This is a genomic window from Microcystis aeruginosa NIES-843 (assembly GCF_000010625.1).
GTDB lineage: Bacteria > Cyanobacteriota > Cyanobacteriia > Cyanobacteriales > Microcystaceae > Microcystis > Microcystis aeruginosa.
Genome location: NC_010296.1, coordinates 113,669 through 170,855, shown reverse-complemented (window position 1 = coordinate 170,855; position 57,187 = coordinate 113,669). Strand labels below are relative to the sequence as shown.

General features: G+C 41.2%; 55 protein-coding genes and 7 pseudogenes (2 of these 62 cut by a window edge). 32 read left to right on the top strand and 30 right to left on the bottom strand.

Annotated features, from left to right (window positions below; translation table 11 throughout):
- Both MAE_RS00905 and MAE_RS00900 read left to right on the top strand, forming a co-directional pair.
- Positions 1 to 865, top strand: partial view of an Ig-like domain-containing protein gene (locus MAE_RS00905; RefSeq protein WP_002797584.1) — the 3' portion only. It extends 614 nt beyond the left edge of the window; only the last 865 of its 1,479 coding nucleotides appear in the window; its start codon lies beyond the left edge, outside the window; its stop codon occupies positions 863 to 865.
- A 30-nt stretch (positions 866 to 895) separates the two neighbouring features.
- Complete coding sequence (locus tag MAE_RS00900) at positions 896 to 2,272, top strand: aldehyde dehydrogenase (RefSeq protein WP_012263921.1); 1,377 nt, start codon at positions 896 to 898, stop codon at positions 2,270 to 2,272.
- A gap of 11 nt (positions 2,273 to 2,283) precedes the next feature.
- On the opposite strand, the gene MAE_RS00895 is transcribed toward MAE_RS00900, so the two are convergent.
- The gene (locus MAE_RS00895; RefSeq protein ID WP_002797582.1) at positions 2,284 to 3,693 is read right to left on the bottom strand and encodes an isochorismate synthase; all 1,410 of its coding nucleotides are present in this window, start codon (positions 3,691 to 3,693) and stop codon (positions 2,284 to 2,286) included.
- A 235-nt stretch (positions 3,694 to 3,928) separates the two neighbouring features.
- A complete protein-coding gene (locus tag MAE_RS00890) occupies positions 3,929 to 4,333 on the bottom strand; it encodes an NIL domain-containing protein (RefSeq protein WP_002739790.1) in 405 nt (134 codons plus the stop codon).
- Between the two features lie 41 nt (positions 4,334 to 4,374).
- Here MAE_RS00890 and MAE_RS00885 point away from each other — a divergent pair, with 41 nt between their 5' ends.
- The 3 genes from MAE_RS00885 (at position 4,375) to MAE_RS00875 (ending at position 7,279) form a co-directional block, all read left to right on the top strand.
- Positions 4,375 to 4,926 carry a thioredoxin family protein gene (locus MAE_RS00885; RefSeq protein WP_002797581.1) on the top strand — a complete coding sequence of 184 codons (552 nt, stop codon included), beginning with the start codon at positions 4,375 to 4,377 and terminating at the stop codon, positions 4,924 to 4,926.
- Between the two features lie 114 nt (positions 4,927 to 5,040).
- A complete protein-coding gene (locus MAE_RS00880) occupies positions 5,041 to 5,394 on the top strand; it encodes a hypothetical protein (RefSeq protein ID WP_002797579.1) in 354 nt (117 codons plus the stop codon).
- Complete coding sequence (locus tag MAE_RS00875) at positions 5,363 to 7,279, top strand: hypothetical protein (protein WP_041803608.1); 1,917 nt, start codon at positions 5,363 to 5,365, stop codon at positions 7,277 to 7,279. The genes MAE_RS00880 and MAE_RS00875 overlap by 32 nt, the downstream gene beginning before the upstream one ends.
- Before the next feature lie 259 nt (positions 7,280 to 7,538).
- On the opposite strand, the gene ftsH is transcribed toward MAE_RS00875, so the two are convergent.
- A complete protein-coding gene (gene ftsH, locus MAE_RS00870) occupies positions 7,539 to 9,503 on the bottom strand; it encodes an ATP-dependent zinc metalloprotease FtsH (protein ID WP_012263916.1) in 1,965 nt (654 codons plus the stop codon).
- 132 nt (positions 9,504 to 9,635) lie between these two features.
- Between ftsH and ccsB the strand changes: the two genes are divergently transcribed.
- The 6 genes from ccsB (at position 9,636) to MAE_RS00840 (ending at position 16,132) form a co-directional block, all read left to right on the top strand.
- Positions 9,636 to 10,622, top strand: a complete 987-nt coding sequence (ccsB, locus tag MAE_RS00865; RefSeq protein WP_002797576.1) for a c-type cytochrome biogenesis protein CcsB — start codon at positions 9,636 to 9,638, stop codon at positions 10,620 to 10,622.
- 269 nt (positions 10,623 to 10,891) lie between these two features.
- Positions 10,892 to 11,785 (top strand): aspartoacylase, encoded by an 894-nt coding sequence (locus MAE_RS00860; RefSeq protein WP_002760345.1) that lies wholly within the window; start codon positions 10,892 to 10,894, stop codon positions 11,783 to 11,785.
- 206 nt (positions 11,786 to 11,991) lie between these two features.
- A complete protein-coding gene (locus MAE_RS00855; RefSeq protein WP_012263915.1) occupies positions 11,992 to 13,314 on the top strand; it encodes a serine/threonine protein kinase in 1,323 nt (440 codons plus the stop codon).
- 286 nt (positions 13,315 to 13,600) lie between these two features.
- Positions 13,601 to 14,845: an ATP-binding protein gene (locus MAE_RS00850; RefSeq protein WP_012263914.1), complete on the top strand. Its 1,245-nt coding sequence runs from the start codon at positions 13,601 to 13,603 to the stop codon at positions 14,843 to 14,845.
- 46 nt (positions 14,846 to 14,891) lie between these two features.
- Positions 14,892 to 15,467 (top strand): Uma2 family endonuclease, encoded by a 576-nt coding sequence (locus MAE_RS00845; protein ID WP_012263913.1) that lies wholly within the window; start codon positions 14,892 to 14,894, stop codon positions 15,465 to 15,467.
- Between the two features lie 80 nt (positions 15,468 to 15,547).
- Positions 15,548 to 16,132: a Uma2 family endonuclease gene (locus tag MAE_RS00840; RefSeq protein ID WP_012263912.1), complete on the top strand. Its 585-nt coding sequence runs from the start codon at positions 15,548 to 15,550 to the stop codon at positions 16,130 to 16,132.
- Between the two features lie 13 nt (positions 16,133 to 16,145).
- Here the strand turns inward: MAE_RS00840 and MAE_RS00835 are convergent, their stop codons facing one another.
- Positions 16,146 to 17,633 carry a DUF3084 domain-containing protein gene (locus MAE_RS00835; protein WP_012263911.1) on the bottom strand — a complete coding sequence of 496 codons (1,488 nt, stop codon included), beginning with the start codon at positions 17,631 to 17,633 and terminating at the stop codon, positions 16,146 to 16,148.
- Between the two features lie 7 nt (positions 17,634 to 17,640).
- Positions 17,641 to 18,318 carry a global nitrogen regulator NtcA gene (gene ntcA, locus MAE_RS00830; RefSeq protein ID WP_002793163.1) on the bottom strand — a complete coding sequence of 226 codons (678 nt, stop codon included), beginning with the start codon at positions 18,316 to 18,318 and terminating at the stop codon, positions 17,641 to 17,643.
- Positions 18,319 to 18,532: 214 nt separating this feature from the next.
- Here ntcA and fabI point away from each other — a divergent pair, with 214 nt between their 5' ends.
- A complete protein-coding gene (gene fabI / locus MAE_RS00825) occupies positions 18,533 to 19,309 on the top strand; it encodes an enoyl-ACP reductase FabI (RefSeq protein ID WP_002797558.1) in 777 nt (258 codons plus the stop codon).
- A gap of 211 nt (positions 19,310 to 19,520) precedes the next feature.
- Here the strand turns inward: fabI and MAE_RS00820 are convergent, their stop codons facing one another.
- The 8 genes from MAE_RS00820 to MAE_RS00795 all read right to left on the bottom strand — a co-directional run bounded on the left by MAE_RS00820 (position 19,521) and on the right by MAE_RS00795 (position 25,368).
- On the bottom strand, positions 19,521 to 19,799 hold the full coding sequence (locus MAE_RS00820) for a UPF0175 family protein (protein ID WP_002797556.1): 279 nt from the start codon (positions 19,797 to 19,799) through the stop codon (positions 19,521 to 19,523).
- A gap of 70 nt (positions 19,800 to 19,869) precedes the next feature.
- Positions 19,870 to 19,995, bottom strand: coding sequence for a hypothetical protein (locus tag MAE_RS35540; RefSeq protein WP_002780589.1), 126 nt, complete (start codon positions 19,993 to 19,995; stop codon positions 19,870 to 19,872).
- A gap of 114 nt (positions 19,996 to 20,109) precedes the next feature.
- Positions 20,110 to 21,894 carry a tetratricopeptide repeat protein gene (locus tag MAE_RS31350; protein ID WP_012263910.1) on the bottom strand — a complete coding sequence of 595 codons (1,785 nt, stop codon included), beginning with the start codon at positions 21,892 to 21,894 and terminating at the stop codon, positions 20,110 to 20,112.
- Between the two features lie 117 nt (positions 21,895 to 22,011).
- Positions 22,012 to 22,836 carry an Rpn family recombination-promoting nuclease/putative transposase gene (locus MAE_RS00810; RefSeq protein WP_012263909.1) on the bottom strand — a complete coding sequence of 275 codons (825 nt, stop codon included), beginning with the start codon at positions 22,834 to 22,836 and terminating at the stop codon, positions 22,012 to 22,014.
- Between the two features lie 92 nt (positions 22,837 to 22,928).
- Positions 22,929 to 23,837, bottom strand: a complete 909-nt coding sequence (locus MAE_RS00805; protein WP_012263908.1) for an Rpn family recombination-promoting nuclease/putative transposase — start codon at positions 23,835 to 23,837, stop codon at positions 22,929 to 22,931.
- 136 nt (positions 23,838 to 23,973) lie between these two features.
- Positions 23,974 to 24,894 (bottom strand): Rpn family recombination-promoting nuclease/putative transposase, encoded by a 921-nt coding sequence (locus MAE_RS00800; RefSeq protein ID WP_012263907.1) that lies wholly within the window; start codon positions 24,892 to 24,894, stop codon positions 23,974 to 23,976.
- 9 nt (positions 24,895 to 24,903) lie between these two features.
- Positions 24,904 to 25,029, bottom strand: a complete 126-nt coding sequence (locus tag MAE_RS35535; RefSeq protein ID WP_269453956.1) for a hypothetical protein — start codon at positions 25,027 to 25,029, stop codon at positions 24,904 to 24,906.
- A gap of 30 nt (positions 25,030 to 25,059) precedes the next feature.
- The gene (locus tag MAE_RS00795) at positions 25,060 to 25,368 is read right to left on the bottom strand and encodes a hypothetical protein (RefSeq protein WP_012263906.1); all 309 of its coding nucleotides are present in this window, start codon (positions 25,366 to 25,368) and stop codon (positions 25,060 to 25,062) included.
- Positions 25,369 to 25,374: 6 nt separating this feature from the next.
- On the opposite strand from MAE_RS00795, the gene MAE_RS00790 reads away from it, so the two are divergent.
- From MAE_RS00790 to MAE_RS00780, 3 genes are read left to right on the top strand one after another with little or no spacing between them, the layout of a single operon-like run.
- The gene (locus MAE_RS00790) at positions 25,375 to 27,285 is read left to right on the top strand and encodes a heavy metal translocating P-type ATPase (RefSeq protein WP_012263905.1); all 1,911 of its coding nucleotides are present in this window, start codon (positions 25,375 to 25,377) and stop codon (positions 27,283 to 27,285) included.
- Between the two features lie 20 nt (positions 27,286 to 27,305).
- Positions 27,306 to 28,586, top strand: a complete 1,281-nt coding sequence (gene hisS, locus MAE_RS00785) for a histidine--tRNA ligase (protein WP_012263904.1) — start codon at positions 27,306 to 27,308, stop codon at positions 28,584 to 28,586.
- A 41-nt stretch (positions 28,587 to 28,627) separates the two neighbouring features.
- Positions 28,628 to 29,278 (top strand): hypothetical protein, encoded by a 651-nt coding sequence (locus tag MAE_RS00780; RefSeq protein WP_002797549.1) that lies wholly within the window; start codon positions 28,628 to 28,630, stop codon positions 29,276 to 29,278.
- Positions 29,279 to 29,523: 245 nt separating this feature from the next.
- Here the strand turns inward: MAE_RS00780 and murJ are convergent, their stop codons facing one another.
- Positions 29,524 to 31,251 (bottom strand): murein biosynthesis integral membrane protein MurJ, encoded by a 1,728-nt coding sequence (gene murJ, locus MAE_RS00775; protein WP_041804488.1) that lies wholly within the window; start codon positions 31,249 to 31,251, stop codon positions 29,524 to 29,526.
- A gap of 243 nt (positions 31,252 to 31,494) precedes the next feature.
- A pseudogene (locus MAE_RS36280) lies at positions 31,495 to 31,821 on the bottom strand (hypothetical protein); the annotation flags it as partial.
- A gap of 644 nt (positions 31,822 to 32,465) precedes the next feature.
- Between MAE_RS36280 and MAE_RS00765 the strand changes: the two are divergent.
- From MAE_RS00765 to MAE_RS00760, 3 genes are all read left to right on the top strand, one after another.
- Positions 32,466 to 33,680 carry an ISL3-like element ISMae36 family transposase gene (locus tag MAE_RS00765; protein WP_012263890.1) on the top strand — a complete coding sequence of 405 codons (1,215 nt, stop codon included), beginning with the start codon at positions 32,466 to 32,468 and terminating at the stop codon, positions 33,678 to 33,680.
- Positions 33,681 to 33,852: 172 nt separating this feature from the next.
- Positions 33,853 to 34,092, top strand: a complete 240-nt coding sequence (locus MAE_RS28135; protein WP_002760312.1) for a DUF4160 domain-containing protein — start codon at positions 33,853 to 33,855, stop codon at positions 34,090 to 34,092.
- A gap of 7 nt (positions 34,093 to 34,099) precedes the next feature.
- Complete coding sequence (locus MAE_RS00760) at positions 34,100 to 34,345, top strand: DUF2442 domain-containing protein (RefSeq protein ID WP_043995636.1); 246 nt, start codon at positions 34,100 to 34,102, stop codon at positions 34,343 to 34,345.
- A gap of 142 nt (positions 34,346 to 34,487) precedes the next feature.
- Here the strand turns inward: MAE_RS00760 and MAE_RS00755 are convergent, their stop codons facing one another.
- Complete coding sequence (locus tag MAE_RS00755) at positions 34,488 to 34,832, bottom strand: hypothetical protein (RefSeq protein WP_041803606.1); 345 nt, start codon at positions 34,830 to 34,832, stop codon at positions 34,488 to 34,490.
- A gap of 585 nt (positions 34,833 to 35,417) precedes the next feature.
- Here MAE_RS00755 and MAE_RS00750 point away from each other — a divergent pair.
- Positions 35,418 to 36,275: pseudogene (locus tag MAE_RS00750) on the top strand (IS1634-like element ISMae10 family transposase); the annotation flags it as partial.
- A gap of 54 nt (positions 36,276 to 36,329) precedes the next feature.
- Here MAE_RS00750 and MAE_RS00745 read toward each other — a convergent pair.
- Positions 36,330 to 37,393 (bottom strand): ISKra4-like element ISMae43 family transposase gene (locus tag MAE_RS00745; RefSeq protein WP_125732176.1). Its coding sequence is split into 2 segments (ribosomal slippage): positions 36,330 to 37,237 and positions 37,237 to 37,393, totalling 1,065 coding nucleotides; the frame shifts between segments, so codons are not numbered across the junction.
- 142 nt (positions 37,394 to 37,535) lie between these two features.
- Between MAE_RS00745 and MAE_RS00735 the strand changes: the two are divergent.
- The 5 genes and pseudogenes from MAE_RS00735 to MAE_RS36275 all read left to right on the top strand — a co-directional run.
- Positions 37,536 to 38,360: pseudogene (locus MAE_RS00735) on the top strand (IS1634 family transposase); the annotation flags it as partial.
- 615 nt (positions 38,361 to 38,975) lie between these two features.
- On the top strand, positions 38,976 to 39,302 hold the full coding sequence (locus tag MAE_RS00730) for a hypothetical protein (protein ID WP_002797545.1): 327 nt from the start codon (positions 38,976 to 38,978) through the stop codon (positions 39,300 to 39,302).
- Complete coding sequence (locus MAE_RS00725; protein WP_041803605.1) at positions 39,287 to 39,520, top strand: DUF2283 domain-containing protein; 234 nt, start codon at positions 39,287 to 39,289, stop codon at positions 39,518 to 39,520. Before MAE_RS00730 ends, MAE_RS00725 begins: the two co-directional genes overlap by 16 nt.
- A gap of 378 nt (positions 39,521 to 39,898) precedes the next feature.
- Positions 39,899 to 40,105, top strand: a complete 207-nt coding sequence (locus tag MAE_RS00720; RefSeq protein ID WP_002760310.1) for a hypothetical protein — start codon at positions 39,899 to 39,901, stop codon at positions 40,103 to 40,105.
- Positions 40,092 to 40,439, top strand: coding sequence for a type II toxin-antitoxin system PemK/MazF family toxin (locus MAE_RS36275; RefSeq protein WP_041803603.1), 348 nt, complete (start codon positions 40,092 to 40,094; stop codon positions 40,437 to 40,439). Before MAE_RS00720 ends, MAE_RS36275 begins: the two co-directional genes overlap by 14 nt.
- Positions 40,440 to 41,197: 758 nt before the next feature.
- Here MAE_RS36275 and MAE_RS00700 read toward each other — a convergent pair.
- Entirely contained in the window at positions 41,198 to 41,845 is a 648-nt protein-coding gene (locus tag MAE_RS00700) for a hypothetical protein (protein WP_012263891.1), read from the bottom strand.
- 47 nt (positions 41,846 to 41,892) lie between these two features.
- On the bottom strand, positions 41,893 to 42,081 hold the full coding sequence (locus MAE_RS31340) for a hypothetical protein (RefSeq protein ID WP_148204718.1): 189 nt from the start codon (positions 42,079 to 42,081) through the stop codon (positions 41,893 to 41,895).
- A 113-nt stretch (positions 42,082 to 42,194) separates the two neighbouring features.
- On the opposite strand from MAE_RS31340, the gene MAE_RS00695 reads away from it, so the two are divergent.
- The gene (locus tag MAE_RS00695; RefSeq protein ID WP_012263890.1) at positions 42,195 to 43,409 is read left to right on the top strand and encodes an ISL3-like element ISMae36 family transposase; all 1,215 of its coding nucleotides are present in this window, start codon (positions 42,195 to 42,197) and stop codon (positions 43,407 to 43,409) included.
- On the opposite strand, the gene MAE_RS00690 is transcribed toward MAE_RS00695, so the two are convergent.
- Both MAE_RS00690 and MAE_RS00685 read right to left on the bottom strand, forming a co-directional pair.
- On the bottom strand, positions 43,386 to 43,853 hold the full coding sequence (locus MAE_RS00690; protein ID WP_041803602.1) for a hypothetical protein: 468 nt from the start codon (positions 43,851 to 43,853) through the stop codon (positions 43,386 to 43,388). The genes MAE_RS00695 and MAE_RS00690 overlap by 24 nt on opposite strands.
- Positions 43,854 to 44,353: 500 nt before the next feature.
- Positions 44,354 to 44,746: a DUF2589 domain-containing protein gene (locus MAE_RS00685; RefSeq protein ID WP_041803601.1), complete on the bottom strand. Its 393-nt coding sequence runs from the start codon at positions 44,744 to 44,746 to the stop codon at positions 44,354 to 44,356.
- Between the two features lie 142 nt (positions 44,747 to 44,888).
- On the opposite strand from MAE_RS00685, the gene MAE_RS00680 reads away from it, so the two are divergent.
- Positions 44,889 to 46,547 (top strand): IS1634 family transposase, encoded by a 1,659-nt coding sequence (locus MAE_RS00680; RefSeq protein WP_012263887.1) that lies wholly within the window; start codon positions 44,889 to 44,891, stop codon positions 46,545 to 46,547.
- Positions 46,548 to 46,722: 175 nt separating this feature from the next.
- On the opposite strand, the gene MAE_RS00675 is transcribed toward MAE_RS00680, so the two are convergent.
- The 9 genes and pseudogenes from MAE_RS00675 to MAE_RS28120 form a co-directional block, all read right to left on the bottom strand.
- Positions 46,723 to 47,034: a DUF2589 domain-containing protein gene (locus MAE_RS00675; RefSeq protein ID WP_012263886.1), complete on the bottom strand. Its 312-nt coding sequence runs from the start codon at positions 47,032 to 47,034 to the stop codon at positions 46,723 to 46,725.
- Positions 47,035 to 47,076: 42 nt separating this feature from the next.
- The gene (locus MAE_RS00670) at positions 47,077 to 47,637 is read right to left on the bottom strand and encodes a hypothetical protein (protein WP_012263885.1); all 561 of its coding nucleotides are present in this window, start codon (positions 47,635 to 47,637) and stop codon (positions 47,077 to 47,079) included.
- Positions 47,638 to 47,834: 197 nt separating this feature from the next.
- Positions 47,835 to 48,464, bottom strand: coding sequence for a DUF2589 domain-containing protein (locus MAE_RS00665; protein ID WP_012263884.1), 630 nt, complete (start codon positions 48,462 to 48,464; stop codon positions 47,835 to 47,837).
- 95 nt (positions 48,465 to 48,559) lie between these two features.
- Positions 48,560 to 49,168 (bottom strand): annotated as a pseudogene (locus MAE_RS00660) (IS630-like element ISMae29 family transposase); the annotation flags it as partial.
- Positions 49,169 to 49,180: 12 nt separating this feature from the next.
- Positions 49,181 to 50,130 (bottom strand): IS630-like element ISMae26 family transposase gene (locus MAE_RS28130; RefSeq protein ID WP_076611860.1). Its coding sequence is split into 2 segments (ribosomal slippage): positions 49,181 to 49,788 and positions 49,788 to 50,130, totalling 951 coding nucleotides; the frame shifts between segments, so codons are not numbered across the junction.
- Between the two features lie 47 nt (positions 50,131 to 50,177).
- Positions 50,178 to 50,734: pseudogene (locus MAE_RS00645) on the bottom strand (helix-turn-helix domain-containing protein); the annotation flags it as partial.
- A gap of 128 nt (positions 50,735 to 50,862) precedes the next feature.
- Positions 50,863 to 52,017, bottom strand: a pseudogene (locus MAE_RS28125) (ISL3 family transposase).
- Between the two features lie 241 nt (positions 52,018 to 52,258).
- Positions 52,259 to 53,413, bottom strand: a complete 1,155-nt coding sequence (locus tag MAE_RS00630; protein ID WP_012263878.1) for an ISL3-like element ISMae37 family transposase — start codon at positions 53,411 to 53,413, stop codon at positions 52,259 to 52,261.
- 116 nt (positions 53,414 to 53,529) lie between these two features.
- Positions 53,530 to 54,689 (bottom strand): annotated as a pseudogene (locus MAE_RS28120) (IS630-like element ISMae23 family transposase).
- A gap of 697 nt (positions 54,690 to 55,386) precedes the next feature.
- On the opposite strand from MAE_RS28120, the gene MAE_RS00615 reads away from it, so the two are divergent.
- The 6 genes from MAE_RS00615 to MAE_RS00590 all read left to right on the top strand — a co-directional run.
- Complete coding sequence (locus MAE_RS00615; protein ID WP_231859689.1) at positions 55,387 to 55,671, top strand: ribbon-helix-helix domain-containing protein; 285 nt, start codon at positions 55,387 to 55,389, stop codon at positions 55,669 to 55,671.
- A gap of 6 nt (positions 55,672 to 55,677) precedes the next feature.
- Entirely contained in the window at positions 55,678 to 55,977 is a 300-nt protein-coding gene (locus tag MAE_RS00610; protein ID WP_012263873.1) for a type II toxin-antitoxin system RelE/ParE family toxin, read from the top strand.
- 81 nt (positions 55,978 to 56,058) lie between these two features.
- Complete coding sequence (locus tag MAE_RS00605) at positions 56,059 to 56,286, top strand: hypothetical protein (RefSeq protein WP_002797529.1); 228 nt, start codon at positions 56,059 to 56,061, stop codon at positions 56,284 to 56,286.
- Between the two features lie 2 nt (positions 56,287 to 56,288).
- Positions 56,289 to 56,723 (top strand): type II toxin-antitoxin system VapC family toxin, encoded by a 435-nt coding sequence (locus tag MAE_RS00600; RefSeq protein WP_012263872.1) that lies wholly within the window; start codon positions 56,289 to 56,291, stop codon positions 56,721 to 56,723.
- Positions 56,724 to 56,862: 139 nt separating this feature from the next.
- On the top strand, positions 56,863 to 57,099 hold the full coding sequence (locus MAE_RS00595; RefSeq protein WP_041803595.1) for a type II toxin-antitoxin system Phd/YefM family antitoxin: 237 nt from the start codon (positions 56,863 to 56,865) through the stop codon (positions 57,097 to 57,099).
- Positions 57,086 to 57,187, top strand: the beginning of a protein-coding gene (locus MAE_RS00590) for a type II toxin-antitoxin system VapC family toxin (RefSeq protein WP_012263870.1). Its footprint extends 276 nt past the window's final position; 102 of the gene's 378 nt are visible here — the first part of the coding sequence; it begins with the start codon at positions 57,086 to 57,088; its stop codon lies beyond the right edge, outside the window. Before MAE_RS00595 ends, MAE_RS00590 begins: the two co-directional genes overlap by 14 nt.

Here is a 57,187-nt window from a genome sequence, read left to right as displayed (position 1 = left end):
AATTCGTGAACTGCAGCTTTACCAAGTTGATAGCAGTCAATCGCCTCTAAAAATTGAGTTAGTGCTAGACAATAAAGATTATCAAAATAATCACTTTGATTTAGCTAAAGATGGGGAAACTATTGTCGTGCAGAGAATTGAGCGCCGCAATCCGATTAACTTCGATTTATGGGCAGTTAAATCGGGGGAAAAACCCCAACAATTAAACATCCAAGGCGGAGAATTTTTGATCGCACCTGATAGTAAAACTTTGGCTGTAACCCAGGGGGAAGGAATTGCGCTTTTGCCCTTAAAATTCGAGACAAAACCCCTGGATTTTTTACCAAAATTTGGGCGAATTTTGAATTTTTCTGCCGATGGTACGGCCGCAGCAATGGTAAATTTTAATACTGATAATGCCAAAATGCGTTATATTCGATCGCTTTTTTATGTCAATAATCAAGGATTACAAAAACGCTTACTCAATCTACAAGGTTCGATTATAGATTGTCAATTTAATGCCACCGGTAGTGATTTGTATTGTTTGTTAACCGAGTTAGTTACTAACAGTCAAGAGTACAAAGAAAAACCCTATTTTGCTAAAATAGATGTGAAGACCGGTCAAGTGACTCCCCTACTGGAATTAGCTGATTATCGTGATATTCACATTAGTTTATCTCCCGATGGTTTAGCAATTATTTTTGATCAACTTCGCACCAGTTATGATACTAATCCTACTAATCTCTTGACTACCGATTCGGGAGAAACAATTATCGGTGGTCGTTTGTGGATGTTAATTCCTCCCCTACAAGATGGAGTAAAAGCCAGTAAATCTGATTTAATTGAATTACCTCTAGCGGGAATTCGTCCCCAGTGGATGCCGTAGAATTTCATCATTAAGTTAGGAATTATTTCGATGCTGTCAAACTCAGAAAAATTAGCCAAATTGCGTCAGTACTTTGCCAGTGGTGCAACTCGTTCCTATCAATTCCGTCGTCAGCAGTTAGAGAAGTTAAAACAGGCAATCATTAAATATGAAGCAGAGATATATCGAGCTTTATATAGCGATTTAAAGAAAAGTCCCGAGGATTGTTGGGTTACTGAAAATGGCTTCCTTTTGGTGGAAATTAATACCGCTTTAAAAAATTTGCGCTCATGGATGCAACCCAAAACTGTTAAAACTAATCTCTTAAATTTCCCATCCTCCAGTCAGATTATTCGGGAACCTTTAGGAGTGGTTTTAATTATTGGTGCTTGGAATTATCCCCTCCAATTGTTATTAGTGCCTTTAGTCGGTGCCATTGCTGCCGGTAACTGTGCGGTATTAAAACCGAGTGAATTTGCCTCAGCGACGGAAAAATTAGTAGTTAAAATAATTGAAGAAATATTCCCCGAAGAATATGTGTTAATTGTCCCGGGAGATGGTGCGGAAGTAATTCCGAATATGTTAGACAGTTTTACCTTTGATCATATATTTTTTACTGGCAGTACAAGGGTAGGAAAAATTATTTATCAACTAGCGGCAGCAAAGTTAATTCCCGTTACTCTAGAATTAGGGGGAAAAAGTCCCTGTGTTATCGAAGCTGATGCTAATATTTCCGTGGCAACCCGTCGCATTGCCGTGACAAAATTCTCTAATTGTGGTCAAATGTGTATCGCAGCTGATTATGTTTTAGTACATCAATCCCAGCAGGAGAATGTGATCAGAGAATTAGTAAACACTATTGTTAATTTTTTCGGTAAAGATGCCAGATTAAGTGCTGATTATGGTAAGATAATTAATGAGAAACAATTTGATCGCCTGATTGACTTTCTCCAAGATGGTGAGATTGTTTTTGGAGGCAAAACCGATCGAGAAAATTTATATATTCAACCAACTTTATTAACTAATGTTTCCCTCGATGCTCCTATTATGCAAGGGGAAATATTCGGTCCAATTTTACCGATCATTGCCTTTAGCACTTTTGAGGAAGCTTTAGCAATTATTGCTAAAAATCCTAACCCTCTAGCTTTTTATCTGTTTACTACCAAGGCAAAAACCGAAAAGAAATGGTTAGAATCAGTCCAGTTTGGGGGAGGTTGTATTAACAACAATAGTTTTCATTTTACTAATCCTAGTTTACCCTTTGGTGGTCGAGGAAATAGCGGTATTGGTAGCTATCATGGTCGTTTTTCCTTTGAGAATTTTAGTCACCAAAAAGCGATTATGAAAACACCTCTTTGGTTCAATCCTGTTTTAAAATATCCGCCTTTTAAGGGTAAATTAAACTTATTTAAGTTATTAGTTCGCTAAAAAGCTACAGTTTAAGTTAAAGCTTTTAAGAGAGCTTGAAATTTAAGCTGAATTTCTGCTAGTTCTTTTTCCGGATCGGAACCGGCAACAATACCCGCACCGGCGTATAATCGCGCTCGATCGCCTTTAATTAAGGCCGAACGAATACCAACAATAAACTCACTATTATTTTGACAATCGATCCAACCCAAAGGAGCGGCATAAAGAGAGCGATCGAAGGTTTCATAATGACGAATTTGTGCTAAAGCGATCTCCGTGGGAACCCCAGCAACAGCAGGAGTGGGGTGTAGTTGGGCAACAATTTCGAGGGGATGGATGGAGGGTTTGAGTTTGGCATGGATAGGAGTCCAGAGATGTTGAATATTGGAGAGTTTTAACAATCTAGAGGGAGAATTTTGCGGATTTAAGCCAATTTGTCGCAGTTTTTGGTTAATAAAGTCACTAACGGCCCGATGTTCCCGTTGTTCTTTTTCACTAGCGAGGAGTTTATTGGCCAAGAGAGCATCTTCGATCGCATTTTCTCCCCGGGGAGCGGATCCCGCTAAAGCATCGGTGATTAATTGCCCCTGATGGACAGTTAACAAGCGTTCGGGACTAGCGCCGATAAAATGATCTCCCCGTCCATTGCCGAGGGAAAAAGTGTAGCAATCGGGATGACGCTGACGCAAATTATCGAGACAGTTTACCAGATGAAAAGGACGGGGAGAAATCACGTCAAGAGCGTGAGCGAGGACAATTTTGCTAAATTTTTCGGCGTGGATAGATTGGAGTGCATCGGCAACAGCCGCTTGAAAATTATAGGTAGGATGAATATAATAACTACAGGGATCCTGGTGGGGATTTTGTCGGCAATTGCTCGAGTTATTTTGGATAATTTTGAGGTTGTTGATAGTTTCTTCGAGGGAGTTTTCTATTTCTTTTTCGCCGGTGATTAGGAGATTGGTAAGGAAAAAATATTCCGACTGTTTTTTGATAATTTGAAACTTAGGCAGGGTTAGGGTAGCTGAGGGAAAGGGGGTAGCTCTTTCCGAGTCGAAAAAAGTGAAACTACAAAAGATGCGGGGAGTAATCTCGCTATAGTTATCAATTTTAATAATTCTTTGTTGACAGTTTTTAATAAATTTTTGAGCTTTTAAAAAACGTTGTTTGCCGTGGAAAGTGGCAGCAAAGGCGATGCCGTAGCCGAGAAAAGCGGTTTCTCGTTCGGGATTTTCCCAATAACAATGGGTGGCATAGCTAGAGGCAATCCGAGAGAGAATTTCTAGGGGATCAACGGGGGAAATTTTTTGACAAAAACTAACGATCGACGGATTTCCCTTTTCTGCGGCTAACAGTTGCGGGTTGAGGATAAAGTTATAGAGGCCGCGAAGATCAGCAATCGGACTATCAGGATAGGAAAGGCGAGGAACGGCAGAAGTCATGTCAAGTTTTTTGTATTTTTTGCAAAAAAACCATGATTAATGGTATGTAATCCCCACAGATGTGGCCAGAGTCAGCAATCTCTTTTTAACTATGGTATCGGAGAAAGGGTCTTTAGGCAGAAAGGGAAGGGGATATTTGTGACGATTAACCGCGTTGGAGACAAATGAAGGCTTAAAATCTCCAGAGATGGCTATTATTTAAATGGGCAAAAAAATTAATTTAATAACTGCTACTTTACAAGTTTGTGGAAATTGCCACCACGGGACAAGTGGGGATACATTGTTCACAAACCACACAACGGGAACGCAAAAACTTGAGACGAAAACTTTCGGGATCAAGGGTTAAAGCTTCCGTGGGACAAACTCCCGTACATAACCCACAATCGACGCATTTTTCTTCATCAATGACGATTTCGCGACTAACTTGGGAAACGCCAATATTTTGTAATTGTAACCATTCGATCGCCGCTTCTAACTCATCGATATCTCCCGATAATTCTAATACTAATGTTCCCACTTGATTGGGGGCAACTTGGGCGCGGATAATATTAGCGGCGACATTAAAATCCTTCGCCAGTCGATAGGTAACGGGCATATGGACGGCTTTTTTGGGAAAAGTGAGAGTAACGCGTTTTTTCATGAGGATAGGATAGGATAGGAATAATTTTTGAGAGACTATCCATGACAGCCACCACACCCACCAATAAAATCAGAAATCTGCTGCTGGCAGTAACGGCAGTTATTCTTAGTGTAGCGATTTTCTTCGGGTTTCAAACCACCGCTAGTTCTGTATCTTTGGAAGCGCAAGCGGAAAAAGCGACACCTTTCGATCTTGCCCTCAGCAATGGTAAACCCACCCTGACAGAATTTTATGCTAATTGGTGTACCAGTTGTCAGGCGATGGCCGCTGAAATTGCCGAAATTAAAAAACAATACGGTAATGCCATTAATTTTGTCATGCTCAACGTTGATAATAATAAATGGTTGCCGGAAATTCTCCGTTATCGTGTGGATGGTATTCCCCATTTTGTCTTTTTAAATAATCAAGGACAACCGATTGCCCAAGCGATCGGAGAACAGCCAAAATCAATTTTAACCGCTAATTTAGAAGCACTTTTAACCAATTCTACCCTACCCTATGCCACCACTACGGGACAGGCTTCTGATTTTAATATCCTTGCGGGCGCTAGTCAAACCGATCCTCGCAGTCACGGCAGTCAAGTTAATCAGTAATCAGTAATCAGTTATCAGTTATCAGTTATCAGTGGAAAGCTCATGGCTGAAAGCTATCATTCAAGAGTCAACAGCTTATCAATAAGTACATTTCATTGACTGAATTTTTTAACTATGGCGATTATTGTCCAACATTTGACCACAGGTAACGAATATATATTCCTAGGAGTTAGTGGGGGTGAAAGTAAGAATATTTTACCCGCCAAAATGTTAGGAGATTTCTTCGCAACCGAGACTCCAGATAAATCTCGATCGCTGACGGTTTGTGATGATCAAGGCCGCATACTTTGGTTTCCCGTCACAGAAATGATTGTGGTGGAGGTAGATGGTCAAAAACCCGAAGAATTATTACCAGAAATTATCGCTCCTGAACCAGTTCCTTTACAATTAGATAAAGAAAATAAACCTGAGTCCCCAGAAAATCAAGGAAACATCGATGAATTTGCCGAAGATGACGATTGGATCTAGAATTAAATATCTAATTTTAGCGGTAATAATTGCCCTATTTACTATTGGCTTGAATTCCCTCTATTCTGTTTCTCAAAACTCGATCTATTCCTTCCCCGTTGCCGAAGTTAAACCCCAATATCTTAACGATTGGAAACCGGAATTAGAGGCAGAATTTCAACAAAGGGCCAAGCAAGTTATTAACCATTTTGCTAAGGCAGAAAGTTATGGCAATTTGTGGGGAGAAAACGAGAAAAAATCCTATCCTATGGCCATGTTTGATTTCTTGGCAGGAAACCGGCAAAAAGCCCTAGATTTCCTGCAGCAGGATGACCCACAAAAACGGGAACAGGCCCACACCGATTATATAGATTATTATTTTTCTTTTACCCTGAAAGGACAAATTAGAAAGTATTTTCTTCTCGGAAAATATCTCGATCCTGTTTATCGTCAGAGAATGTATAATGCGGCGAAAATTTGGACAGAAACCGACCCTTTACAACGGCCCCATCCTGTCCACGGTACGGGCCAAGGAACGGGTAATGATTGGAGTATAACAAGACGGGGTTTATGGGTAGATAGTCGCAATACTGATAACCTGCGAGCGATGCGCGAAACATCGGTTTATCTGATGGCCGAAGAAACCGGAAATGAAGCAACTCGTCAAATTTATAAAAGTAAAATTAAGCGTTACGTTTCAGCTTTATATAACATCGGTATGGGAGAATGGGATTCAGAAGTTTATCACGGTCACACCTTTGCTCCCTATCTCAATCTCTACGATTTTGCTCAAGATACGGAAGTTAAACAATGGGCAAAAATGGCCTTAGATTGGTTATCCATGGCCGCTAGTGTTAAATATTATCGCGGTGGTTGGGGGGGCCCTGTAAAACGTGATTATGGTGATGGCCATGGCGTAATGCGATCGCACGCAGGCCGCACTTTTTGGCTATACTTTGGTGATACTCCTGTCCCCAATAATCGCCCGGAATTGGACTCTCTTTATCTAATTACCAGTGGTTATCGTCCTCCTTTAGCAGTGATGGAATTAGCCCGAAAAAACTTTAATAAACCGGTAGAAATTCTCGCCAGTAAACCCCTGTATGAAAACTGGAAACCGGGCAATAATCAAAGTCCAGGTTATTGGGAAACTCAATTTATCGGGGCTAGTTATCAAATGGGTAGTCTGGCGGGAACTTTCCCCGATGGCGATGTGGCCCCATTTAAATTAATGGCCTTTAATCAACACAAAGGGGTGGATTTTTTTGTGGCTAACACTGGCAAAAATGGCGTAAAACCGGGCAAAAATCCCGGGGATGAAATCGGACAATATCGTAATCTTTTAATCTGGTTACGACCAGCAGACCAAGCTTTTTTCTGGCAATTACCGAAAACTGCCAAGGTAGAAAAAGATGATAATATCTGGTTTATTCAATTAGAAAAAACTTGGTTAGCCCTGAGATTAATAAATCTTTCTTCTCCTGAAATGATCGAGATTCCTAATTCCCCTTATCCCGATGATAATACCTACCAAGCTTTACCCACAGGTAACAATTATGCGGGTTTTGCTCTGGAAGTGGGGGAAGCGGCAACCCAGGGTAGTTATGAGAATTTCAAGAGCATATTTAAGCAAAAAAGTCAAGTAAATTTAACTCAAATTAACCAAGGCAGCCTCTTATTTAAAGGCAGTCAAGGGCAGAGTTTACAATTGACCTATAATCAAATCAATCTACTGCCGATTTTAATTCGTAACGGTCAAAAGCACGATTGGTCAAAAAATTTCGCCCTTTATAACAGTTTAAGTCGAGATAACTCTCCCGTTTCTTTGCCATGGAAAAAGGGCAAATTAACCGTCAAAGCAGGGAAATATCAATTTTCTAATGCTTTGATCCTGTCTTCTCCTTAAGTTAAGCTAAACGGCGCTTAACCTGCATGATCCAACAGCTATAACCCTTTTGGAGTCTATATCGGTGATCCGAAGTAAAAGCCGTTTAGCTTAGCTTTTCTCGACTATTTATTCAGCAAACCCTAGTTATGAGGAGAGGCAAAAGGCAAAAGGCAAAAGGCAGCTTTGTTCTCCCCACTTCCCCACTTCCCCACACCCCACACCCCACACCCTGTCCCCACGAAAAACTTTTTCAGCAGACCCTATTTATGGGGATTGATCAGACCATTTGCGCTTGATTTAAGAATTCTTGCAATTCTTCTCCTTCGATTACTTCGGTGGTCAAAAGATTAGCGGTAATGGACTCTAATAAATTGCGATTGTGACTGAGAATTGCTAGGGCTTTTTGGTAACTAGCGTCGATAATTTGTTTAACTTCTTCATCGATCGCTTTGGCCGTATTTTCCCCGATCGAACGGCGGGGACTACCCTGATTATTACCTAAAAAATTAGCCTGTCCTGTTTTATCGTAGGCTAGGGGTCCCAGGGATTTACTCATACCATACATTGTCACCATTCTTTCAGCAATATCCGTCGCCCTTTGTAAATCATCGGAAGCGCCATTAGTGACACTGCCAAAGATTAATTCTTCGGCTGCCCGACCGCCCAATAACATAGTAATTTGTTCCTTAAATTCGGTTTCTGTCATCAAAAAACGGTCTTCCGTGGGAATTTTCAGGGTATAACCCAAAGCGGATAAACCCCGGGGAACGATGGAAATTTTCTCCACCCGACCACCTCCCGGCATGACAGCACCGACTAAAGCATGGCCAACTTCGTGATAAGCGACGATTTTCTTTTCTTTTTCCGATAAAACGCGACTTTTCTTTTCTAAGCCAGCGATAACTCTTTCTATCGCCTCTTTAAAGTCAATTTGACTGACTTTTTCCCGATTATTGCGGGCAGCCAAGAGAGCAGCCTCATTGACGAGGTTGGCTAAATCGGCACCAGCAAAACCGGGGGTTTGGGTGGCGATCGCTTTGAGGTTAACATCTTCACCCATCTGGACTCGTTGGGCGTATATTTCCAAAATTGCCAATCTTCCCGCTAAATCGGGACGATCCACCAAAACTTGGCGATCAAAGCGCCCCGGACGCAATAAAGCGGCATCAAGAGTCTCTGGGCGATTGGTGGCGGCTAAAACGATGACGACGGCTTCTTTGGGGCTAAAACCGTCCATTTCTGTCAAAAGTTGGTTTAAAGTCTGCTCGCGCTCATCATTGCTGCCGCTAGTTCCCGATCCCGAACTTCTCGATTTACCGATCGCGTCCAATTCATCAATAAAAATGATGCTAGGGGCATTTTTCTTCGCTTGGGCAAATAGATCCCGCACCCGGGCCGCCCCGGTGCCGACAAATAACTCCACGAATTCCGAGGCCGAAATGCTAAAAAAAGTCACTCCCGCTTCTCCCGCGACCGCTTTCGCTAAGAGGGTTTTTCCTGTCCCCGGCGGTCCAACCAAGAGAACACCCTTAGGAATACGCGCCCCGATTTTATTAAAGCGCTCGGCATCCTTGAGAAATTCGACGATTTCCTTTAACTCGGTTTTTGCTTCCTCGGCCCCGGCCACATCACTGAAGGTAATCGGATATTTTTCGCCGTCTCCGTAAACTTTAGCGAGATTTTTGTTAAAAAGCAGCGATTTACGCGTGTCATCGTTGCGATAGAACAGAAACTGCATGGCGGCGACTAAAATTAAGGGAGGAACCACCCAAGCGAGGAGAGTGCTGATCCAACTGTTTTCGGCCACAGGAATCGCCTCGAAGATTACGCCTTTTTGCTGTAATAGTTGGGGTAATTGGGGGTTATAAACTGGAATCGTGGACAAGACTCGTCCGGAGACTAGATTACTGCTTGGTTTGCTGGCCAGAGAACTAGAATCACTGTGAAAGGGATTACTTGATTCTGGGGGATTAACGGGGGGATTACCCGGAATAGGCAGGGATTCTAAAGGATTTTTTAATTGATAAAAGATGACTTGATTGCCAATTCTGACCTTACTGATGTCGCCCCGTTCCACTTTATTGATAAATTCGCTGTAGGGTTCGAGGGGAATATTGGATAATTCTGAGGGACGAGGGATAAGAAAATAGCCTAAAGCGGCAACACCAGAACAAATGATCAGGATTTTGCCTAACAGAGGCAAACGCGACCAGGAAAATTGATTATCTTCTTGATTAGTCATAATTTTTAGGGTGGGTCAGAGTGAAAATGCAAAGTTTATACTAACAATTCCCTGTCTCGATCGCCTTACCGATGGGATAGGATAGAGGATGGAATACTTGGTAGCGAGCGAGCGACAAACGAGAGAAATCCCATGAATTTAGTTAGCTTAGAGAACTTTCTCGATAACACTTCTTTTTTAGTCCTGTTTTTAACCATGCTGGTTTATTGGGCTGGGGCAGCCTTTCCTAGCATACCTTTGTTGCCGGGCCTGGGCAGCACGGGAGTGGCCATCGCTAACCTCTGTATCGCCGCTTTATTGGGGGCGCGCTGGTTAGAAGCGGGTTATTTCCCCATCAGCAATCTTTACGAATCTTTATTCTTTCTCGCTTGGGGTGTAACTGCGGTTCATTTAATTGCTGAGTACACTAGCCGCAGTCGCCTGGTGGGGGTGGTGACGACTCCTGTAGCCATGGGGATTACTGCTTTTGCCACTTTGTCCTTACCCGGGGAAATGCAAACTTCGGCGCCCTTGGTTCCAGCTTTAAAATCGAATTGGTTGATGATGCACGTTAGCGTCATGATGTTAAGTTATGCTGCTTTGATGGTGGGTTCCCTGATGGCGATCGCTTTTCTGATCGTCACTAGAGGTCAAAATATCGAGTTAAAAGGCAGTTCCGTGGGTACGGGAGCCTATCGTCTGCAAAATAAGTTATCTACCACTCTTTCTGCCCCAATTTTCATGGAAACGGCTAACGGTGGCACAACCGCCCTTTTAACTCCCACCTTAACAGCGATGGCGACTCTTTCGCCCCAACGTCTTAGCTTGGCGGAAACCCTCGATAATATCAGTTATCGGGTCATCGGTCTCGGTTTTCCCCTTCTCACTATCGGTATCATCGCCGGGGCAGTTTGGGCCAATGAAGCTTGGGGTTCCTATTGGAGTTGGGATCCGAAAGAAACTTGGGCGCTAATCACTTGGTTAGTGTTTGCCGCTTATCTCCATGCCCGCATTACCCGGGGATGGCAGGGAAGAAAACCGGCTATTCTAGCTGCCAGTGGTTTTGTTGTGGTTTGGGTATGTTATTTAGGGGTGAATCTTTTAGGTAAAGGTCTTCATTCCTACGGCTGGTTTTTCTAAATCAGTTATAGGGGTGGGTTGTGGGGTGTGGGGTGTGGGAAGAATAAATAAAAATAATCTTCTGACGACCGACGACCGACTCCTAACCCCACCAACAAACTTTTTGCCGCAAACCATAAATAATTATAAGTAGGGAGGCACAATTATTTGTAGGATGGGTTAGCGGTAGCGTAACATAATCTGGCGTTGGGTTTCATGCTTCAACCCAACCTACGTTCATCTTATATTTAATTCCACCCACCCACTTAACTTCTCAAAAATTATAAAAAATGATCGAGCAGAAAACTACTATTAAAAATCTGGCTTTAATTGCCGGTGTGCATGGCAATGAACTAACTCCCGCTTATTTGGTTAAATACCTGCAAAAGTCACCTAATCTTATTGCTCGCAGCAGTTTTCAATCCCACAGTCTCATCGCTAATCCCTTAGCCCTAAAGCAACGGTTTAGATATATCGATACGGATTTAAATCGTTGTTTTAACCAGAAAGATTTAGTTAATCCCGATTGTCAGCAATACGAACAAAAACGAGCCAAAAAAATAGTCAAAGAAATCCGAGAAAAATCCATTGATTTATTAATCGATATTCACAGCACCACATCTAACATGATGCTGGCAATTATTTATTCTAATCCCCATCCTTGGCTATTAAAACTCTTTACCTATCTGACTAAAATTAATCCTGATGTGCGCTTAATTTATCATCCCGTCAGCGAGGAAGAAAATCATTTTCTGAAAGGAATTTGTCCCCTAGCTTTTACCCTCGAAATCGGTCCGGTTAACCATGGTGTCATCTGTCCCTATCTTTTTCGTCAAACCGAAACACTCATCTATCAAATCCTAGACTACATCGAACAGGAAAATTATCTGGCTGCCCATCTCGATACTTTCAGCGAATCCCTCACAGTTTACCAACGTTTAGGCTCGATCGATTATCCTAGGGATGAACAGGGTGAAATTAAAGCCATGTTACATCCTCAGATTCTCCAACGAGATTATCAGGCAATTCAACCCAATCAACCGATTTTTCTAGGATTTGATGGTCAGGAAATTATCTATCGTGGGGAATCTGAATTATATCCTATCTTTGTCGGAGAATCTTCCTATAAAGAAAAAGGAATCGCCCTTTGTTGGACAGCCAAAAAACAAATTGATATTAATTAGGGTTTGCGGCAAAAAGTTTGTTGGTGGGGTTAGGAGTCAGTAGCCGGTCGTCAGTAGCCGGTCGTCAGGAGATAGGAGATAGGAGATAGGAGATAGGAGATTATTTTTATTTATTCTTCCCACTTCCCACACCCCACACCCCACACCCCACACCCTGTCCCCAGGAAAAACTTTTTCAGCAGACCCTAAATAAGGGAAAAGCCACTATGACCTTTACTTCTGATTCTCTTTTAGCTGAACGTTACCAACTGCAACAACGCCTAGGCAATACCGCTATCGGTCGTCAAACTTGGTTAGCTATCGATGTATTATCCCAGGAATCGGTAATTATTAAACTCCTCGCTTTTAGTCCCCAGATGGAGTGGGAAGAATTAAAATTATTTGAACGAGAGGCCGCCGTTTTAGCTTCTCTCTATCATCCCCGTATTCCCCGCTATCGCGATTATTTTTCCCTCGATAAAAATCAAGGTGACGGGATTCCTTGGTTTGTGCTTGTACAAGATTATATACCCGGAGAATCTCTAAGCGATCGCTTAGAAAGGGGGCAACGTTTCACCGCTACGGTAATTCGGACTATTGCCCAAGAAGTTCTCGAAATTCTCATCTATTTGCATGAATTATCGCCCCCAGTATTACATCGAGATATTAAACCTAGTAATTTAATTATTAACTCGGAAAATAACGTTTATTTAGTAGATTTTGGGGCAGTCCAGTCCCGCGGTGCAGTGACGGGAGTTACTTTTACCGTGGTGGGGACGAGTGGTTATGCACCCCTAGAACAATTTTGGGGCCGGGCGGTTCCCAGTTCTGATTTATATGCCTTGGGTATGACTTTAATTCATTTATTGACGGGAATTGTCCCGATAGAATTGCCCCACCGCGACTCTAAAATTCAATTTCGCCAACGGGTGACAATTGATGATGATTTAATCGATTGGTTAGAAACTATGACCGATATAGCGGTAGAAAAGCGGTTTAAAAGTGCCAGAGAAGCTCTGAAATTTCTCCAACATCCCTACTATCGCCAAGCCTCAAGTTTAATCGATCCTAAGAAATTACCAAAACCTCCCCACAGTTCCATCCGTATCGCTAAACACCGGGATAATTTAGAGATTAATTTACCCCCTAAAATTAAGCTACCTTCCGATGCACCTACCCTCTGGTCTTTGGCGATTGTCCTTACTGTCAGTATCTTTATCTCCCCGATTCTTACCTTTATTTTAGCTCTAATTGGTTTTATTTGTTTGCGTGAGATGCAATTAATTCTTACCCCTCAAGAAGTTTTAATTAAATATAAAATCTTCAATTTTATTTACGACAAATTTGCTTTCAAAACTCAAGATTTATGGGGTATTTTTCTCCATAGCAATGGCACAGAAGGTAACTATCAGATTCGTCTGCGGACGGCTAAAAATTATTATCTTATCGGTCAGAATCTCCGCGAGGATGAATGTCTCTGGTTAGGACAGGAAATCCAAGATTGGTTAAATTTTATCAAATATAGCGTTTCTCCTCAAGATGATGTGTAACCTGACAGGGTATCATCGACCGTCTCCCCAAAACGAAAACTTTGCACCTCACCATGAAGATAACTGCTATAAGTTATCAATTTTATCGAGAATCAATTCAAGAAATCCTAAGAATTAGTCGGTAGGCATTTCTCCCTTTTTAACCTTAATGTTGCAGAGATCGCCCTATCTTGATAGAATCATAACTAATTGGCATTCCCTCGGCTACAAGGCGGCAATTATTACATCTGATTAGGAATTGCAAAAAGGCGGCCATGAAATGTTAGTTATTAGTGGAGAATTAAAAATGAACTCTGAAATTTACAAAAAAGTCAGCTTGTTAGTTTTGTATCAAGGGGTTTTTGATAATGCTATTGGTCAGGCATTTATTACCCTATTATCTACGGATAATGTTGCCGATTTTCTCAAAGCTTATGGTAAATTGTTTCAAGCTTTAGCATCTAAAAATATCAGTTGGAATGATTTTCTAATCGAACAAATTTTATTAGATGATAATCCCTTTAGTCAACAGGTACAGAAAAAAAGTGTTTCGGAGTTACCCGAATCTTTAATTGATGGCGTTAAACAGGATTTATCTATCCTCCAATCTCTTTATAACTCTAGCATTTATAGCTTAAGTAATTCGACAGTTTTTGAACAAATTAAATTTCTAATTTTCCCCGCTTGGGAAGTGGACAATAAATTAGAAAGTTTCCTACATTCTAGTTTAGATTGGACGGAATTAGTCGAAGATCTAGCCGATTATTATCGTGAGTGTGGTACAGGAATTTTTGCCCGTTATCAAGCTTTAAGGTGGCAAGAAGGCAGATTACAAGGAATTACTCATCCCGATCCCGTGCAGATTCAAGACATAGTCGGTTATGAAATGCCCAAGGAAACCTTGATTAAAAACACTGAGTTTTTATTAGCAGGTTATCCAGCTTTAAATGTCTTACTCTATGGCAGCCGTGGTTCGGGAAAATCCTCTCTGGTTAAGGGATTATTGCAAAAATATCATAGTCAGGGATTGCGCTTAATTGAAGTGGCAAAATCGCAGTTAAAAGACCTACCATTAATTATTGAAATCTTGCGAGATTTGCCCCAAAAATTTATTATCTTTGTCGATGATTTATCCTTTGAAGAAGACGATGAAGCTTTTAAAGCTTTAAAGGTTATTTTAGAGGGAAGCGTCACCGCTAGACCGAAAAATGTCGTAGTTTATGCCACTTCTAATCGCCGACATTTAGTCAGAGAATTTTTTGCGGATCGACCACAACCAAAAGATAGTGATGAAGTGCATAATTGGGACACAGTACAAGAAAAATTATCCTTTAGTGATCGCTTTGGTTTAACCCTCACTTTTGAACCAGCTAATCAAGAAAAATATTTGGAAATAGTGCGTCATTTGGCAGCTTTATCTAAATTAAAAATTAGCTTAGAAGACTTAGAATTTCGTGCCAAACAATGGGCAACCCAACATAATGGGCGATCGGGAAGAACTGCTAGACAATTTATTGATTTTCTCCAAGGGGAATTAGAATTAAATGGGTAAAATTAATTGTGTTATGATTAAATAAAAGAATCTCTAATCTGGAAAAATGTTGACTTCATCTCCCCCCAAAACTATCAGCTTAGAAGAATATCGTAATTTAGAAACCATAGCCGAGGTTAAACACGAATATCACGACGGGGAAATTATCGAGATGACAGGGGGAAGCATCAATCATAATAGTATTCTAATTAATCTTATTGTCCTGCTAAAATTAGCTTTAAGAGGAACTAATTATCGTCTTCAATCTAGCGATCTACGTCTATGGATACCCCAGTATAATCGCGGTTTATACCCAGATTTAATGATTATTGCCGGGGAACCATTATTTAGTGATAATCGCAACGATGAAATTTTAAATCCCTGCCTAATTATCGAAGTTTTATCTCCTTCCACCTCTGGTTATGATCGGGGTGATAAATTTCGTTATTATCGTTCTATACCCCAATTAAACCAATATCTTCTCGTCAGTCAAGGGGAGATACTAATAGAATCCTATAGCAAAACCTCAGAGAATAATTGGTTACTGCAAGAATACACCCCAGCCAGGGGAATTATATCCCTAGATTCTTTAGGAATTAGCTTAAATCTTGCCGATATTTACGAAGGAATTGATTTTAATTGAGGAATAATTTATGAATGATAACCTTTTTTTCTGTGATCTAGGTTATAATCAGGAGGATTAAAAATTCTGTGACAGAGAAAATGCTAACTCGATCTCCTACCAAAACCCGCAGCTTAGAAGAATATCGTAATTTAGAAACCATAGCCGAGGTTAAACACGAATATCACGACGGAGAAATTATCGAGATGACAGGGGGAAGCATCAATCATAATCGACTGGTACGCAATTTAATTCGCTTGTTAGACAATGCTTTAAGGAAAACTATTTATGAAGTCTTTCCCAGTGATTTGCGACTATGGATACCCCAATATAATCGCGGTTTATACCCAGATTTAATGATTATTGCCGGGGAACCATTATTTAGTGATAATCGCAACGATGAAATTTTAAATCCCTGCCTAATTATCGAAGTTTTATCTCCTTCCACCTCTGGTTATGATCGGGGTGATAAATTTCGTTATTATCGTTCTATACCCCAATTAAACCAATATCTTCTCGTCAGTCAAGGGGAGATACTAATAGAATCCTATAGCAAAACATCAGACAATAATTGGTTACTGCAAGAATACACCCCAGCCAGGGGAATTATATCCCTAGATTCTTTAGGAATTAGCTTAAATCTTGCCGATATTTACGAAGGAATTGATTTTAATCTCAACTCCTAACTTTAGCTATCTTTTAAGAGGACGTACTAAAAACAATTTTACCATCTTTTACCGCCACTAAACGCAAAGTTAAGGGGCCAGCCGTATTAGTTTTACTAGCGGCAATTGCCTCAAGTGTCTCGATAGAATTACCCGACTTTTTGACTTGACCAATAAAGTTAACTACCGTAGTTAATAAACCATCTTCCACCTGAATTGACCCTAAAACTCCCGCACTTCTAGCGCGAAATTGAGCCGAAGCTAAGAGTAAATCTAAGCGCTTTTGTAGGTCTTCTTCTGTCATATTTTGGGGATCAATGGAAACGGCAGCGATTACCTGTTTCTCCTCAAAAACTCTTTGATTGGGAACCACATCAGCAAAGACACGAATCTCGCTTTCTCCTAAGACATAATTACCTGCTGAAAGGATTCTCACCACATATTCTTTACCGTCCTGTAATTGTTGACTTAACTGTTCTACCTGTGCTTTTGTGATCTTAACTAAACGCTGGTCAAAATTAGGCTGATTCGGTTGGGTGGCACGGATAGCATTCATATTCGCTTCTCGCAATAACTTATCAATAACAGCGACAATAGCTTGAGTATCAACAATACGAAAAGCTCCAAAAGATAACACCTGTCCCCGGAAAATAGCGATCTGTTTTTCCCGCAATTCTTGATAGGTTTGATAGTATTGTTCTAAAACTTCCACTTCCCGCTTAAGAAAAGCCATTTGGGTTTCTAAATCTTTTAATTTTCCCTCACGCTGTTCCAAAGCTAAATTTTTATCGACGATCGATCGATCAAGTTCTCCAATGCGTTGATCCCGGCGATCAATTTCTAGCTGTAGGGTTTTTTGTTGGGTTTCCAACTGTTGAAGTCGCGCTTGTCTGGTTGTTAATAATTTTTGTTGATTAGCCAACTCTTTATCTCTAACTTGAACGGTGGTTTGTAGTTGATTGATCTGACTAGAAAGAATTGATTTTTGTTGGGACAATTGATCCCGTTGACTGATTAACTGTGCCTTTTGATTAGTTAAAATGACTCGTTCATTGTTTAAATTAGCAACTTCCTTACGAAACTTTTCCAACTGTCCCGAAACTAATCGCAAACGTTGACGAGAAGCTTGATAATTTTTGTTAAGAACCTCTAGACGTTTCTGCACAGCTATCTGTTCACTTTTAGCCGTTTTTAAAGCCTTTTCCACCTGATTTTTTTGTTCGGTGGTTTTTCTCACCTGACTTTCCAAATCCTTAATAGCGGCACGACGTTCATTTAAAAGACGATCCAGTTCAAAAACCCCTTGACGCAGGGATTTACTAGAAGCAAACAAGACAATTAAAGTGGAACCGGCGATCAAAATTCCCGTTACAATCGTCATCAAAGTTGCGGTTTGTTTCGGACGCAGATTAAATAAACGCATCCTTTTCTTACCGATACGGCTCCCTATGCGATCGCCAACCGCCGCTATCAGACCACCTAAAACCACGATGGCCAAAACCAAAATATAAGCGCTAGTCATCCAGAATTTAAGTAAATTGTTGACTGAGAGCGACGGGATTATGGACGGTAATTTTCTTCTTGTAAATTGAGACCATTTCTTGATCCCGCAGCTCTCCCAATAAACGGGTGACAGTGACGCGGGTAGAACCGATCGCTTCTGCGATCGCTTGGTGAGACAATTTTAGATCCACCCGGATGCCATCGGTGGTGGGAACCCCAAAATCACGACAGAGAATTAATAAAAAACTGACCAAACGTGAACCCATATCCCGGTGAGCCAAGGTTTCGATCATCATTTCCGTTTGCAGAATGCGCGAGGACAACCCCTGCAACATCAACATTGATAAATCGGGATTATTGCGGAGGGACCTTTCTACCTGATCGATCGGGGCCGAGAGTAATTCTACCGGAGTAAAAGCCACGGCATGATAAAAACGATCCGATCGCTGGCCGGTCAGTAAGGATAGCACACCAAAGACGCTATTTTCCCGCAGTAGAGCCACGGTAATTTCCTCTCCCGCTTCATAGACTCGCGACAACTTAACGGCTCCTTTAAGCAAAAAATAGACTCTTTCGGCGGGGTCTCCCGGGAAAAAGATCGTTTTGCCACGCTCGAACAATTCCACCACCGGGGGGAAATTGCCGCTGCCGATTCGACGGAACACATCTGCTAGGGGTTTGTCTTGTATTAGGGATAAGTCCATCTCACATCCAAAAAAGGGGAAAATTGTTTTTATTATGCAACGAGTGTCACCTCTATTAAACATAACCGCTGCCTAAACTGGGAAAAGTTTTGGGCGCTTTTTGCCAGACAATGGGGGAGGGGTGATCATTGCTGCCCCGTTATCTGTATCCCTATTATACCGAATCTCGCTGGGGTCGGCTATTGGGGAGATTTTTGTAAGAGAAACGAGAACTATGTTAGATTTAACGGGAAAAAACGCCTTAGTGACGGGGATTGCCAATAATCGCTCGATCGCTTGGGGAATTGCCCAACAACTCCATCAAGCTGGTGCGAATATCGGTGTCACCTATCTCCCCGACGAAAAGGGCCGTTTTGAGAAAAAAGTGCGAGAATTGGCCGATGAACTTAATCCCGCTTTTTATGTCCCCTGCGATGTCCAAAATGACCAACAGGTAGAAGATACTTTCGCTACAGTGGCGGAAAAATGGGGCAAACTGGATATTTTGATTCACTGTCTCGCTTTTGCCGATAAAGAGGGTTTAACGGGCGATTTTACCGCCATCCCTCGGGAAGCTTTCACTAAATCCCTAGATATTAGCACTTTTTCCCTAACCCGTCTAGCTCGATCGGCTAAACCCTTGATGACGGCAGGGGGAAGTATTATTACTCTTACCTATCTCGGCGGTGTCAAGGTAATTCCTAACTATAATTTAATGGGGGTGGCAAAAGCTGGTTTAGAAATGAGTGTTCGCTATTTAGCCGCGGAATTAGGTGGCCAAAAGATCCGAGTTAATGGTATTTCTGCCGGTCCAATTCGCACCTTAGCATCTTCGGCCGTCGGGGGAATTCTTGATATGATCCATCATGTGGAAGAAATCGCTCCTTTACATCGCACCGTGACACAAATTGAGGTGGGAAATACGGCCGCTTTTTTAGCCAGTGATCTTGCTAGTGGTATTACCGGACAGATTATTTATGTAGATTCCGGTTACGAAATTATGGGAATGTAGTTTTAAGTAGGTAGGTGTTAAAAACCATCAGCACCCCCCTTATTAAGGGTAGTAGGGTTGATTCATGAATCAACCCTACTATGAATCAACCCTAGGATCAAGGAGGGATCAGCGCCCCCCTTATTAAGGGGGGATCAAGGGGGGATCAGCACCCTCCTTATTAAGGGGGTATCAAAGGCGAAATCTATCTTCAATTTAATTGAAACGACTATCATAAAAGACTATGATCGTGTTTGTTGCGAAGTTGCTGAAGAGTCTTGCGATCGCTCTCTAGATCGACTTCATTGTAATGTAAATCGGCATCGTGGTTTTTCAAAAAAGCATCCACCACCCAACGAGAAGATAGACCTAAAATACTTCCGACCTCGGCACTGGTGATTTTTTCCGCTCGGTAGGCCTGCACCACCAAAGCCTCTAAAATTTCACGGGTAAGATTATTGTAGTTGTAATGTTGAAGCAATTCATCGGGAATATCGATAGTAATTTTCATGATTTAGCTTCCTTTTTTTTGGGTTTACCGATAATTTTTATAGAACTTAGGTTGAGTTGAAGCATGAAACCTAACACCTTAGTAATCGTCCAATTTCTTTGAGTGATCGCTGTAGATATTCTGGCAAGGGTTCAGTCTGCTGTGCGAGGGCAATTAGCAGCGCTTCAAGATCGATAATTGTTTTGGGAATTTCCATAAGTTAGTCCTGTCCAGTCAGGGTATAGGCTGCCCAATGGTAAGGATCGCTGTATTCTGTTAGTTGATCTAGCCCTATTTTACCCAGAGAACAAATCGCCCACCCTCGGTCAGACTAAGCTTGATGGTCATCGGATTTAATGGCTACCGCTTGGTAGTAAGAGGCGATCGCTTCTGCCCATCTGCCTAAATTCCTTAACGCATTCCCTCGGTTAGTCCAAGCTTGATGGAAATCGGGTTTAATTTCTAAAGCTCGATCGTAGGATGCGAGCGCTTGTTCAAATCTGCGTAAATTAGCTAACGCAATCCCTCGGTTGTTCCAAGCTTCATGCAAATCGGGTTTAATTTCTAAAGCTTTGTCGTAAGATGCGAGCGCTTGTTCAAATCTGCGTAAATTATCTAAGGCAATCCCTCGGTTGTTCCAAGCTTCATGCAAATCGGGTTTAAATTCTAAAGCTTTGTCGTAAGATGCGAGCGCTTCTTCTAATCTGCCTAAATTACCTAACGCAACCCCTCGATTAACCCAAGCTTCATGCAAATCGGGTTTAAATTCTAAAGCTCGATCGTAAGATGCGATCGCTTGTTCAAATCTGCCTAAATTACCTAACGCAAACCCTCGGTTGTACCAAGCTTGATGGTAATCGGGTTTAATTTCTAAAGCTTTGTCGTAAGAGGCGATCGCTTCTGCAAATCTGCCTAAATCATCTAACGCAAACCCTCGGCCGTACCAAGCTTGATGGTCATCGGGTTTAATTTCTAAAGCTTTGTCGTAAGAGGCGATCGCTTCTGCAAATCTGCCTAAATTACCTAACGCAATCCCTCGATTGTACCAAGCTTCATGCTGATCGGGTTTAATTTCTAAAGCTTGGTCGTAAGATGCGATCGCTTCTTCTAATCTGCCTAAATTACCTAACGCAATCCCTCGGTTGTACCAAGCTTGATGTAAATCGGGTTTAATTTCTAAAGCTCGATCGTAGGATGCGATCGCTTCTGCAAATCTGCCTAAATTACCTAACGCAATCCCTCGGTTGTACCAAGCTTCATGGTCATCGGGTTTAATTTCTAAAGCTTTGTCGTAAGAGGCGATCGCTTCTGCAAATCTGCCTAAATTACCTAACGCAATCCCTCGATTGTACCAAGCTTCATGCTGATCGGGTTTAATTTCTAAAGCTTGGTCGTAAGATGCGATCGCTTCTTCTAATCTGCCTAAATTACCTAACGCAATCCCTCGGTTGTACCAAGCTTGATGTAAATCGGGTTTAATTTCTAAAGCTCGATCGTAGGATGCGATCGCTTCTGCAAATCTGCCTAAATTACCTAACGCAATCCCTCGGTTGTACCAAGCTTCATGGTCATCGGGTTTAATTTCTAAAGCTTTGTCGTAAGAGGCGATCGCGCCGATAAAATCCCCATTGATTAGTTTCTGGTATCCTTGCTCAAACCAGAATGCGACATCCTGAACCACTTCCGTTAAATCCGTCTCCTTTGAGTCTAGATTTTCCTCCTCCACACCGGAAACATCCCTCACCGCGTCGCGCAACTGGAGGCTAATCCGTTGGGACACTTCCCCCAGATTTCCCGTCATCACCTTGCCTAAAGCCGCCAGATCTCGCCCTAAAGTTTGATAATCTTCTGGATACTGTAGCCATTCCTCGCTTTTGACCCCTAGCCACTGCGCCAGCTTTTTATCGTCACAATGGCGACTGTGTAGCCATTCCCGTAACCCGTCGGTAGTGGTTCCCGCCGCCACCTGCTCGAATAACCCCATCAATATCCCTTCATATTCCCCATCGCTGGGTTCTGGAGGAGTATTTTCGACTTTTTTGAGGTTAATTGCCTTCGGACTGGCAATAAAGAGCGATTTTAGCCAATTCCAGAGCTTTTTTAGTAGGGATAGCATCGAAGAAAGGGGGGAAAGAAGATAAGAAAATTATATCTCTACTGCCGAAAGTCGTCCCTCCACCGGTTCAAATTCGTCCTGAAAGGGGAAATCGACAATCGAACTTCTGAAAATACCCTAGCGCTCGCTCTCTCCCAGCGAGCGAGCCACTTCTAAGACCTGTTCAAGAGATAATCCCAGAGAAGCGGCGATTTCTTGGGGATTAACCCCCGCTCGCAATAATAAGGGAACAGAAGCTAATTTTCCGATGATTTCCCCTTCTTGGCGACCTTCTTGGCGACCTTCTTGACGACCTTCCTCTAGGGCCTCCTGAAACACACGCGTCTGTCTTAACTCGCTTAAACTAAACATAGCTTCTATCTCCTTTCGATTAATCCGCGGCAACTTGTAAATCAAAATCGTCTCTATCAATTCTAAAAGTTCCTGTTGGCGATTTTCTACCCCCGTTTCCCTCACTCGCACGATTAACTCCCGAACTTGGTTGATCACTTGCGCTTCGGGTAAGCTTACTAACTCTAGCGTCGCTAATCCGAGCGAATCTGGTGGACTCTCGGCTAATTCCTCGAGATAAATCCTTTGTACTCTTGTTTCTTGTAATAGCTCTCTATATCGCTCTATATTCTCCTTTTCCACCCTTCGATTCGGATAGATCACCACCCCGCGCCAATTGTTTTTTAACTGCGTCTGTTTGAGATAGAGAAAAATTTCGGCGAAAAAACGCGCATAAAACTCCGGATCATTCTGAAACTGAACTTCGGTAAAATAAATTGGTAAATCTTGCCGTTCTGGTAGAAAGACTCCATCGATGCGAAAAGATAGTTGTTTCACCTCTACGGAGGAAAATCGATAGAAATCGGCTAATTCCCTGGGAAAGTCGATTAACTCAAACAGAAGATCGGGAAAGGTTTGAAAAAGTCGGTAGAAAATCGTGTCGGTTTTCATGAGTTCGGTCTATTCCGCTGCCGAAAGTCTTCCCTTTAGGGGTTCCTATTTATCTTAAAGGGGAAATCGGCAATCGAACTTCTGAAAATACCCTAGCGCTCGCTCTCTCCCAGCGATCGAGCCACTTCTAAGACCTGTTCGAGAGATAATCCCAGAGAAGCGGCGATTTCCTTGGGATTAACCCCCGCTCGCAATAATAAGGGAACAGAAGCCAATTTTCCGATGATTTCCCCTTCTTGGCGACCTTCTTGGCGACCTTCTTGGCGACCTTCTTGACGACCTTCTTGGCGACCTTCTTGGCGACCTTCTTGGCGACCTTCTTGGCGACCTTCTTGGCGACCTTCTTGGCGACCTTCCTCTAGGGCCTCCTGAAACACACGCGTCTGTCTTAACTCGCTTAAACTAAACATAGCTTCTATCTCCTTTCGATTAATCCGCGGCAACTTGTAAATCAAAATCGTCTCTATCAATTCTAAAAGTTCCTGTTGGCGATTTTCTACCCCCGTTTCCCTCACTCGCACGATTAACTCCCTTCCCCGGTTGATCACTTGCGCTTCGGGTAAGCTTACTAACTCTAGCGTCGCTAATCCGAGCGAATCTGGTGGACTCTCGGCTAATTCCTCGAGATAAATCCTTTGTACTCTTGTTTCTTGTAATAGCTCTCTATATCGCTCTATATTCTCCTTTTCCACCCTTCGATTCGGATAGATCACCACCCCGCGCCAATTGTTTTTTAACTGCGTCTGTTTGAGATAGAGAAAAATTTCGGCGAAAAAACGCGCATAAAACTCCGGATCATTCTGAAACTGAACTTCGGTAAAATAAATTGGTAAATCTTGCCGTTCTGGTAGAAAGACTCCATCGATGCGAAAAGATAGTTGTTTCACCTCTACGGAGGAAAATCGATAGAAATCGGCTAATTCGCTGGGAAAGTCGATTAACTCAAACAGAAGATCGGGAAAGGTTTGAAAAAGTCGGTAGAAAATCGTGTCGGTTTTCATGAGTTCGGTCTATCCCTCTGGTGCGTCGCTGGCTTCTGGAGGAGTATTTTTGACTTTTTTGGGGTTAATTGCCTTCAGACTGCCAATAAAAAGCGATTTTAGCCAATTCCATCGCTTTTTTAGTTCTGAAAATACCCTAGCGATCGCTCTCTCCCGGCGAGCGAGCCACTTCTAAGACCTGTTCGAGAGATAATCCCAGAGAAGCGGCGATTTCTTGGGGATTAACCTCCGCTCGCAATAATAAGGGAACAGAAGCCAATTTTCCGATGATTTCCCCTTCTTGGCGACCTTCTTGGCGACCTTCTTGGCGACCTTCTTGGCGACCTTCTTGGCGACCTTCTTGGCGACCTTCTTGACGACCTTCTTGGCGACCTTCTTGACGACCTTCTTGGCGACCTTCTTGGCGACCTTCCTCTAGGGCCTCCTGAAACACACGCGTCTGTCTTAACTCGCTTAAACTAAACATAGCTTCTATCTCCTTTCGATTAATCCGCGGCAACTTGTAAATCAAAATCGTCTCTATCAATTCTAAAAGTTCCTGTGGGCGATTTTCTACCCCCGTTTCCCTCACTCGCGCGATTAACTCCCTTCCCCGGTTGATCACTTGCGCTTCGGGTAAGCTTACTAACTCTAGCGTCGCTAATCCGAGCGAATCTGGTGGACTCTCGGCTAATTCCTCGAGATAAATCCTTTGTACTCTTGTTTCTTGTAATAGCTCTCTATATCGCTCTATATTATCCTTTTCCACCCTTCGATTCGGATAGATCACCACCCCGCGCCAATTATTTTTTAACTGCGTCTGTTTGAGATAGAGAAAAATTTCGGCGAAAAAACGCGCATAAAACTCCGGATCATTCTGAAACTGAACTTCGGTAAAATAAATTGGTAAATCTTGCCGTTCTGGTAGAAAGACTCCATCGATGCGAAAGGATAGTTGTTTCACCTCTACGGAGGAAAATCGATAGAAATTGGCTAATTCCCTGGGAAAGTCGATTAACTCAAACAGAAGATCGGGAAAGGTTTGAAAAAGTCGGTAGAAAATCGTGTCGGTTTTCATGAGTTCGGTCTATCCCTCTGGTGCGTCGCTGGCTTCTGGAGGAGTATTTTTGACTTCTTTGGGGTTAATTGCCTTCAGACTGCCAATAAAAAGCGATTTTAGCCAATTCCATCGCTTTTTTAGTAAGGATAGCATCGAAGAAAAGCGGAAAGGAAGATAAGGAAATTATATCTCTACTGGCGAAAGTCGTCCCTCTACCGGTTCAAATTCGTCCTCTAGTAGCCAATTTTCCGCTTCCTCGTAACTCGCACCGGTAAATACCACCTGATAACCCTCAGAGGGATCGTACACGCGATAGTTTCCTGAAGATTCAGCCAGTAAAAGCAAGATATAGGGAGGAGATAGCAGCGGATCGATCCAAACCTCGGCAAAATTCCAATTATTATCAGCTAGGTTAGCTGCAGGGGATAACGTCCTAGGGGTTTTCTGCATCGATCCAATTTTTTCTAGAATGGGGAGAAAAGTAATTGCCATCGATCCATGATTCAGAGTATCTCGTCCTCTTGGTTGTCTGAGTATTCCTCGGCAGTTGCCGCAGGAATTTGCGCTATTTTAGTCTTTTTTGGTTGGTTATGCCTACACTTTAATCTGATCGGCCCAGCTTTCCTCCTACTAGCGATCGCCTATGTGGTGGGAGGATACGAGAGTACCCAAGCAGGATTGACGACTTTATGGGAGGAAAAAGAACTGGATGTGGACCTGTTAATGATTGTAGCGGCCTTGGGGGCGGCGATTTTGGGACTCTGGGACAGTAATTACTATCTCATCATCGATGGAGCCGTTTTAATCCTGATTTTCGCCATTAGTGGTGCTTTAGAACAGATTGCCATGGCGAAAACCGATCGCAATATTCGTTCTCTCATGGCCATGACCCCCGATACTGCTAGATTAATCACGGGAGACAGGGAAAAAGAGGTTCCTATCAAGCAATTACGGATCGGTGACACAGTTTTGGTCAAACCGGGTGAATTAATCCCCATTGACGGCATTATTATGGAGGGAAACAGTCCCATTAATCAAGCGCCAATTACGGGAGAATCGCTTCCCGTGGATAAAACCATCGGTGAAGAAGTCTTTGCGGGAACTCTCAACGGTGCAGGAGTGCTACGTTTACAGGTGGAAACTCCCCCCGAAAGTCGCTTAATTGAGAGGGTGATTCGTTTGGTAGAAAAAGCGCAAAATGAATCCCCTCCCTCCCAACAGTTTATCGAAGGTTTCGAGCGGGGTTATGCGAAAATTATCGTGATTTTGGGCTTAATTTTCGGGATTTTACCGCCTTTTTTCTGGGGTTGGACCTGGGAAACCACTATCTATCGGGCCTTAATTTTTCTCGTGGTGGCTTCTCCCTGTGCTTTAATGGCCTCAATTATGCCAGCTTTGTTATCGGGTATCGCTAACGGGGCAAAACAGGGGATTTTATTCAAAAATGGCGCAAGATTGGAGATGATCGGCCGCATACGAGCGATCGCTTTTGATAAAACCGGCACTCTCACCCTTGGTAAGTTGCAAGTGGTGGAAATTATCCCTATCCATGCAGTCAGTGAAAATGAGGTGTTAGCGGTGGCTGCATCCCTAGAATCCTGTTCGGAACATCCCATCGGATCCGCTATTACCGCCACAGCTAGGGAACGTGGTATAAATTTCTTCAGTGCTAATCAGGTACAAGCGGTATCGGGACGGGGTATCACGGGAAAAATTGCCGATAAGTCGGTATCTGTGGGCAATTTTGCCTATATTCGTGACCATATTTCCGATCTTGACCAGAATATTTTAGCTATCCGCGAACGTTTACAAAAAGAAGGCAGAACCCTAGTTTGGGTAGTACAAGAGAATCAGATAATCGGTGCGATTGCCGTTGCCGATACCCTTCGTGAATCGGCAGTTAATCTGGTGAAGCAGCTAAAAAAGATCGGTATCGAACATATCGTTTTAATTACGGGTGATAATCAACAAAGTGCCGATAAAGTTGCTGAAAAACTCGGCATTGAGGAGGTTTACGCTGATTTACTGCCCGAAGATAAGTTAACCGTTATCCAAAATCTACAAGAAAAATATCACACTGTCGCTATGGTGGGGGATGGCATTAATGACGCGCCCGCTTTAGCTATGGCTAATGTGGGGATTGCCATGGGAAAAGCTGGTAGTGATGTCGCTTTGGAAACGGCCGATATTATCCTTATGTCCGATAATTTAGCCAAAATTCCCAGCGCGATTAACCTCGGTCGTCGTGCCAATCGCATCGTTAAACAGAATATCACTTTCGCCCTCGCGTTTATCGGCATATTGCTAATAGCCAATTTTGCCGGTGATATAACTTTACCTCTAGGTGTCATCGGTCATGAAGGATCGACGGTATTAGTGACTCTAAGCGGTTTAAGATTGTTCAAATAGGGATAAAAATACAGAGAACTATGGGCGAAATCCAGGCAATCCGAGGCACAAAAGATATTTTACCGGCGGAGGTCGGTTACTGGCAGTGGTTAGAGGAAACTGCCAGCAGAATTTTAGGGACTGCGCTGTATCAAGAGATACGAACTCCCATTTTTGAACAGACGCAACTTTTTGAACGGGGTATCGGGGAAGCGACGGACGTGGTGGGTAAAGAAATGTACACTTTCCTCGATCGCCGTCAACGTTCCCTGACTTTGCGACCGGAGGGAACGGCTGGGGTCGTTCGCGCCTATATTGAACACAAATTACAGGCCGCTGGAGGAGTACAAAGACTCTGGTATAAGGGGCCGATGTTTCGTTATGAACGTCCGCAAGCGGGTAGGCAGCGACAGTTTCATCAAATTGGGGTCGAATTGTTGGGAAGTGATGACCCTAGGGCCGATGTGGAAGTAATTACCCTTGCCAGCGAGATATTAAAAGCTGTGGGGCTAGAAAACCTAAAATTAGATATTAATTCCCTGGGAAATGCCCAAGATAGGCAAAATTATCGTCAGGCCTTGCTAGATTATTTGACTCCCTACAAAGCTGATTTAGACGCAGATTCTCAACAGAGATTAGAAAAAAATCCCCTGCGAATTTTGGATAGTAAGGACGAAAAAACCAAGATTATCTGTGAGAATGTCCCCAGTATTCTTGAACATCTCGGCAGTGATTCTCAAAAGCATTTTGAACGGGTGCAATCTTTACTAACTGATTTGGGAGTTATCTATAATCTTAATCCCTGTTTAGTGCGCGGATTGGACTATTACACCCATACGGCCTTTGAAATTCAGTCCGATGATTTAGGCGCTCAAGCCACGGTTTGCGGTGGTGGTCGTTATGATGGTTTAATAGCTCAATTAGGCGGTCTAGACACGCCGGCAGTGGGTTGGGCGATCGGTTTAGAACGTCTGATTATATTATTACAACAAAAGCAATCTTTATCTTTTTTGGTTCCCGATTTTTATCTTGTCTCCAAAGGAGAAAAAGCTGAGGCACGCAGTGTGGTGTTAGCGCAACAATTACGCGGATTGGGGTTTAGCGTCGAGTTAGACTTAAGCGGCAGCGCTTTCGGGAAACAATTTAAACGGGCCGATCGAGCTAAGGCCGTGGGCTGTATAATTTTGGGGGATGCTGAGGCTGAAAATGGCACGGTACAACTGAAATGGATGGCCACCCAAGAACAAATTAGTCTAACCCAAGCGGATTTACTGACACAAGCAGGGGAATTAAAAGCGCAAATCTCTCGGCACAAATCCTAAGTTTTAGCGTCATGGCCAAACATTAGGCCTAGGCTAGGATTATGGAATTTATACTGCAAAAACAAGGGGAGAATCACGGACACACAATTTCTAATAATTCTCTAGAAATTGTCTCGGGAAACTATCGTCTCTTGGCCCGTCTGGATTCTCCTTTTGCTCATATTGAAGTGCGTATCGATTACGAATCTCCCGAAAGTAGTGAAAGATATACTCATTATTATCGATCGGATGCCGGGGGTTGGCTAGAAATTTTTTCCTATCGAGATTTAGGAATAGGTAGCTGGAAAATTCGCTGTTATGGGGATATTCTGGCAGAATTGGGGGGGCAAGGTTGGCAAGAAACCTTAACTTTAATTGTTACTCCTGTTAAGATCAATTATCTGGCTCAATTAGAACAGTTAATTAAGACCGAAATTGAACCTTTATTAGCACTAGAATACTCTCCAGAGATGGTAAAATTAGAACTGGCCGATTTAACCAATAATTCCGCCTTTGTTTTTGATTTATGCCTACCAGAGGAAACAATGACCGCTAGAGAAGGGGTAACTCTAGAACTGCCGGAACCTGCTAATATGAAAAAGAGCCTTCAAAGTTTATCTAATCGCAATTCTGCACCCCTACCCCCGAAAATATCCGGTTCTAATTCTCGCCGAAAATCCCCGCAACTGCCCCCAATTCCTAAAAATAAATAGGGTTTGCTGAATAAATGTGAAAACCTTGTTGGGTAAAACTTTTAGACCTTTTGCCCATCAAAAAGTGCCGACCCTTGGAGTGATTGGGGGGAAAATTCAGGTACTTTTTCCCTGAAAATTAGATAATTGACCAGATGAAAATCGGTAAAACCCTACACCCTACACCCTGCACCCTACACCCTGCCCCCAGAAAAAACTTTTTCAGCAAACCCTATGTAATGATGAGGTGAGGCAGCAACTTAAACCTAAGATTTTTTCAAGAACTTCTGACGAACTCGCGAGATTAACAGGTCTAATTCAGGTAACTTCAATAACATCGCACCGAGGAGGAATAAACCCACCGCTACGGTCGAAGCAAAACCCAACTGTAACAATTGTAAGAAAATATTACCAGCACCAAAAACCTTTTCCCATCCCCAACTAGCTCCCCAACTAGCAACACCAGAAAGCATTGTAATTACCGTTAATCCCAATAAGGATAAACCCCATTCTCCTAGAGGTAAACCCCCTAAACGACGATTTAAAATTACCGTAAAAATGCCCATAGAAATGATATTAACCCCCACGGTTGCTAAAACAATCCCCGGAGTACCAAAGGGTTTATACAAGAGGAAATCAAGGACACCATTGAGAAAAATATTCACCATACTCACCTTAAAGGGAGTGTCACCATCACCCAAAGCATAGAACACTCGTACTAAAACATCGCGGCCGAGATAGAAAAACATCCCGAAACCGTAGGCCATTAATACGGGAACCACCTGTTCCGAGGCAGCCAGATTAAAGGCACCCCGTTGATAGATAACTCGCACTACCGGGAAAGCGAGGGCGATAAAGATAGCGGTGAAGGGTAACATGGTTAAAGCCGTCAATAATAAACCCTGACGGATTCTTTGCTTCAATTCTCCCCAATTTTCCGGTTCCGTCAGTCGAGAAAATATCGGCATAAACGGCACGAGAATCATGTTAGACATGATGCCCAAGGGCGTGAGAACGATAAAACTGGCGTAACGCATGGAAGCGGCGGCATTTTCGATAAAAGAAGCGAAAAAGAGGTCAGTATAAACGTTAATATGCAACATTCCCGAAGATAAGGTCGCCGGAATCATCACCCGCAACACCTCCGACACCCCCGGAATCCGCCAATCCCAGCGAAATGTTAATTTTCCTAAACCTGCCTTGACTTGTGCGCCCACTTGTGCTAACCATTGCCAGAGTGCCCCGACGAGAGTACCGCCGGCGAGGACAAAACCCCCTAGTTGAATATATTGGGGATTATCAATGCGATCGCCAAGGAACCAGGCCAGCAAACCCACCCCGATAATCACCGCCACACTGGAAAAAAGCGGACTGAGACTCGGTAGCCAGTATTGGTCCGCCGCATTGAGAGTACCGAAACCGATACCGATTAAACCGGCTAAAACCGCCATGGGGGCCATAATTTGCAGTTGTTGAATGGCCATGCTGCGGGTGGCGGCATCTAAACCGGGAGCGAGAACATCGATAAAAATATTGGCAAAAACGATTAAAAAGACGGTGACAGCTAATAAAATCGCGCTGACTAGGGTGGTAATAGTCTCGACAATCGGCGCGGACTCGGATTTATCTCTTTTGGCCAAAACACTGACCAAAGCGCTATGAAAGGGGCCGTTAATGCCACCGAGGAGAATTAACAGAAAACCGGGGATAACGTAGGCAAAAGCGTAGGCGTTCACCACCGGCCCGACACCGTAGGCAGCGGCGATTACCTGTTCGCGGACTAAACCAAAAACCTTACTGATTAAGGTGGCAACGGCGACAATTCCGGCAATACCGGCTAAGGAACGGGTAGCTTTCTTAGTAATGATGACACCTCGAAAGAAAACAACTGCATTGATCGATTCTACCCGTTTCTGTGTTCCCGTAGAAAAGCGATCTCTAGTTGGCAAATTTAATTTGACTGGAATGTATAACACCCATTTCCCCACAGACATTCGTATAATACCAAGAGCCAACCGAACCATAAATATTGATGGTTCTACGTTCTCTGACTGAACAGATGATATTGCCATTGGGGGATGTTCTCACATTTGATGGTGGAGAAAACACTATTGCCGCAGCGATTCTCGATGTGGATTGAGAACTAAGCTTAGACGCACTTACATTGCACTTTAATATCCTGGAACGCCTTGTAGATAGGGATACGAGTAGGAAACTTAAATGCGTCTAAGCTTATAGAATCTGTAACTACACACCACCTCTAGCATTGTTTGAGTCGCCTGAGAGCGGGGACGATGAATTTGTCTTTCGGGAAAAGTCGTCCAAGTTCCGTTATCACAATTAGCTTGGCTAACCAGTCGTTGATTTCCTAAATAATAAACAAAGTCAACACTACGGGAACTAGCCGGAACAATCGAACATAAATCGATGTTAACGCTTTTTCCCGTCACAGCAGTTCCGGCAAAGTAATTACAAGTTTCAGCCAAAACTATATTCGGTTTTGCCCAGGAAGCACCGACTACCATTGTCAAAGATAGACTAGAAATCAAAATAATTTTTTTCATGGTTGATTTGACATTTTCTGGAGGCTTTTTCTGAGATCATTTTATACTCAATTGAATTGCGGCTAGAACCTGATGGCGACAAAATATTAGTATTTTTTATCTAATTCTCTGTTCCCGTAGAAAAGCGATCGCTAGTTGTCAAATTTAATTTGACTGGAATGTATAACACCCATTTCTCCATAGACATTCGTATCATACCAAGAGCCAACCGAACCATAAATATTGATGGTTCTACTCTTGATTACAAAAATCGCCCGTTCAAGAAAACTTAACAATGCCACCAGCGATCGCAGTTTTAAAGTTTAATTAACAAGAAGATAGTGATCGCACTGGATGAAAGTATTTCTAAGGCGATCAACAAAGGTTTAAGGATGCGAGAGATTGATGTTATAATGTCTCCTGAATAGATATTAATTGAGGCTTTCGATAAAGAACGCATATAATAAGCCAATAAAAATAAAAAGGCTCTTCGGGAATTGTTATGCAAATAATTAACTTAAAATAAAATTCGATGAGAGCGCCTACGCTCAAAAGTAGCTGAAATCCATACAGGGAAGGACTTAAGGCACAAACAGGTTAATACCAAAAGATAGACAATTGAGTTAAGATTTGATATAATAGCCAAAAACGAGATTATTTTACTTATGATACTTGACAAATTTTTGAACCTAAAAGGAACCTGTATTCAAGGCTATCTACACCTAGAAAATATCGGTATAGTTTGCCGAATCGAATCGAAAAATCAAAAAGCAACCTGTCCTCGTTGTGGGTTAGAGAGCGATAAACTCCACCAAAATCATCGACATTTAGTCAAAGATTTACCAATCTCAGGTCAACCAGTATACCTACAAGTTAATCGTCGTCAATTTAAGTGCGATAATTGTCAGAGACCCTTTAGCGAAGAGTTAGATTTTGTCGCCAAGAAACGAACCTATACGAAAAGACTAGCCGCAAATATACTCGAACAATTAAAAGAAGGAGATATTTTAAATGTTAGTCGAATAAATGACGTAACGGAAGAAGAGATTCAAAGAATGATAGAGGACATCGCCGAAGAAATTACAGAGCCAGACCTATCGGAATTAAAAAGACTAGGAATTGATGAAATCGCTCTAGTCAAAGGACAAAAAAATTACTGTGCGGTTTTAGTAAATTTAGATACGGGAAAACTAATAGCTATTCTAGAGAAGCGAACACAAGAAGAGTTGAGAGAAACGCTTACGGGCTGGGGAAAAGAGGTGTTAGAGCAAATTGAAGAAGTGAGCATAGACCTTTGGTTGCCTTATAAAAATTTGGTGAAAGAATTGATGCCATCGGCCGAAGTAGTCGCCGATAGATTCCATGTAATGAAACAAATTAATCAAGAGTTAGACGAACAGAGAAGAGCAGAAAAAAGAGCCGTAGAAGCGCAGAAAAATAAAAAACAGAAAGCAGAAAAAGAAGCCAAGCTAGAAGTTTTAAAGCGAAGTAAATATAGCCTGTTAAAAAATGAAGAAGATTTAACGGAACCCCAAAAAATTAAACTAGAAGCTATCAAAGAAAAATTCCCAAATTTGAAAAAGATGCAGGAATTAAAGGAAGAATTTAGAAAGATTTATGAAACCTCAGAGAATCCGACAGAGGGAATGCTATCCATCTCGGAATGGTTGGCAAAATCCTCCAGTGTTTTTACCAAGAGTTGTCAAACAATCCGAAACTGGTTTGGAGAAATAATTAGTTATTTCGAGCGAAGGACAACGAATGGGGTGGTCGAAGGAATCAACAATAAACTTAAACTAATAAAACGGAGAGGCTATGGCTTTAGAAACTTTCGGAATTTTTGGGTTAGAAGTATGTTATCTTGGCATCTTGTATGTTGATTTAGCATAAAGGGTAACGAAGAGCCAATAAAAAGGTGCGTTAATTGCACCCTACGCGATTGGCGAGCGCTCTGAAAGTCCTTATCGGTCTGATTGGCGTGCGACAATGATCGCTACAATTTCCGACTATAATAAAGAACCAGCAACTCTCAATGATTACGAATTTCACTGAATGCCAACGGTCATTAGAATTGGACATTTTCGGTTTCACTTCTATTCCGATGAAGGTTCCGAACCGCTACATATTCATGTACGTTCTCCTGATGGTGAATGTAAATTTTGGCTTGAACCGATAATCATTTTAGCTTCCAATCGTGGTATTCCTTCCCATGAGCTACGGGAAGTAGAGAGGCTAGTTTATAAAAATCAAGACCTTTTAAGGAGTGCTTATCGTGATTTCCACAAACATTAATCCTATAATGACTGTTGAGCCTGCCGCCATTCGAGCCTGGGCAGAAGAACGCATGATATACGTTGAACTCAGTGATGGACGTATTATCGGTTTTCCTGGCGATCGCTTCCGTATTTTGAAACAAGCAACGAATGAGCAATTGGCGGCGGTTAAGGTTGAGGTAAATGGCTATGCTCTACGGTGGGAAGAATTGGATGAGGATATTACCGTTCCTGGAATTGTCGCTGGTCATTTTCAGTTACCGCCTTTCTAATCTGTTTTGATAGTTCAAGCAACCGTAAGACGGATTTGCGTAGGTGATCGCGGTTTTAAAGTTTAATTAACAACAAGATTAACAAGAAGAGGGCGATCGCACTGACCTCCGACAAGATCGGCGATCGCCCTCAAGAATTGCACTAAAGTGTATCTCGGTATTCTTCAAGTAGGGCTAAAATATCTGCTAGTTGGTTTCTGTGGAAGTTGTTGGGGTTAAGTTGGAATCGGATGATTGCAGTACGGTATCGAGTTTCGATTCGAGTTCGGCGAGTTTCTCGTTCTGTTTTTTCAAGTCGGACAAGCCCCCGTAGGATTTGATCCAATGTAACAAGGCTGAAAGTAATCCCGGCGAAGAGAAGTCCGAACCATTGGGGGATGATAATTTGTTCGTTGCCGAGTTGGATTGAGTCATAGTTGAGGATTATTCCTGTTAAAAAGACGAATAGGGTGCTAAGGATACCGATAAAGGTCTGAAAATCAGGCATTAGATTTTTGTTGACTTAATTTCATTTTAGCATTAAGTTTTCAAGGCAAATTGTTTTGAAAAACGCCCCTTATCAACCATCAACAATAAAACCGCAACCGCAAAATTTTCTAAATTTTGCAATACTAAAAAATACTTGCCTTAGTCATCAACGTTTTTGACGGGTTACAGTATGCTAAACCATCCTATGGGATCAGCGATCGCAATGAGAAGTGTTACAACTGCTTCACTCATAGCTTTAACTGATAGCTCGTAGACTATTTTCTATCCCTTGGGGTAACACGGCGATTGACGTTTCCAAGGCTAAAATAATTGCAGTTTTAAAGTTTAATTAACAAGAAGGCAGTGATCGCTCTGGATGAAAGTGTTTCTTAGGCGATCGCCAAAGGTTTAAGGATACGAGGGATTGATGTTAAAACCCACATTCCGCACCCTCAACTGTCACATAAGCTGTCCCCCTCCAGAGACTTGAGTAAAAATACTTATCTGGTGAAGGTTTTCTCGGTGGCCGTTAGGGGGAGCTTGAGACCCCTAATTATGAAAAAATAGGAATTGTTGGAAAACTTAGGCAGTGGGCTGTTCGACCATGAATCAATCAACAGAAATTGAAGTCAAAAATCTAGACCATCTGGGATTAGTAGCCGGAATTATCGATGAAATAGGAATCGTTGAAATTATCAACGAACAAGTCTCAATTGAGCGAGGAGAAATTGTCACAGCTGGGCAAGTCGTGAAAGCAATTATCCTGAATGGATTGGGATTTGTCTCCCGAGCCTTGTATTTATTTCCTCAATTTTTTGAAGATAAAGCAACCGAACATCTGCTGGGAGAGGGCATCGAACCAAAACACCTGAATGATGATAAAATTGGTCGAGTAATGGACAAACTTTATCAACTTAATGTTTCGGTCATTTTCCTACTGATTAGTTTAGCGGCCGTGAAAAAATTTGGTGTAGCAACCGAGAACTCCCATTTAGATTCGACTTCTCTATCAGTAGAAGGAGAATATAAAAAGGAATACCCAACAGTAGAAATCCTGAAATCAGGAGCAGTGGGAGAAGAAATTGAAACCAGACAACAGCCAATAAAAATTACCTACGGATACTCCCGCGACCGAAGACCTGACTTAAAACAATTTATGATTGACTTAATCGTAAGTGGGGATGGAGATGTACCTTTATTCCTGAAAGTAGGGGACGGAAATGAAGCGGACAAAGCGGTTTTTGGTCAAATCGCCCGAGAATTTAAAAAACAAGTTGACTTTGACAGTTTAATAGTCGGCGATAGCGCCCTCTATAGCAAAGAGAATTTAAAACTAATGAAAGAAATGCGTTGGTTGTCTCGAGTACCATTAAGCATTAAAGAGGCTCAAGAGTTAGTCGATAGCATCTCAGAAAAAGAGTTAACCGATTCAGAAATACCGGGTTATTCCTGGCGGGAAACGGGAGCATCTCACCTTTGCAATAAGTAGAAATGCTTAATGATCTCAATAAAAAAGTTAAAAAAGGCAACCATTTAGATAAGCACAGCGATGACGAAGGACTTGCGGTACATTACCAGATTCCCAACTTGCACCAGTAATTTTAAGACGATGAGCAATTTGTTTAATTTTTGATTCGACGGAGCCAGAGCCAATGGAAATCCCCTCTGCCTGCAAATAACCATAATTGACAATTCGATGTTTATGCTTGTTTAAATAAGTAATAAAATTCTCAACTTGCGGCTCTGACCATCCTTCACAACAAGAGATAGCCGCCTCCACTTCCCCCTTCCAGAGAAAACATTTTACCTCCTCAATTCGCTGGAATGACCCGCCAACTTTATAGAGGTTTTCGATTAAATGATACCAATCCAATATTTCAATTCTTTCCTGTTTCTCTCCTATCTCACGAAATAAATTCCAGATACCATCATGTCCATCTCCTAAACAAATTAAAGGCTTGGCCAAAACTTGAGAATTAACCAAATCTAATAAAGCTGAGTTATCTTGAAAAAAAGCCGCTACCCCCAGTTGATGAAAACTCACTGCTTTATAATCACGCCAAATTAAGGCTTTTCCCTTGGCAGTTCTTAGTCGTACCTTACCGCCATCTAGGCTCATTTCTTCCACTTCCACTTCTGGGTTAGACGGTAATTCTTCAAAAGCATAGCGATGTACGAGGCGTTGTTGGGTACTGTGAGAAACAGCAATCCCTGTCAATGATTTGATTTTCTGCGCCGATTTCTCGTAGGATTCATCGCCACTTAATAGCAAACAGTTCTTCTCTAACATTGGACTCATCTGAGTCCGAGACTTTATTTCTAATTTTTTCGCTTGTTTTTCTGTAATTGGTAATTCCCCCAAAATACTTTTCACTTTTCTTGTCCGACCAGCTGTTTCTCCTGTGCTTGTTTTGACAAAAAAATACCGATTTCTGGGTTGACATACTGAATCATTAAATCTCTGACTGTCTCCTCTATCTCTCCCAAGTTATTAAATTTATTAATTGGGGATTGCTCATAGAGACATTGCCCTAACTCTTGACATAACTCTTTAATTCTTTTTTCATTTTCTGATAACATTGAATTATTCCTCCCATCGAGAGCTATTCTGAATTGTAAGTTATAACTATTATAATCTCATTTCTCTTTGTGATCAAGTTGAAGATTTTCTAGTTGTTGACGGCTATAAGTATTAATACTCATTGCATAAGTGAGATGCTCCCCGGGAAACGGGAAACGGGAAACAAGCTCTAACTATGGGGGGATAGAACAAAGATGGTTGCTAGTTGAAAGTCAAGCTAGACAAGAATCAGACTTGAAAAAATTAGAGAAAAAAATCGAGCAGGAAAAGAATTCTGCCCAAGAAAAAATCCGGCAACTATCCCGAAGAGAATTTGAGAATAGAGCGGTGGCGTTGGCGATAGCCAAAGGATTATCTGACTCCTTAAAATATCATCAGTTAACGGAGATTAAAGTCAATCTCATTCCGCCTGAGTCCCAGGGGTCAAAACTCAAATCAAAAGACGATTTACCCTCTCAAAGCTATCAAGTTCAAGCCAAATTAGAGTTGAATTTGACCGCCATTGAGAGGCTAAAGAAACGAGCAGGACGATTCGTTTTAGCAACTAACGATTTGGAGAAACAACGATTAAGCAGTGAGGATATACTCAAAAAATATAAAGGGCAACAAGCTCCAGAAAGAGGATTTTCTTTTCTCAAAGACCCCTGCTTTTTTGCCCACAGTGTCTTTCTCAAATCTCCCCATAGAATCGAGGTCATGGCCATGCTCATGGGCTTGTGCCTGCTGGTTTATACTATTGGTCAAAGACAACTTCGTTTAAGTTTAAAACAGCAGGAGACGGGACTGAAAAATCCGTTGGGTAAGTTAACTGACCGACCGACGTTACGCTGGATATTTCAGTGCTTTCAAGGGATTCATCTCGTCCGTATTCAAGACAATCAAAAGATTAGCAACTTAACGGATGAGAGGCGCAACATTTTGAGATTTTTTCCCAAACCTTGCCAGGAATATTATCTCTTATCTTGACCAGATGGATTGACTTCAAGGGGTGACAAAACTTAAGCACTACTCGAACATCTCGACGCTAGATGTTAAGTCTGATTGCCCAGCCATTCTCAACAAGCACTGTTTATTGAGAATGACCGGGGGAACTCTGAAATTTTCGGCTTAGTTGCCGGCAGCTTGCCGCCAACTCACTCCTCTAGATAAGTATTTTGACTCACGCCCCTTCCTCTTTTGAGACGTTGTGACACTTAGGGTGCGGAATGTGGGTTAAAATGTCTTCAGAGGAAGGACTGATTGGGAGCATCTCACCTTTGCAATGAGCATAAATACTTAGTGGAAAAATAGGCTTTTCGAGGGTAATTCTTGTTTTAATTCTCCATGTACGCAGTCTTTAAAAGCCTCTATTTCGTTCCAAGACACGATTAAGAGTGGCTTTTAGGCTAAGTATAATTACTTATCGCGTAAGTGAGATGCTCCCGACTGATTGGGGCTTCTGATGAGGAACAGTTAGCTTATGCTTTGTCGCAAGGCTGAGTTGTTTTCACGTTTCATGTCTCTAATATTGGCAGCTGTGATCGCCGATGATTAAGTTTTGGTTTTTAAATTTAAGATCAGTTTTGGAGACATGAAGAAAATTTGACCAGGTCTTTTTTCTGTAGTTATTTAGAAGTAGAGGTTGAATTAACCGATGAGCGAGAACAGCATATTATTGTTCGCCATCCGGGGACATTACCCGATTATGAGGAGCAATTAGCCCAGACTTTAGCTGATCCAGATTTAATTCGTTCTAGCGATCACGATGAAAAGGCGTTGTTATTTTCTAAGTGGTTTTCAACGATTCGGACGGGACGATTTTTAATTGTGGTGGTGGTTTCCCAATCTAATCTTAGTCGTCATTGGATCGTGACTATATACACAGCCCGAAAAATTACAGGGGGAATAATGGTATGGAAAAAAATCTAACTTTTCGCTATGACCCGACGGGAGATATTCTTTATGTAGATGTCTGTTCTCCCTATGCAGATCAAGAGTCGGAGGAGATTGGGGATGAAATTGTCGCTCGTCTAAATCCGACTTCTGGGGAGATTGAGAATTTGGAGATTTTATTTTTCTCGAAACGCTGGAATCAACCATTTCCGTTACAATTGCCGATTGATGCTGCTTTTCGATTAGTGGGATAATTGAATCCTTTAGGAAAGGTGAAGGAATTATCAGCAGAAATACATCAGGATTGAGCGGAAATTGAAGCGATACGGATTAATGTCAGGATTTGATGGGGTATAAAAACTTGACATTCCTTACAGGTGTATTTAGGTTGGGATGGAATTGACATTTCTTGGGTGTGCCATGTTAGTACTTGGAGATCGCCAAAGGTTTAAGGATGCGAGGGATTGATGTTACAATGTCTTCAGAGAAAGCACTGATTGGGGCTTCTGAATGAGGAACAGTTAGCTTATGCTTTATTGCCAAGCTGAGTCATTTTCACTTTTGATGATGGCGATCACTGATGCTTCTACGCGCTGTGCTAATATCTTCAATATTATAGGTGCTTTTGTTTTATGAAAAATCAGTTATTAAAATTAGCTTTTGAAGTAGAAATTGAAGAAGGGGAGCAACTCAATCTTCCCAGTTCTATTGTGCAAGGAATTGGTAAAGGCAAGTGGGTGATCACCATTCAGCCCAAAACCTTAGTTAGCGATCGCCTTCATTCTTCTTTTCTGAATAGTTATGCCCCAGAAGACGAAGGTTTATATGACGATTATTAAAGGAGGTGAGTTCTGGGTTGCCAAAATTCTATTTACTGATGGTACGTCATCAAAAAAAAGACCTGTGTTGATTCTTTGGGTTGACGGAGATGACGTGGTTGTAACGGCAGTAACCTCAGCAATGCCCCGAACACAAACAGACATATTATTAAAGGATTGGGCCAATAGTGGTTTGAGGGTTCCCTCTACTGTACGTTTATCCCGTCTTGATTGCTTGGAAAAAAACTTACTGCTTGCTAAATTGGGAAGGATTTCAAACGAAGATGCTGTCTATCTACTTAGAGCTTGGGACGATTATATTAAACCTCAATTTTATGCGATTGAAATTGATTAAAATGGTGTTAGTTATCGTCTGGTTTATCAAGTTCATGGAAAATCCAGTCCCAAACGAGTCTTAATTTTAAGTTTTGCAGAACACGATCTTGCTTATGAAAGGGCAAAACAAAGAAAGTAATAATATTGGGGTAATTTCAACCTGAAATGTCATACTTTTGTTGCATTTCTTGAACGAAATCTCCAATCGGGCGAGTTTGACCTGCGTTTAGTTCCTCAAAGCCTTGTTGAATCCCCTTGATTGTTTCCAATTGTTCTAATAGTTGGCTTAGTTTGGCAGAATTAATTTTGTCAGGATCGAGAAAGGTGACGAGAACCTAGACGCGATCGCCAATATCTTGCGGTGGTTCGGTGAAGCGGATTTGTCCATCCTGATAAATGCCTTCGATGGTTTTTAGCATGGTTTGCTGTTTGGTTGGTTTCCTTTTTGATTTTATCAGCTAATTTCAACAGGCTGGATATACCATTAATTCGAGATGAATGAGATTATGCTTTACACTGTGATTATATTCGTTATTATCCCATGCGGTAGGGGTTTTATTTAAAATTCCAAGATTGCCCTGTTTTTCCGTATCTATTAATTGATTGTTGAAGGTTTTTATGGATCTGATTTGGGTACGATAACAACTCCTGACGGTATGGGCAATGAATAATGCGGGAGATGTTAGGGCAATGTAAGGCATCGCAATTTAGATTAAAGTGTTTTGAAAAAGGAAAAGGTGTATGGGATGCACCCTACGCGATCGCACTGCTCTCATTTTAACCGCGCCTTAATTCTTGAATTTCCCGACGGCTTGCTGATTCAACTCGTTGAATACCAGCGATACGAAGCATACTACCGACTCCTGCCTGTGAAGGTTGTTTATAAGTCCAAATTGAGTAAAGTTCTCTGCTTGCTGTCATCAACCCATAAATTGCCGCAGCTCCTTCTCCTGGTAGCTGTGCTGGCCAAGCACCATCCCAATCGCCAAAGGGATTAAAACCAGCTATCACATCACCAGCAGGAGCAGTGGTAGCAAACGTCATCCAAGTATTTTTAACCATATTTGTATTATCTATAGAGCCATTGTCCGTACCAATATGCCCCACATACTCAATGCCATCTCTTTTATAAAGGACAATCCAACATCCGCTCATTTCTCCAGTCAATATATCCACTCTGCAAAAGGGGATCTGGGTTATGAAACCAGGAAAATAATGAAGCCATCGAAAATTCCGGTGGTCTTTTGGATCTGTTCCCCGAACAATGCTACTTGTCTTCTTAAGAAAACCAGTTGACTGCCGAATTGTCATTCTCAGGGGCGGGAGGGTAACGAAACTACCGCGAGGAACTTCTATACCTGGTGGTGCAACTGCTGGATATGGTAAATCTATGAACCTCCCAACAATAAGCTTTTGTTCAATCATTGAATTGGTCTTTCCCTCAAAGATGTGGGTGTCTAAGTAAATAACACTCAAAACAGTCCTTTTTGCACTTCACAAGCTGCCATCTGTATAGCTTGAGCCATTTCTGAGGATAAAAATTCTTTTGTAGCTGAAGGAGTAAGAGTGCGTTTAAATCGTCTCTTAAATTCTGGCTCTTCGGGAATTGTTATGCAAATAATTAACTTAAAATAAAATTCGATGAGAGCGCCTACGCTCAAAAGTAGCTGAAATCCATACAGGGAAGGACTTAAGGCACAAACAGGTTAATACCAAAAGATAGACAATTGAGTTAAGATTTGATATAATAGCCAAAAACGAGATTATTTTACTTATGATACTTGACAAATTTTTGAACCTAAAAGGAACCTGTATTCAAGGCTATCTACACCTAGAAAATATCGGTATAGTTTGCCGAATCGAATCGAAAAATCAAAAAGCAACCTGTCCTCGTTGTGGGTTAGAGAGCGATAAACTCCACCAAAATCATCGACATTTAGTCAAAGATTTACCAATCTCAGGTCAACCAGTATACCTACAAGTTAATCGTCGTCAATTTAAGTGCGATAATTGTCAGAGACCCTTTAGCGAAGAGTTAGATTTTGTCGCCAAGAAACGAACCTATACGAAAAGACTAGCCGCAAATATACTCGAACAATTAAAAGAAGGAGATATTTTAAATGTTAGTCGAATAAATGACGTAACGGAAGAAGAGATTCAAAGAATGATAGAGGACATCGCCGAAGAAATTACAGAGCCAGACCTATCGGAATTAAAAAGACTAGGAATTGATGAAATCGCTCTAGTCAAAGGACAAAAAAATTACTGTGCGGTTTTAGTAAATTTAGATACGGGAAAACTAATAGCTATTCTAGAGAAGCGAACACAAGAAGAGTTGAGAGAAACGCTTACGGGCTGGGGAAAAGAGGTGTTAGAGCAAATTGAAGAAGTGAGCATAGACCTTTGGTTGCCTTATAAAAATTTGGTGAAAGAATTGATGCCATCGGCCGAAGTAGTCGCCGATAGATTCCATGTAATGAAACAAATTAATCAAGAGTTAGACGAACAGAGAAGAGCAGAAAAAAGAGCCGTAGAAGCGCAGAAAAATAAAAAACAGAAAGCAGAAAAAGAAGCCAAGCTAGAAGTTTTAAAGCGAAGTAAATATAGCCTGTTAAAAAATGAAGAAGATTTAACGGAACCCCAAAAAATTAAACTAGAAGCTATCAAAGAAAAATTCCCAAATTTGAAAAAGATGCAGGAATTAAAGGAAGAATTTAGAAAGATTTATGAAACCTCAGAGAATCCGACAGAGGGAATGCTATCCATCTCGGAATGGTTGGCAAAATCCTCCAGTGTTTTTACCAAGAGTTGTCAAACAATCCGAAACTGGTTTGGAGAAATAATTAGTTATTTCGAGCGAAGGACAACGAATGGGGTGGTCGAAGGAATCAACAATAAACTTAAACTAATAAAACGGAGAGGCTATGGCTTTAGAAACTTTCGGAATTTTTGGGTTAGAAGTATGTTATCTTGGCATCTTGTATGTTGATTTAGCATAAAGGGTAACGAAGAGCCTAAATTCTTTAATAACATAACTACCAGCAGAAATACTGTTGTCTGTATTAACAGCGTTCAAGTTGACCCTTAGGATTTCACCAGTACATTCTTGATACTCAGGTCGATTTCCCAGTAACGCCGGAAAGTAAGGATCTGGATAGTAGACAAACCTATTTCGGATAGCATAGAAAGTCATTCCATTACTTTGATGAATCTGATGAAGAGTAGCTCCACACTGATCAATATCTATTTTGAAACGAGATTCTTCGCGAGTCTCCCTATATATAGTTTCACGAGCTTCTGTTCCACGTCCGCCAAATACATTCGGTGTTCCTGCACACCAGTTGACTTGCCTATTATAAGGATTCAAAAGTGATCTAATGCCAAAATAGGCTTGATCAAAATTATCGATAGGAATTACATAATACTTGGGCATAATTAGCACTCACACAGTTTGATTGCTTTAAGGAGCTTCGGACATTATCTCCACTGCTGTTTGGTTTCTTCAACCTCCTTAGTAGCCTCATACAGATTGCGAATCAAATTGAGACTTTCAGCCGATTTTTCCCTGTCAACGTGCAAAGCTAATCCACACATTGGGCAAACAATTGGCTCACCAGAGAGCAACATCGGCATTGTTGTGGGAATCGTAAAATTGCATTCGGGACAAGGAACACCATTTTGGTTAGTGGGACTTAGGCGTTTTCGGTCAGCAAAAAAGGCTCAAACCATTACGGGACAAAGGGTTAACCTCGATTTATGATTTTCCTTGATATATCTGGGTTTCAGCGATTTTGGGCTTCTCGAAGTAAATCCCAAGCGGGGATTGGAGTTGAAGCTTTTCTCGATTTGTTTTTTGTCTAAGTCCCATTAGTAGGTTGTTCGGTCATAAATTCTCCACCTTGAAAAAGGACTTGATGAACTAAAAGGTTAAAGCTAAGTTGCCGATGATCCAGACCCCTCAGAAGGAGGAGTTTGATTATCCTTGACTTCGCGACTAGAAATTCCTTGATCCAATAACCTGAAGATTGTCAGTAAGCCAACAGGAGTGTCTGCTTGACCTGCTTTGATATTGATCTTCATTGCTGATTTGGAATCTTGTCTAGCCAAACCTGCTCTAAAAGCCACCATTTCTGGCTTTAAAGATGAGTCTTTTTTAATTTCTGAAGAAGACTCGTCTTCAGAAACCTCAGCAACGCTAACAGCATTGGGCGTATCCAATTTAACGATGCTATTGATTTCCACTGAAAAGTCGATTTCCGCTTCACGAATTTGAAGTGTCGGAATAGGCACGATTGATAACCCACATTCCGCACCCTCAACTGTCACATAAGCTGTCCCCCGCCAGAGACTTGAGTAAAAATACCTAGCTGGTGAAGGTTTTCTCGGTGGCCGCTAGGGGGGTCTTGAGACCCCTAATTATGAAAAAATAGGAATTGTTGGAAAACTGAGGCGAGTGGACTGTTCGACCATGAATCAATCAACAGAAATTGAAGTCAAAAATCTAGACCATCTGGGATTAGTAGCCGGAATTATCGATGAAATAGGAATCGTTGAAATTATCAACGAACAAGTCTCAATTGAGCGAGGAGAAATTGTCACAGCTGGGCAAGTCGTGAAAGCAATTATCCTGAATGGATTGGGATTTGTCTCCCGAGCCTTGTATTTATTTCCTCAATTTTTTGAAGATAAAGCAACCGAACATCTGCTGGGAGAGGGCATCGAACCAAAACACCTGAATGATGATAAAATTGGTCGAGTAATGGACAAACTTTATCAACTTAATGTTTCGGTCATTTTCCTACTGATTAGTTTAGCGGCCGTGAAAAAATTTGGTGTAGCAACCGAGAACTCCCATTTAGATTCGACTTCTCTATCAGTAGAAGGAGAATATAACAAGGAATACCCAACAGTAGAAATCCTGAAATCAGGAGCAGTGGGAGAAGAAATTGAAACCAGACAACAGCCAATAAAAATTACCTACGGATACTCCCGCGACCGAAGACCTGACTTAAAACAATTTATGATTGACTTAATCGTAAGTGGGGATGGAGATGTACCTTTATTCCTGAAAGTAGGGGACGGAAATGAAGCGGACAAAGCGGTTTTTGGTCAAATCGCCCGAGAATTTAAAAAACAAGTTGACTTTGACAGTTTAATAGTCGGCGATAGCGCCCTCTATAGCAAAGAGAATTTAAAACTAATGAAAGAAATGCGTTGGTTGTCTCGAGTACCATTAAGCATTAAAGAGGCTCAAGAGTTGGTTGATAGCATCTCAGAAAAAGAGTTAACCGATTCAGAAATACCGGGTTATTCCTGGCGGGAAACCATCTCTAACTATGGGGGGATAGAACAAAGATGGTTGCTAGTTGAAAGTCAAGCTAGACAAGAATCAGACTTGAAAAAATTAGAGAAAAAAATCGAGCAGGAAAAGAATTCTGCCCAAGAAAAAATCCGGCAACTATCCCGAAGAGAATTTGAGAATAGAGCGGTGGCGTTGGCGATAGCCAAAGGATTATCTGACTCCTTAAAATCTCATCAGTTAACGGAGATTAAAGTCAATCTCATTCCGCCTGAGTCCCAGGGGTCAAAACTCAAATCAAAAGACGATTTACCCTCTCAAAGCTATCAAGTTCAAGCCGAATTAGAGTTGAATTTGACCGCCATTGAGAGGCTAAAGAAACGAGCAGGACGATTCGTTTTAGCAACTAACGATTTGGAGAAACAACGATTAAGCAGTGAGGATATACTCAAAAAATATAAAGGGCAACAAGCTCCGGAAAGAGGATTTTCTTTTCTCAAAGACCCCTGCTTTTTTGCCCACAGTGTCTTTCTCAAATCTCCCCATAGAATCGAGGTCATGGCCATGCTCATGGGCTTGTGCCTGCTGGTTTATACTATTGGTCAAAGACAACTTCGTTTAAGTTTAAAACAGCAGGAGACGGGACTGAAAAATCCGTTGGGTAAGTTAACTGACCGACCGACGTTACGCTGGATATTTCAGGGCTTTCAAGGGATTCATCTCGTCCGTATTCAAGACAATCAAAAGATTAGCAACTTAACGGATGAGAGGCGCAACATTTTGAGATTTTTTCCCAAACCTTGCCAGGAATATTATCTCTTATCTTGACCAGATGGATTGACTTCAAGGGGTGACAAAACAAAGCGAGCAACTGGAACATCTCCCCCTAGATGTTAAGTCTGATTGCCTAGTCATTCTCAACAAGCACTGTTTATTGAGAATGACCGGGGGAACTCTGAAATTTTCGGCTTAGTTGCCGGCAGCTTGCCGCCAACTCACTCCTCTAGATAAGTATTTTGACTCGCGCCCCTTCCTCTTTTGAGACGTTGTGACACTTAGGGTGCGGAATGTGGGTTGATAAAACAGGAATTTCTACTTCTAATTCAGTAATCGTTCCTCCTACGCTTATTTTGCTATAGCGAAAGGTAAGGGTCTTTAACCTGCCAAACTGTAACGGCTCATCAGGAGAAGTCTCAAAGCCAATCTCCTGAATAAATCGAGCAGTGGCCTGTGCGGCTTGCGTTTCACCTTGCACGAGTGCCAGCAAGGGTGCGCCAATAATTTGATAGAGAGGTACATCTGTAATATCAGACATGGTGTAACGCCCAAAACTGTTTACAATTAAACATGAATTTCCTTAAGTGCTTGCCACATCTAGTTGAATAGAAATTGATGAAATAGCAGTTTCGGATAACTTTTCAAGATAATCTGTGTTTACTTCTATATCCATTGAGTCAATCGAAATTTTTTCAACTTTGATTGAAGAGGTCAGATCATTGAAATCATCGCCGACCCAGGGCGTATCCTCAACAAATACCTTAGAGCGGCCACTAAACCCTCTATGTTCGTAAACCGTTACCTTTATTCCTTGTGGTATTTTTAAAGAACTCAAGGTATCATTGCCAATCGTCAAATCGTTTATATCGTAGTTCCCCTCAGCAAGTTCTTGACTGGCTCCTTGGTAACTCCCATCCGCGTAGATTACAACTTTGCCACTTGGTAATGCCTCTCCAGTAAGAATAGCAAACTTCAGATCGACCGTGACATCTCTGACTTCTATTCGAGGAACAGAAAGCAATTTCAGAAAGGGATTTTCTCGGTAGGAAGCCTTTAAATCCCGTAAATAAGCATCCGAAGTAGCCTGAGCTTTAGTAATCTCAGTGAGAATCGCGCCGATGACTTGGTTTAATTTAGCCATATGAGTCCTAAGATAGTTTTCCTGATAAATCTAGATGGGCGTGACTAAGACTATGACGCTTAAAATTTGAAAATCTGCACTCAGTTTAGCCTCACAAAAAAATAAGTCTGCCCACCTACCGAATACGCGTAATTTATTACAGTTCGGTTCCCTCATTTTCACCTAAATCAAGTTCAAACGTGGATATAGGTTAGCTATTATGAGGTAGGTGTTGTTTCATCCGTTTTTGGAGGTATTCCCTTAATGCTCTCTTTGAGGATCTTTAAAACCTCAACCATTCCACCTGGCATATCATCCTGAACGGCGTGGATATAAATATCCATAGTGTATTCAACGGAATACTTAGAATTTGCAGCAGAAGTGCTGTCTTTCTTAGCGGAGTAGGAGGCATTAAAACTTGCTTCAACCTTCGCTGGCCCCCATCCATATCTCCCAGTCACGTTTGCATTGACATTGGTATTTGTTCCAGTTGTAGTTGTGTCTTGTGAGGCCGTCTCAGCACTAATATTTGCTTTGAACTGGATTGTCATATCATCAATGCGGATATACGGAATCGGTACAATCGACAGTAATGGAACGCTTAGTTTTACGTTTTTGTCACCACTCTCATATACGAATTCAACTGTTTGAAGTTCTCTTACTGCATTGGGATCGGTCGTTCCGTCCTGTCCTACTGCGAGCGGCTTATAAGCAACTGATTGGATAAAATCAACTGAAGATCTTGCAGCTTTTGCTTGGGCTTCAATCGCCGCCACCAAAGGCCCACCAATGATATTACCAAAAGGGAGTGATCCCAACTGTTTATTCGCATCGTCTTGTATCGCCATGAGCGTAAATCCTTAGATTACTGAATTTTAGTGAGTTGACTTACTTAATTTTTTGCTGACAAACTTAATTATCTATTCTTGAATCTACTAGTCTGTCAAGTTTGAATTGAGGGATAGAGTTTTTTTAATTTAATACGAGCATCAGCAGTAGTAAATCTCCAGTCAACTGAATTTGACTTTTCATTTCGATTTTCTTCCCATGCCTTAATTTCTTGTTTTAAACTATCCATGTCTGGGATACGACGCTCGAGACATTGACGATTCAAAACGCTCAACTCAATTTCTGCCATATTTAACCAGCTGCCATGTTTGGGAGTGTAATGAAATTCGAGTTTATCTAAAATTCTCTTGGCCTCTTCCGGTTCAAAGGCTTTATATAATGAGGCTTTTACATGAGTATTTAAGTTGTCTTGAATTACTCTAATTTTCTGGGCATCCGGATAACGCTCATCAACCAAATATTTCATTTGGTGTGCATAATCGCTCGCCGTCCTTTGTTGTGTAACTTCTACATGTCGCCAACCTTGTAATGGTTCAAAAAACATAAACATATTGGCTACACCATTACGCTCATATTGATAGTCATACCTTTCTGGTTCTCTCGGTTCGGCTGGTATTTTCTCTTTTGTTTCTTTGACTAATTGTTGACAACTCTCATCAAAACACAGCCAGGGATTTTGCTGGTCATACTCACTATGATATAGCAATTCTCTGACTTATGAGGTACAGTAGCAACAGTGAGTAAACCAATTGCGAATATCTTTTTGAGTAACTTCTAACATAGCCAATTCAATCCCTTCTATTAAGTCTTTGTAAGTTCTCGCCTTCAGTTTTCTTAACGTCGCTTTCACTTTTGACCAAAAGTTTTCAATAGGAGAGAATTCGGGAGAATAAGGAGGTAAATAGATGAGTCTAGCTTTTTCTTGTTCGATTATTTCTCTGACCATTTCTCCGAGATGAATCTTGGCGTTATCCATGATCAGACAGTCTCCTTCTTTAATTTTTGGCAGCACTTCCTTTAGAATAAATCCTTCAAATGTTACCGCATCCACTGCACCGTATATGTTGACTGATGCGACAACTTTTTCTAAGCTTATAGCACTAATTATTGAAATATTTCTCCCTCTTTTTTGTGGTTTTCTTCCCCGAGCTCTTCGGCCAATTAAGGCTCTAGCATAGAGTCTCAAAAGGGCTAAATTTACCCCCGATTCATCGATGAAAATTAGTTTTGATGCCTCAATTTCCCGAACTTCTGACCAGTATTCCACTCTTTTTTGCTGTACCCTGTCACTTTCTTTTTCCGCCGCGTGTAGTGTTTTTTTTTGAAACTGTAATTGAGTTTTTGCGTAAGCCGCCCCAGGGTGGCTCTACTGACTTTCACCTGTGTCTTTTCATACAGTAAGTCCGATAATTCTTCGAGAGTTGCATCATTGTTAGCTTCGATGATTTCTATTAAAATTATCAGTTGTTCACTATTTAACTTGGTTGGCGGACTTCCCCCTTGCGGACGAGGACGGATATCTCCTGTTTCTTTATGTTGCTTCAATAACTTCTGAATAAAGCTTTTAGCCACGTCAAATCTCTGGGCTAGTCCTCGAATGGAAATTTTTTCTTTCTTCCAGACATCGATAATTTTTTGGCGAAAATCTACGGAATAGGGTCTCATAGGAAGCTGGTAAGTTCTATTATTTGTCTATTTACTTTCTATTGTACCTCATAGCTCCAAGAATTGCTATAAATATCCAAGACATCTTCCATGGCACAGACAAACTCCGCTGATTCTTTTGGGGGAATGACCCATGATTGATTCAGCCATGGTTTCAATTCATTTTTTTTAAGGTTTTTCTGATGGTTTCTCGTGATATTTTTTCCACATATTCAAGTTCGACCATTTTATCTGCCAGCATTTGAAGTGTCCATTTTGCTCGTCCCGTTGGTGTTTCACTACAAGCGATGGCAATCAGATCTGCTTCCTTTTCCCCATCGATAATTTTGGCACGGCGATGTTCTTGCTTTTTTCGAGTTAATGATGATTCAATTCCTGACTCGACAAATCTTTGTCGTACTCTCTCAATGGTGGCTTGAGCAACATTTAAGGCTTCACTAATTTTCGAGTCAGTCCAACCACCTTCCTGTTGATTGACGTCTGCTAAAAGTAGTATTCTGGCATGGTTCATTTTGTAAGCTGCTATTTTTCCTTTCTTGGTTAGCTGCTCGAGTTCAGTTCTTTCGGAGTCTGTTAGCTCTACAATATATTTTTTCTTCGGCATTTTTTTGTCTGAAGTTGGATAACTTCTTCCAGATTAGCTCTTTTTTTATCCCTCAAAACAAAATTGATGCTCTAATACTCACCAATGATAAACATTTGGCTCTTCTGGTTTTCGTGTGTTAATTTTTGTTATGAATTAAAGCAAGCAAACAGCTTAAGTCGAAGATGTTCAAAATTGGTAAATCCATAACTCATTCTTTTAATAAGCTTTATTTTGGTATTCATTCCCTCAATTAATCCGTTGGTTGTATGATTTTCAAAGTAATTACAAATACCAGGCAAATGCTTCTGGATCATACTGGCACTACTTTGATATAATATTCCGCCTATTCTTATCCATTTTTCCAATTTTCTCTCAGCACCTCTGAACGTTCTACAACCTTGATAAATTTGTCTAATTTCTTCTTTCATTTCGTCGGCTATTCCCAAGCAGGGATGTTCTTTTAAGATAACTTCTAGTTGTTGTTTTTGCTCGTCCTTTAAGTCCTCTTTATTCTTCCATAATAAATGAGGTAATCCTTTTTCATGCACCCCCATTAACTTTCTCAATTTATTAAGCTCGTCATTGATGATAGCCATTACATGAAAACGGTCATAGATGATTTTAGCATTGGGAAATAATTCCTTGATCACTGCTGTAAATCCTGACCACATATCGACGCTCACTTCTTTCACTTTCTCCCGAACTGCGTCTGGCTGTGCTTTTAAGGCTTCCATTAATTCTTCTTGCTTATGTCCTTTAATCACATCTAGTAAAATTTTCTTGTCCAGATCTACGACCGTTGTTATGAAATCTTTATGTCCTTTTAAGTTACTAAATTCATCCAAGCTTATTCGTTCTGGTGCTTCCCACTCTTCCTTTTCTAGTTCTTTAGCCAAGGAATTAAATATTAACTTAACTTCTTCCCATCCTAACCCTTCTTATCGACTTATTTCTTCGATACTACAATTTTTTACTCTCTCATAAATCATCGATTCATAGCGAATTGTATGATGCTGTCTTAATCTCATAAAACTCAGTCTTTCGCTGATATACTTTTGGCACTTTTGAGAATGAAACTGGCGGCGTGGTACTTCTAAATATACCGGATTGCCTAATATTGACAAATCTCTGACTAGATTATACTCTGTCTGATTGATTCTGTCCAAGGTTTGATGGCAATTCGGACATTCAATTGTTTCATTTAAAAGAGCGAGCTTTAGGAAAATTGTCTGAGCAATTTTTTGATAATTGACCACTGTTACATTTGGTAAATCGAGGAGTTGATCAAAATTTATCCACATAACCCACCTCCTGTTCTGTGTTACTATTATACCATGCTCACACAGAACCTAGAAGAGCCAACATTTTACCCAAGAAGGTCTAACTATTCTTTTTTGATAACTCAGACAGAATCCCATTATTTATGTCAACAAAATCGGGCATCGTCAGGAAATTTATCAAGCATAACGGCGATCGCCTAACCCTGACTTTTAAGAAGAATATAGACCCTTGGCTCTTCTGGTTTTCGTGTGTTAATTTTTGTTATGAATTAAAGCAAGCAAACAGCTTAAGTCGAAGATGTTGAAAATTGGTAAATCCATAACTCATTCTTTTAATAAGCTTTATTTTGGTATTCATTCCCTCAATTAATCCGTTGGTTGTATGATTTTCAAAGTAATTACAAATACCCTGCAAATGCTTCTGGATCATGCTGGCACCACTTTCATATAATATTCCGCCTATTCTTATCCATTTTTCCAATTTTCTCTCAGCACCTCTGAACGTTCTACTACTTTGATAAATTTGTCTAATTTCTTCTTTCATTTCCCAGGCTATTCCCAAGCAGGGATGTTCTTTCAGGATAACTTCTAGTTGTTGTTTTTGCTCGTCTTTTAAGTCCTCTTTATTCTTCCATAATAAATGAGGTAATCCTTTTTCATGCACCCCCATTAATTTTCTCAATTTATTAAGCTCGTCATTGATGATAGCCATTACATGAAAACGATCATAGATGATTTTAGCATTAGGAAATAATTCCTTGATCACTGCTGTAAATCCTGACCACATATCGACGCTCACTTCTTTCACCTTCTCCCGAACTGCCTCTGGCTGTGCTTTTAAGGCTTCCATTAATTCTTCTTGCTTATGTCCTTTAATCACATCTAGTAAAATTTTCTTGTCCAGATCTACGACCGTTGTTATGAAATCTTTGTGTCCTTTTAAGTTACTAAATTCATCTAAGCTTATTCGTTCTGGTGCTTCCCACTCTTCCTTTTCTAGTTCTTTAGCACAGTGATTAAATATTAACTCAACTTCTGACCATCCTAACCCTTCTTCTCGACTTATTTCTTCGATACTACAATTTTTTACTCTCTCATAAATCATCGATTCATAGCGAATTGTATGATGCTGTCTTAATCTCATAAAACTTAGTCTTTCGCTGATATACTTTTGGCACTTTTGACAATGAAACTGGCGGCGTGGTACTTCCAAATATACTCGATTGCCTAATATTGACAAATCTCTGACTAGATTATACTCTGTCTGATTGATTCTGTCCAAGGTTTGATGGCAATTCGGACATTCAATTGTTTCATTTAAAAGAGCGAGCTTTAGGAAAATTGTCTCATCAATTTTTTGATAATTGACCACTGTTACATTTGGTAAATCGAGGAGTTGATCAAAATTTATCCACATAACCCACCTCCTGTTCTGTGTTACTATTATACCATGCTCACACAGAACCTAGAAGAGCCGACCCTTTTCTGCCGAAACTCCTAATTCAGACTAAACTAAACTAAGCTTTTACGCATTTAAGTTACATTGACAGCATTACCCTTATTTTTAAGTTTTCTACTCCATTTAATAATCAATCCCCCTTCATTTAAAAGCTGATTGACTACTTTTTCCAGTTCTTCTTTATTTTCAAATTCTCGATTAGCTATGTACTCTTTAGCGGAATGCCACACTAATTCTATTAGGTTGTAATCTGGACTATAAGCTGGTAAAAACTCTAGCCTAATATTGGGCAACTCTTTTTCCACCTGCTCAATAACATCTTTCTTTTTGTGATAACTAGCATTGTCTAATATAATGATAATCTTCGGTCCTTTTTCTCGAAAATCTTCGGGCAGATTTCCCAAGTTTATCCATTCTTGACGAATCTCTTCATGAAGTTTCTTTAATTGTTCATGGAAAGTTTCTGAATTTCCTTTTTTGCTCATAAAACAGACTCGTTTTTTGTCATTATATCTTAAGGATCCCATCACATTCACCCTTCCTCTTTTTCTTTGTCCATTCACTTTTTTTCGCTTTCCTTTTTTTGTCCAAGCTCTCCTTCTTATTACTCTCAAACTAAATCCACATTCATGAGGGGAACCCTGTGGCGAACCTGCGTCGCCACCTTGAAAGCCCCGTCCCAAAACCATACCTGGATTGACTCTGGCTTTTCTTTAGCCAACCTTAAATATTCATCTAATTTTTCTTTAAATGCTTTTCTTAATTTCTTGTCTTGCTTATCTTCTAGACTATATTTCGCCCAGATATACACATACTTTTTTCTTCTCAATATTCTTCTCACTTGCGAGCCACTCAGTTTAATTCCTGTTTCCTTTTCTAGATGCTCTGCTAATCTTGCCGCTGTCCATCTCCCGAATTCATATCCAAATTCCTTCGGGTCTTCATCAACTATTTTTAATAGTAAATTAATATATTCCTCTGTGGCTTTTTTATGATTTCCATTTTTTCTCCCATCTTCTAGACTTTCTAAATTGTTAGGATCGCCGTGAACACACCAATGGGCGACCGTTTTGAGTGAACAGCCAATAAAGTCAGCTATTTCTCGTTGAGTTTTTCCGTCGTTTAGCAAGAGAAACATTAAAATTCTTTCCCTAACCTCTGCTCTTTCTTCTTCTTTAAGAGCTTTTTGTAAGTTTTTCTTTTCTTCTAAGTCTAGGAAATCTTTGGCTGGCATAAGTAGGATTTTTCTAAAATTACTATTTCTATTTTAGGTGGTTTAAGTGCGTTTTAGCTTATCATTGCAATACCGTAGACTTAGTTAAAAGAATTGTTAGAGAATCTTAACCATGCTCAAACATTATGACTTGACCTGAGAGGGCGATGCCGTAGGCACTTGCTTCGCAAGACCGCAGCCAATGGCTAGGGGAAAAGCCCAAAGCACAGAATGTTCGCGCCATCATTATCATTGAAGAAGAACCATCTCTCTCGACCCAAGTAAAACGCACGACCCCTGCTCATTTAATCGGTAAAGGCAAAACCTTAGGGGATATTGTCAGTCCTATCGTGGATCAAGAAGATTGGGAATCTCTAAAATCCCACATTCCGCACCCTAGTCGTTGAAATCAAAAGTTGCTCTAGCCCTTGTATAGTAAGACTTTTAGCGATTACTAAGAATTATGAAGTGTCACACTCTAGTCAGCGATCGCCAGCTTAATGAGAGTTTATCTCAATAATTTGGTATCAGAGCTATCAGATTTTTAGGGCTAATTGTGCATCTGCTGGGCAAACAAATTAGCCTGTAATTCAGAGCCGGCAATCGTTTTGACGATTTAGATAAAATTTTCAATGTGACACTTTAGGGTGCGGAATGTGGGTAAAATGATCATTCTGCCTCGGCAAACCCGGAATGATTTCACCGCGACAAACCTATAATGAAAAAAAGTCAAGCCTTAACAACCATGAAATTAACTTTAAAACCCGAACACCAAAAGCTGATCGAAGCCAAACTAGATACAGGGCATTATGCCAATCCAGATGAAGTTATTGCCGAAGCCTTACAATTACTCAGTAAACGCGATCAGTATCAACAATGGGTGGAAGACATTGGCCAAAAAATTGATATTGCTGCCGAACAATTAGATCGAAGCGAAGGGATTGATGGAGAAACCGCGATCGCTCAACTCAAAGCAAGACTTCAAAAAAACTGTGAAGCTTAAATATTCATGAATCAATACATCATTTCGACCGAAGCCATTCGAGATATGGAACAAATTCTTGATTATTTGGCTAATACCAATATTAATGCGGGCGAGAAATTCCTAGAAGAGTTTAGCAAAAAGTGTCGTTATCTTAGCCAATTTCCTCTAATGGGGCGCAGTTATCGAGAGATTCGTCCCTATTTGCGTGGCTTACCGATGAAAAACTACATTATTTTCTATCGCTTAACTGAGCAAGGGCTAGAAATCATGCCTTTTATCAAAGGAGAGCGAGATTTAGAAGCTTTTTTCTTTGAAAACCCCTAAAAAATAAAGGCAATTACTTTTTTCAACTGTTTATAATAGAGATCGCTATAATCTGGAACATCTCCCCATCCCAAACCAGCCATGACAGCCAAAGAACAACTCCTCCAGGAAATCGAAACCGCTTCCGATGAAACCATTCACCAACTCCTCGATTTCCTCCATCAAACCCAAACCGCCAAACCGAAACAACCCTTTTGGCAATTCATTGAAGAACTCACCGCCGATATTCCCCCAGAAGTCCTAGAAACCTTACCCACCGACGGAGCCGAACAACACGATCATTATCTTTATGGCACACCAAAACAATAATAATGAAAGTCATTTTTGCTGATACCTTTTATTGGATTGCCTTGATTAATCCCAGAGATAACTGGCACACTATTGCCTTAGATTATGCCCAAAAATATGCAGATGATTACCTAATAACTACCGATGGCATCATAGATGAAACACTGAATTATTTTGCAACTAAAGGTGCTATTATGCGTCGAAAAGCTCTTGCTACCTACCTTCAAATTTGCCAAGAGTCGAATATGGAAATTATTTCTTACACGCCTCAACTAAGACAAGCTGGATTTCAACTATTCGATGAACGTCCTGATAAAGGCTATAGCCTCACAGATTGCATCTCTATGATTGTAATGAAACAAAGAGGCATTATAGAAGTCTTAACCCATGACAAACACTTTACCCAAGAGAACTTGCGGATTTTGTTCCAAGATTCTAATTTTAATAATCTTACTTAGAATTTGATTGCCCAGAGCAGTATTTCATTATTGATCTCCACAAAATCGGGCATCGTCAGGAAATTTATCAAGCATAACGGTGATCGCTATAATATCGAATATCTCCCGTCCCCAAAACTCCCTACTCCCTTGACCAGCAATGAAAAGCGTCACCTCAAGTAAATTACAAAATAACCTAGACCAACTGCTCGATGAAATCCTCAACACAGGAAAACCCCTAGAAATTGATCGCAACGGCAAACGATTAATCATTAGTCCCGTTGAAACCGTAGATAAATTACAAAAATTAATTTATCGTCCTCAAGCCATTATTGGCGATCCCGATGATCTTGTACAAATCAGTTGGGAACAGGAGATAAACCTTGATTTACCTTGATACTCATATTGTTGTCTGGCTTTATGCAGGACTAACTGCTAAATTAAGCGATTGCGCCAAACATCTAATTAACGAGAATGAACTCTAT

What these genes read in the sequence shown, in the direction of transcription:
- MAE_RS00900 (WP_012263921.1), top strand. Translation starts at nt 896, where the DNA reads ATGCTGTCAAACTCAGAAAAATTAGCCAAATTGCGTCAGTACTTTGCC.
- MAE_RS00895 (WP_002797582.1), bottom strand. Translation starts at nt 3,693, where the DNA reads ATGACTTCTGCCGTTCCTCGCCTTTCCTATCCTGATAGTCCGATTGCT.
- MAE_RS00890 (WP_002739790.1), bottom strand. Translation starts at nt 4,333, where the DNA reads ATGAAAAAACGCGTTACTCTCACTTTTCCCAAAAAAGCCGTCCATATG.
- MAE_RS00885 (WP_002797581.1), top strand. Translation starts at nt 4,375, where the DNA reads ATGACAGCCACCACACCCACCAATAAAATCAGAAATCTGCTGCTGGCA.
- MAE_RS00880 (WP_002797579.1), top strand. Translation starts at nt 5,041, where the DNA reads ATGGCGATTATTGTCCAACATTTGACCACAGGTAACGAATATATATTC.
- MAE_RS00875 (WP_041803608.1), top strand. Translation starts at nt 5,363, where the DNA reads ATGAATTTGCCGAAGATGACGATTGGATCTAGAATTAAATATCTAATT.
- ftsH (WP_012263916.1), bottom strand. Translation starts at nt 9,503, where the DNA reads ATGACTAATCAAGAAGATAATCAATTTTCCTGGTCGCGTTTGCCTCTG.
- ccsB (WP_002797576.1), top strand. Translation starts at nt 9,636, where the DNA reads ATGAATTTAGTTAGCTTAGAGAACTTTCTCGATAACACTTCTTTTTTA.
- MAE_RS00860 (WP_002760345.1), top strand. Translation starts at nt 10,892, where the DNA reads ATGATCGAGCAGAAAACTACTATTAAAAATCTGGCTTTAATTGCCGGT.
- MAE_RS00855 (WP_012263915.1), top strand. Translation starts at nt 11,992, where the DNA reads ATGACCTTTACTTCTGATTCTCTTTTAGCTGAACGTTACCAACTGCAA.
- MAE_RS00850 (WP_012263914.1), top strand. Translation starts at nt 13,601, where the DNA reads ATGAACTCTGAAATTTACAAAAAAGTCAGCTTGTTAGTTTTGTATCAA.
- MAE_RS00845 (WP_012263913.1), top strand. Translation starts at nt 14,892, where the DNA reads ATGTTGACTTCATCTCCCCCCAAAACTATCAGCTTAGAAGAATATCGT.
- MAE_RS00840 (WP_012263912.1), top strand. Translation starts at nt 15,548, where the DNA reads ATGCTAACTCGATCTCCTACCAAAACCCGCAGCTTAGAAGAATATCGT.
- MAE_RS00835 (WP_012263911.1), bottom strand. Translation starts at nt 17,633, where the DNA reads ATGACTAGCGCTTATATTTTGGTTTTGGCCATCGTGGTTTTAGGTGGT.
- ntcA (WP_002793163.1), bottom strand. Translation starts at nt 18,318, where the DNA reads ATGGACTTATCCCTAATACAAGACAAACCCCTAGCAGATGTGTTCCGT.
- fabI (WP_002797558.1), top strand. Translation starts at nt 18,533, where the DNA reads ATGTTAGATTTAACGGGAAAAAACGCCTTAGTGACGGGGATTGCCAAT.
- MAE_RS00820 (WP_002797556.1), bottom strand. Translation starts at nt 19,799, where the DNA reads ATGAAAATTACTATCGATATTCCCGATGAATTGCTTCAACATTACAAC.
- MAE_RS35540 (WP_002780589.1), bottom strand. Translation starts at nt 19,995, where the DNA reads ATGGAAATTCCCAAAACAATTATCGATCTTGAAGCGCTGCTAATTGCC.
- MAE_RS31350 (WP_012263910.1), bottom strand. Translation starts at nt 21,894, where the DNA reads ATGCTATCCCTACTAAAAAAGCTCTGGAATTGGCTAAAATCGCTCTTT.
- MAE_RS00810 (WP_012263909.1), bottom strand. Translation starts at nt 22,836, where the DNA reads ATGAAAACCGACACGATTTTCTACCGACTTTTTCAAACCTTTCCCGAT.
- MAE_RS00805 (WP_012263908.1), bottom strand. Translation starts at nt 23,837, where the DNA reads ATGAAAACCGACACGATTTTCTACCGACTTTTTCAAACCTTTCCCGAT.
- MAE_RS00800 (WP_012263907.1), bottom strand. Translation starts at nt 24,894, where the DNA reads ATGAAAACCGACACGATTTTCTACCGACTTTTTCAAACCTTTCCCGAT.
- MAE_RS35535 (WP_269453956.1), bottom strand. Translation starts at nt 25,029, where the DNA reads ATGCTATCCTTACTAAAAAAGCGATGGAATTGGCTAAAATCGCTTTTT.
- MAE_RS00795 (WP_012263906.1), bottom strand. Translation starts at nt 25,368, where the DNA reads ATGGCAATTACTTTTCTCCCCATTCTAGAAAAAATTGGATCGATGCAG.
- MAE_RS00790 (WP_012263905.1), top strand. Translation starts at nt 25,375, where the DNA reads ATGATTCAGAGTATCTCGTCCTCTTGGTTGTCTGAGTATTCCTCGGCA.
- hisS (WP_012263904.1), top strand. Translation starts at nt 27,306, where the DNA reads ATGGGCGAAATCCAGGCAATCCGAGGCACAAAAGATATTTTACCGGCG.
- MAE_RS00780 (WP_002797549.1), top strand. Translation starts at nt 28,628, where the DNA reads ATGGAATTTATACTGCAAAAACAAGGGGAGAATCACGGACACACAATT.
- murJ (WP_041804488.1), bottom strand. Translation starts at nt 31,251, where the DNA reads ATGTCTGTGGGGAAATGGGTGTTATACATTCCAGTCAAATTAAATTTG.
- MAE_RS00765 (WP_012263890.1), top strand. Translation starts at nt 32,466, where the DNA reads ATGATACTTGACAAATTTTTGAACCTAAAAGGAACCTGTATTCAAGGC.
- MAE_RS28135 (WP_002760312.1), top strand. Translation starts at nt 33,853, where the DNA reads ATGCCAACGGTCATTAGAATTGGACATTTTCGGTTTCACTTCTATTCC.
- MAE_RS00760 (WP_043995636.1), top strand. Translation starts at nt 34,100, where the DNA reads ATGACTGTTGAGCCTGCCGCCATTCGAGCCTGGGCAGAAGAACGCATG.
- MAE_RS00755 (WP_041803606.1), bottom strand. Translation starts at nt 34,832, where the DNA reads ATGCCTGATTTTCAGACCTTTATCGGTATCCTTAGCACCCTATTCGTC.
- MAE_RS00725 (WP_041803605.1), top strand. Translation starts at nt 39,287, where the DNA reads ATGGAAAAAAATCTAACTTTTCGCTATGACCCGACGGGAGATATTCTT.
- MAE_RS00720 (WP_002760310.1), top strand. Translation starts at nt 39,899, where the DNA reads ATGAAAAATCAGTTATTAAAATTAGCTTTTGAAGTAGAAATTGAAGAA.
- MAE_RS36275 (WP_041803603.1), top strand. Translation starts at nt 40,092, where the DNA reads ATGACGATTATTAAAGGAGGTGAGTTCTGGGTTGCCAAAATTCTATTT.
- MAE_RS00700 (WP_012263891.1), bottom strand. Translation starts at nt 41,845, where the DNA reads ATGATTGAACAAAAGCTTATTGTTGGGAGGTTCATAGATTTACCATAT.
- MAE_RS00695 (WP_012263890.1), top strand. Translation starts at nt 42,195, where the DNA reads ATGATACTTGACAAATTTTTGAACCTAAAAGGAACCTGTATTCAAGGC.
- MAE_RS00690 (WP_041803602.1), bottom strand. Translation starts at nt 43,853, where the DNA reads ATGCCCAAGTATTATGTAATTCCTATCGATAATTTTGATCAAGCCTAT.
- MAE_RS00680 (WP_012263887.1), top strand. Translation starts at nt 44,889, where the DNA reads ATGAATCAATCAACAGAAATTGAAGTCAAAAATCTAGACCATCTGGGA.
- MAE_RS00675 (WP_012263886.1), bottom strand. Translation starts at nt 47,034, where the DNA reads ATGTCTGATATTACAGATGTACCTCTCTATCAAATTATTGGCGCACCC.
- MAE_RS00670 (WP_012263885.1), bottom strand. Translation starts at nt 47,637, where the DNA reads ATGGCTAAATTAAACCAAGTCATCGGCGCGATTCTCACTGAGATTACT.
- MAE_RS00665 (WP_012263884.1), bottom strand. Translation starts at nt 48,464, where the DNA reads ATGGCGATACAAGACGATGCGAATAAACAGTTGGGATCACTCCCTTTT.
- MAE_RS00630 (WP_012263878.1), bottom strand. Translation starts at nt 53,413, where the DNA reads ATGTGGATAAATTTTGATCAACTCCTCGATTTACCAAATGTAACAGTG.
- MAE_RS00615 (WP_231859689.1), top strand. Translation starts at nt 55,387, where the DNA reads ATGAAAAAAAGTCAAGCCTTAACAACCATGAAATTAACTTTAAAACCC.
- MAE_RS00610 (WP_012263873.1), top strand. Translation starts at nt 55,678, where the DNA reads ATGAATCAATACATCATTTCGACCGAAGCCATTCGAGATATGGAACAA.
- MAE_RS00605 (WP_002797529.1), top strand. Translation starts at nt 56,059, where the DNA reads ATGACAGCCAAAGAACAACTCCTCCAGGAAATCGAAACCGCTTCCGAT.
- MAE_RS00600 (WP_012263872.1), top strand. Translation starts at nt 56,289, where the DNA reads ATGAAAGTCATTTTTGCTGATACCTTTTATTGGATTGCCTTGATTAAT.
- MAE_RS00595 (WP_041803595.1), top strand. Translation starts at nt 56,863, where the DNA reads ATGAAAAGCGTCACCTCAAGTAAATTACAAAATAACCTAGACCAACTG.